Here is a 54,120-nt window from a genome sequence, read left to right as displayed (position 1 = left end):
GGTTTCACCGTCCACCAGAATCATGACACCCCAGATACAGCCTTTCCAGGCTGCTGTTGTTCTAGCATCGATCTGCTCAGAGCGTGCGCGGCCGTCTGAACTGTGACAGCGGCGGCTTGCCGCAGTCGGTGTTGCAAAGGAATGGCTGGGCCGGACGTTAACAAAAAGGAGCGGCCGACGACACGCCGACCGGACACACTTTTTGCTACTTAACCCCATCCCCATCATGACGACAAATGAGTCTCCGAGTTTTTCGAGGCGCCCGATATTGGTCATGCACTCGAACTTCTTGGTGCAGTTGGGGTGTCCAGTGTGGTCTATACAGCTTCTACTGCAGATACGCCGAGGCGATCACGTAACCGCCGCGGACAACCCAACGCCCCTCAAAGAATGCGGCGGGTGTTGGGCGGGCGAGCAGGTGGGCGGTAAACGAGCCGTCGATACGCAGCTCGATCTCTGCCTCCTCAAACCCCAGCCAACGGCGAGTCAGTGGGAACCAGCATTTGTACGTTGCTTCCTTCGCGCAGAACAACAAGCGATCCGCCCACGTGTTGCCCTGAGCGCGGAAACGCTCAACAGTCTCAACCTCCGAAGGCAGAGCGATCTGTGACATCACGCCGTCTGGTAACGGCTGCGCAGGCTCCGCATCCAAACCCATGGACTTCACATCACGAATTGGCGCGGCCACAGCAGCACGCAACCCATCCGTGTGGGTCAACGAACCTGTAAAGCCAGCGGGCCACAAAGGCATGCCCCGCTCCCCTCGCAAAATAGCTTGCTGGGTGGACACACCAAGCTCTTTGAGGGCCTGGTGGGCGCACCAACGCGCATCCCCGAACTCGCCTTTGCGCATATCCACCGCTTCTGACACGGCAGCGCGCTCATCGGGCAAGAGGTCCCGGTAGTTGGTCAGGTCCTTCGCATCATCATTGCGCAGGTACACCACCCGCGCTGCAGGCGGGAAAAGGGTCAAGTCCTGCATCACTGGCCTACCTCCATCACTGGATATGGAAATGGCACCGGCGGATGCTCGGCCCGAGGCTCCCACTCGCGCGGGTACCCCAGCGAAACCTCAATGTGTTTGATCCCATCTACCTGCATCACACCGGGCATGTGCAGGTGCCCGTAAATCACCGCCTGGGCGTTGTAGCGCTGCGGCCAGCTGCGGGTGTGGCGAGTACCGCACCACAGCGCGATCTCAGACCAGCGCATCTTCAACGTCGGCTCCTGAACCAACGGCCAGTGATTGATCAGGATCGTAGGGCCGCTGATACGTGACAAGCGCTTCGTGGTGTACGCGAGACGATCCCAGCACCACGCACGCACATCTACAAACGGGGCGATAGCAAACTCATCCGTCATCATGATGTTGCGCTTACGCGCGGCTTCAACCGCATCCTCCACGCTCATGCCGGGGCCGCGGAAAGAATAGTCATACAGCGTAAACAGTGGACAGATAGTCACCCCGCCAAACACGGGATACGGGTCTTCTGGCGTTATCACACCCATCTCACGCATGGACTGCACAAGAGCTGTGTACTTGTCGCGTCCACGGTGGCGGTCAGCGGAGCGCGAAAACAACTCGTGGTTGCCGGGAACCCAAATGACGGTGTCAAAACGCTGTGCGAGTTTTGCCATGGTGCGCACGATGAGGTCGTGGCGCTCCGCCACATCGCCGGCAACAATCAGCCAATCTGACGGGTCCTTGGGGCAAATTGCGTCGATTTGTGGCGTGTTTGCCTTCACCGCCGCGTGCAAATCGCTCACTGCCCAAAGTGTGGTCATGGCGTCTAGGTTAGCGTGCCCACTTCATAGAGCGGAAGCGCACAACCACGCCGATCAACCGGCAGACGACAGAGGCAAGCTGGCCAACCCAAATGCCAGTCAGTCCCCAGCCGAACGCGACGGACATCAACGTAATGGGGAAAAACACGCCAAGTACTGAAGCGATAGTCAGGTTGCGTAAGAATGCGGCGTCCGATGCGCCAAGCAGCACCCCATCAAGGGCAAAGACAACGCCGCCAACAATGATCATTGATACAAGACAGATCCACGGTCCGCGAAGCTGACTATGCACGCTCGGGTCCTGGGTAAACAGTGACCAGATCTGGCCTGCAAACACGCCAAACACCACTGCAAGCAGCACACCAAACCCGGTGGAAAAGCGCGTGGTTTGCTTCCCCACCTCCTTTGCGCGTTCCACATCTCCGCTGCCCAATGCAGAACCGGTAAGCGTCTGCGCTGCAATGGCAAGTGAGTCCAGCACCAGCGAAAGGAAGTTCCACAGTTGCAGCAGGATCTGGTGGGCGGCCAGCGCTGCCACGCCAAAGCGCCCTGCAACTGCCGCAGCGGCAAGCAGAGAGATCTGAAACGACATGGAGCGCAAAATCAAGTCGCGTCCCAGCACCAGCTGCTGGCCAATCACATCAAACTGTGGCGCGAAATCTCCCGAGTACCGCAGGTGTTCGCGCACCAGCACCACAACGAACAAACTAGCGGTAATGCCAATCCCGATCACGTTGGCAATTGCAGAGCCCACCAGCCCATAACGGTGCACCAGTATCGGTAGCAGGATCGCGCCGGGTATAATCCCGCATAATGTCAGCCAGAACGGAAGGCGTGTGTTCTGCACTCCACGCATCCAGCCGTTGCCCGCCATGATGAGCAGGGTTAGCGGGATGGCAAAGGCCGCCACTCGCATCCAGCGGGCGGACTCCAGGCTGGTTTCATAGTTGCCGGAAAGCGCCATTGCCAGTGGCTGGGCGAACACCCACACGATGGTGGCCAACGCTAGTCCGACTAAAAGCGCAACCCAGCTTGCTTGGACGCCTTCTGAGACAGCCTTGTCACGGTGGCCCGCCCCAAACATGCGCGAGCTGCGCGCCGTCGTGCCGTAGGACAGAAAGGTCAGCTGGGTTGTCACCGTTGACTGGATGGCTACGCCCGCAGCAAGTGCTGCCAATTCAGTCGTGCCAAGGCGGCCAACTACCGCCGTGTCTAAAAGCAGGTAGAGCGGATTCGCTGCAAGCACACCAAGTGCTGGAAGCGCTAACGCAAGGATGCGACGCGTGCTCATAAACTCTTCGTGTCTACTCCGGAAGGGCCTGTAGCAGGTCGCGTGTAATCTGATCCAGGCTGCCTGTGGCCGAGTAGCCAGCTGCCGGGATATGACCACCGCCACCAAGTGCTGCTGCTACCTGGGATACGTCGATCTTGGTGGATCGCAGCGACACCGCCCAGTACCGGGGAGCCTGTTGTTTAAACACCACTCCGACATCTGAACCCTGCAGCGCTCGGGCGTAATCAATGATCGCCTCAACCGCTGACTGGCTCATGCGCGCCAGCGCCTCTGCCGGTACCGCGATTACGGAAACCGTCAGGCCTTTCTCACGGTAGGTGTGCAAGTCAGCCAAGACTGCACCCATAATTTTCAAGTCTTCTGCGCTGATGGAATCCATCAGGTCCATGGCAATTTGGCGGGTATCCAGACCGTGGCGCTGCAGCTGGGCAGCCAGCTCATGCATGCGTGGGCTTCCCCACCGGAAGTTACCGGTATCCGTAACTAGGCCCGCGTACAGGCAGTACGCAATGTCATAGTCAATGGTCACTCCCATGTGACGGAAAAGCTCACTAATGATGGTAGTTGTGGACTCAGCATCCACAATCAAGTTCATCCCGCCAAAGCCAGGGTTCGTCTCGTGGTGATCAATCACCACCACGCGATCCGGGTTTTCCGCAATCGCATGCTGCAGCAAACCGGTGCGGTCAAGCGAGGCACAGTCAACAGTGACTACCAAAGCGTCATCCGGCAGCCATGCTCCGTAGGCCACGTCATCAACACCGGGCACTGTATCCAGGTTTCCCGCATGCGGGTAGGTCTGGCCGATGTGCACGCTGGTTTCAATTCCAAGCTGGCGCAGGCCAGCAGCCAAACCGCAGGCAGACCCGACAGCGTCAGCGTCCGGCTTGACGTGCGCTACAACGGCAACCTTATGCGCGTCACGCAGGCGCGCGGCCACCGCCGCAAACGCCTGCGCTTCTTCTGGAAACAGTGACTCCACCAGGCGTTACTCCTTGTACGGATTCACGTCGCCCGCCGGCTTCGCGCCTTGCCTCAAGCGTGCAAGTTCCGCATCGCGCTCTCGTGCGCGGTTCAGGAGCTCTTCCATGCTTGCCGACGCCCCCGGGATACTGTCGTACTCAAACGTCAGGGTGGGGGTGAAACGCACGTTGAGCGCATCACCGACGATCTTGCGGATCTGACCGCGTGCGCGGTGCAGGGCCTCAGCAGCCTGGTCCAGATCCGGCTCATCATCAATGTCGTGGCCACGCACCGTGTAGTACACGGTTGCGTCATGCAGGTCACCTGTCACGCGGGTGTCGGTGACCGTAATCAGCTCCATTCGCGGGTCTTTAATCTCCCGGTCAATCGCGGTAGCCACGATCTGCTGGATCTGCTTAGCCAAGCGCGCAGCGCGCGGATTCTCACCCATTGTGTTCCCTTTCGTTGAGCCCTAACTGTGCCCCGGTTGTGCGCTAGTCGCGCGGCACTTCCACCATTTCGTAGGTCTGGATGATGTCGCCCACCTGGATGTCCGGGTAAGACAGCACCATGCCGCACTCGTAGCCCTTGGCAACCTCAGTAGCGTCGTCCTTTTCGCGGCGCAGCGACTCAATGGTTGCATCCGGAGTAATAACGTTGCCGTCGCGGACCAGGCGCAGTTTCGCACCGCGCTTGACCTTGCCCTCGGTAACCATGCAACCCGCGATGAGGCCGACAGCGGAAGCCTTGAAGATCTGGCGGATCTCCGCAGCACCCAGCTCGCGCTCCTCGTAGACCGGCTTGAGCATGCCCTTCAGCGCATTCTCCACGTCATCGATGGCCTGGTAGATCACCGAGTAGTAGCGGATCTCCACACCGTCGGCGTTGGCTTCCTCAGTTGCCTTGCCGTCAGCGCGAACGTTAAACGCCACGATAATGGCGTCCGACGCCGCCGCCAGCACCACGTTGGTCTGGGTGACGGCACCAACACCACGGTCGATGATGTTGACCTCGACCTCGTCGTCGATCTCGATCTTGAGCAGCGCTTCCTCCAGGGCTTCGACCGAGCCGGCGTTGTCGCCCTTGAGGATGAGGTTGAGCTGGTTGGTCTCCTTGAGCGCCTGGTCCAGGTTCTCCAGGGACACGCGCTTCTTGGAGCGAGCCTGCATAGCGGCACGCTGGCGAGCATCACGCTGCGCAGCAATCTGACGCGCTACGCGGTCATCCTCAACCACAAGCAGGTTGTCGCCTGGGCCAGGGACACCGTTGAGGCCCTGGACCTGCACCGGACGGGACGGACCAGCCTCTTCGACGTCATTGCCCCACTCATCAACCATGCGCCGCACGCGGCCGAAGTTACCACCGACCACAATGGATTCTCCGACGCGCAAGGTACCGCGCTGCACAATCACAGTGGAGACCGGGCCACGGCCGCGGTCCAGGTGGGACTCAATAGCCACACCCTGGGCATCCATGTCCGGGTTAGCAGTCAGCTCAAGCGCTGCATCTGCGGTCAAGAGCACAGCTTCGAGCAGCTCATCAATACCGGTGCCCTGCTTTGCAGAGATGTTGATGAACATGGTGTCGCCACCGTACTCTTCCGGCACCAGGCCGTACTCGGTGAGCTGGCCACGAATCTTGTCCGGCTGAGCTTCCTCTTTATCCACCTTGTTCACGGCGACAACGATCGGCAGGTCCGCAGCCTTGGCGTGGTTAATCGCCTCAACGGTCTGCGGCATCACGCCGTCATCAGCAGCCACAACCAGGATGGCCAAGTCTGTAGACTTCGCGCCACGGGCACGCATGGCGGTAAACGCCTCGTGGCCCGGGGTATCCAGGAACGTGATCTTACGAGTCTCACCATCGAGCGTGACCTCAGTCTGGTACGCACCGATGCCCTGGGTGATGCCACCGGCTTCACCCTTGCCCACGTTCGCCTTACGGATCGAGTCCAACAGACGAGTCTTACCGTGGTCAACGTGGCCCATGACAGACACCACTGGCGGACGCTGCTCAAGCGCCTCTTCGCCACCTTCGTCCTCACCAAACTGCAGGTCGAAGGATTCAAGCAGCTCACGGTCCTCGTCCTCAGGGGAGACGATCTGCACTTCGTAGTTGATCTCAGCGCCAAGCAGCTGCAGCGTCTCTTCCGGGACAGACTGCGTTGCGGTCACCATCTCACCGAGGTTGAACAGCGCTTGGACCAGGTTCGATGCTTCAGTACCGATCTTGTCAGCGAAGTCCGACAGGGTCGCACCTTGGCGCAGACGGACAGTCTTGCCACCGCCGTCCGGCAGACGCACACCACCAATGACGTTTGGTGCGTGCATCTCCTCGTACTCAGTGCGCTTCTGACGCTTCGACTTACGGCCACGTCCCGGTGCTCCACCTGGACGGCCGAATGCACCTGCGGTGCCGCCGCGACGTCCGCCGCGGCCGCCACGGTAACCATCACGCGGGGCGCCTGGACCACCTTGGCCACCACGACCGCGACCCGGACCACCCTGGCCACCACGGCCACCGCGTCCAACGTTTGCGGACTTGGATGGCATTTGGGTTGGTGACGGGTGCGCCGCCATATCCGCCGGAGACGGACGACGGCCCTGACCCTGACCCGCGCGCTCGCCGCCCTGGCCCGGACCACGACCGCGGCCACCACCCTGCTGGTTGCCACCACGGCCGCCACCTGGACGCGGTGCGGGACGCGGCCCGCCCGTGTTCGAAGAGAACGGGTTGTTCGCTACACGCGGACGCCCGCCCGGCCTGGGCATAGGACGAGGCATAGCGCCCGGGGTCGGGCCACCTGCAGCAGGCTTTGCTGCTCCAGGCTTCGGCGCACTGGGCTTCGGTGCTGCAGGTTTTGCTGCAGCAGGTTTGGCCGACTGGGCAGGCTTAGCGGCACTTACTTTCGCCGCAGCAGGCTTATCCCCAGCTGCTGCCTCTTCGCCGCCTTCGGACTTGGCCTCATAGTAGGCCTTCATCTTCTTCACCACCGGAGGTTCGATGGTTGACGAGGCGGTCTTTACAAATTCACCCTGCTCTTTGAGGGTTGCCAGTAGTTCCTTACTTGTTACGCCGATCTGTTTAGCCAGTTCGTGAACGCGTAGCTTTCCGGGCACGTGTCTCCTTGGTTGTTCGCTAGGAGCACATGCTCTCCAACATTTCGCAGGAAAAGCTACATACCCCTAGATATGGTCAGTGACTTTCATCGCTGATGCTGCTTCATGGTCGCGTACTCATCAGTGTTCGGTCTTCCTATCTACGTGTGGGTCTTGGTGTGAATCGCTTGAAAGGTACTCACGTACATGACTCACGTCCACGAGTGTGGACAAGCGAAGCGCCCGAGCAAACGCACGGCGCTGCTCCGCCAGCTCTAACGCTTCCAGCGTTGGCGTAATCCACGCACCCCTACCCGGTAGGCACCGAGCAGGATCCGCAATCACGCGACCCGGATCGTCCGGATCCGCAACGACTCGCAGCAACTGCATGTCGGGCTGCTGCCTGCGAGTTGCAACGCAGGTCCGAATACGGATGGGCATACGTGACCTTTCGTCGCACAGAAACGGTTTTTAAGCCGTCCTCAAGGATACGCCACTAAACGACAAATTTGTAACTGCCTAGTTTTGCGCTTCGCTTTCAGCCACATCTGCATCCGAATGGATGTCAATCTTCCAGCCGGTCAAGCGTGCCGCCAAACGGGCGTTCTGACCTTCCTTACCAATGGCAAGGGAAAGCTGATAGTCCGGAACAATCACACGCGCGGTCTGCGTGGCTGGGTCGGTGACCTCAACGCTGATGACCTTGGACGGCGCAAGCGCATTGCCAACGTATGCCGCCGGGTCATCTGAGTAATCAATGATGTCAATCTTCTCGCCAGCAAGTTCCTTCATAATGTTGGTCACACGCGAGCCACGCGGGCCAATGCAGGCGCCTTTAGCGTTGACGCCTTTTACCGTGGAACGTACTGCAACCTTGGAGCGGTGACCAGCCTCGCGGGCAATGCCTACGATTTCAACGCTGCCGTCCGCAACTTCCGGCACCTCAAGCGCAAACAAGCCGCGTACCAGTTCCGGGTGGGTGCGCGAGAGGTTAACCATAACGTCACGATCCCCCTTGTTCACGCCCACCACATATGCCTTGATGCGGTCACCGTGGACGAGACGCTCTCCCGGAATCTTCTCTGCCGGCAGCAGGATGCCGTCTTGGGGAGCAGCCTCAGTACCGATTGCGACAGCACTTACGCCTCGTGCTTCCTTCATCGCGTCGCGCTCCACAATGCCGGAGACCACAGTGCCCTCCAGCTCCGCATACTCGGAGTAGACACGGCCCGCTTCCACGGAGCGCAGCTTTTTCTTAATCGCGTCGCGCACCGCTACTGCACCGATGCGGGAGAAGTTCACCGGAGTGTCGTCGTACTCAGAGATGGCCTCGCCATCTTCATCACGTTCTGTAACCAGAACAGCAACGTCACCCGTAGCCACGTCGATATCAATGCGCGGCTCTGAGCGCTCTTCCAGCGGCACCTCGCGATAGTCGCGATATGCCCACAGCAGTGCAGACGCGATAGTCTCCAGCAGTTCCCGGATCGCAATGCCCTGGTTCTTCTCAATCGCTCTGAGGGCGTCCATATCAATATTCACTTGTCACCTCTTCGAAGTCCTGCTGCGCCAACTCAACTTCAGCAGCTGGCGGTTTCTTAAACTCAATTTCTACCACTGCGCCCGCCAGCTCCGAAACTTGCCGCACCTCAGCTACTGGTGTCTTCGCACCCGCCGGAATGACCACAACTTCAGTTTCGTCCTGGCTTAACGTACCAACGCGGTAGTGCTGACCTGCGGCGTTGACCAAGCGGCCACGGTTGCGACGCCAGTGTCGCGGCAGCGTCAGCGGCATGTCCACGCCTGGTGTGGTCAGCTCCAACGTGTAGCCGGCACCGAAGTTGACTTCGCCGCGTTGCTCCAAAGCGTCGAAAAGCGTGGAAAGCTCATTGGACACTTCCTCCAATTCGTCCAACGTCGGGTGGGTATCCGAGTCGAGCGCGATAACAACCTGCGATTTCTTACCCGCCTTGACGGTACGGATGCTCTCAATGTCCATCGCGTACGCCTGCGCAACAGGGGTGACCAGTTGTTCAAGTTCGTTATTTGTGGGAAATGCCATGGCTTAAACCTAGCGTGTAACGTGCAGCGGGTGAAGAAGTTGCTTGTTTTGCCAGCTGTACTGCTCCTGACCAGTTGCACAGTGATGGATGTTGTCGGCCCGCGTGCCAACGGCGAGATCATGTCGCTGGCCAAGCAAGCCTCCGCTGATTGGGTGTTCGGGGAGCACCCCGAGTGGGCGGAACTGCGCAAGTTCCAGAGCGAGCAGCTTCAAGACGAAGCCCTGCGCCTGTGCGGCACCGACGAAACTGGACAGACCCCGCAGTCCTGCAACGTCGGGTATGGCGACACCGACCTTCCGGCAGCCGCCGACGCCGCTGCGCTTTTGGAGCACACCGTTACCGCCGCTGACAAGGTGCCTGATGATTCGGTGGACCTGGTGGTAGCTCAAGCTATCGATGCGCTTGCGTTGGCACCAGTTGAGCTGGGCATCGAGGGCTCCATTACTAACGACGCCACGTATAACGCCGCAACCGAACTCCTTGCCGCAGAAAACGCAATGTACTACGGCCTCGGCATTGCCTTGGCATACGCCGACGGTGCGCTGCGCACGCGGGTTGCAGAGCTGCGCGAAGCATCCCACGAACGCACCGAGGCGCTTGCTCAAGTGATTGGCGAGCAGGTCGTCGGCTTACCTGACAACGACACCGAAGCGTTGGTACCTGCTGCCGGTTACACGTTTGCTGAGGGATACGCAGCACCTTCAACAACGCAAGAGGCCACTGAGCTCGTCGAAACGATGCACAGTGACCTTGTAAAACAGTGGCGTCTAGCTGCTGCTGACGCAGAGTCAAAGCCGTGGCGCAAAGCGGCGATCCAACTCGCCGCCCACGCCCAGCGCAGCTAGTAGAGCACTTATCCGCGGACTAGCTCGACAACTTTCTCTACGACCTCGTTGGCTGGGACCTCAAGCGTCTCGCCGCCGCGGATGCGCAGCTCCACAATGCCATCTGCAAAAGAGCGACCCAGGATCACCACGAACGGCATGCCGAGCAGTTCGGCATCCTTGAACTTTACGCCTGGGGAGACCTTCGGACGATCGTCGTAAAGTACTTCAAGCCCTGCAGCATCAAACTCACCAACTAGGCGCTCGCCTGCTTCAAGTGCTGCGGCGTCCTTATTCGCCACCGCAACGTGCACCTGGTACGGGGCGATCTCGACCGGCCAAACCAGGCCTTTGTCATCGTGACGCTGCTCGGCCACTACCGCCATCATGCGGGAGACGCCGATGCCGTAAGAGCCCATGGTGGGCACGGCGCGTTTGCCGTTTTCGTCCAGAATCTGCACGTCCATGGCCTCGGTGTACTTGCGGCCCAGCTGGAAAATGTGGCCCAGCTCAATGCCGCGGGCAAGCTTGACGGTGCCGTTGCCGGACGGCGACGGGTCGCCCTCCTTGATCTCCGCAGCCTCAATAAACCCGTCCACGCTGAAATCTCGACCAGCTACGAGACCAACGACGTGCTTCTGCGGAGCGTCCGCACCAGCAATCCAGGCGGTGCCCTCCACCACACGCGGGTCAGCGAGCACGCGCACCTTACTAGCATTCAACGCACGCGGGCCAACGTAACCCTTGACAAGGAACTCGCTCTTGGCAAAGTCCTCTTCGCTGGCCAGTTCAAAGGTAGCCGGCTCAAGCGATGCCTCCAGGCGCTTCTCGTCCAGCTCGCGATCTCCCGGGATCAATACGCCAACCAGCTGCGGGCCTACCGGTTTACCGTCCTCATCCAGAGCTCGCGGGTCGTTGACCTTGATCATCATGCACTTCAGTGTGTCGGATGCTTGGGCCTCGCGGCCTTCTACAAGCACACCGGTGCTTCGTGCCCACTCCACCAGCGCGGCGATGGTCTCAGAATTCGGGGTGTCGTGCACCACAGGCTCCGGCAGCCCCTCGATTGGGCGAGTCTCAGGCACAACCGTGGCCACAGCCTCAACGTTGGCTGCGTAATCACCCGCAGTGGAGATAACAAAGGTGTCTTCGCCGTTTTCTGAGTATGCGAGGAATTCCTCGGACGCGGAGCCGCCCATAGCGCCAGAAGTAGCCTGGCAAATCTCGTAGCGGATACCTACGCGGTCAAAAATGCGCTGGTAGGCGGCACGGTGGTTGGCGTAGGACTGATCCAAGCCCGCATCGCTCATGTCGAAGGAATAGCTATCCTTCATCACAAACTCGCGCCCACGCAGGATGCCGGCGCGTGGACGCGCTTCATCGCGGTACTTGGTCTGGATCTGGTACAGCGTGACCGGGAAGTCCTTGTAGGAGGAGTACAGGTCCTTGACCTGCAGGGTGAACATCTCCTCGTGCGTGGGGCCGAGCAGCATATCTGCACCCTTGCGGTCCTTCAGCCGAAACAGGTCATCGCCGTATTCGGCCCAGCGGTTGGTTGCCTCGTACGGATCGCGCGGCAACAGTGCTGGGAACAGCAGTTCCTGGGCGCCCATAGCGTCCATCTCTTCGCGCACAATGCCTTCAATCTTGCGCAGCGTGCGAAGGCCGAGCGGCAGCCAGGAGTACACACCTGGTGCGGCGCGACGTACGTAGCCGGCGCGGACGAGCAGTTTGTGGCTGGGTACCTCCGCATCGGCGGGGTCTTCGCGCAGCGTGCGCAGGAACAGTGTGGACAGGCGTGTGATCATGACCAGAAATTCTAGCGCTAGGGTTTTTGGCATGCTCATCGTGTTGCCCCCGTCTGAAACCAAAGCCCCTGGCGGCCAGTTAAGCCCCATGCGTGTGTCCTTCCCGGAGTTGGACCCGATACGCCAAGCGCTCATGGATCAGCTCGCCTCATCCGATGTTGAAACCATGATGGACCAGCTAAAAATCCCCGCCACCAAGCGTGCAGAGGCTGAGGAGAACCTCCGACTGCGCAACGCACCTGTCATGCCAGCCATCCAGCGCTATACGGGCGTGCTCTATGACGCACTTGATGCCTCTACCCTGCCCACCTCCGCATTGAGCCACCTCGCCGTCGGCTCCGCATTGTTTGGGCTTTTGCTTAGCGACGACCTCGTGCCCCGCTACCGCGTCTCCGCCGGATCCAAAGTGGACAATAAAACCATGAAGGCGTGGTGGGGCAAGGCTGTAACTGAGCAGCTAGCGGAGCAGGATTTCGTGGTGGATATGCGTTCTGGCGCCTACCAACAGCTGGGCCCGCTAGCTTCCGCGATGACTGTGCGGGTGGAGCAGGCGGACACCGGCAAGGTGGTCAGCCACTTTAATAAGCAGTACAAGGGTGAGCTTGCGCGCTCGCTTGCCATGGCGCCGAGTATTGCGGATGCCACAAGCATCAACGACGTGGCGGATCTGGCCTTAGCACGCGGATTCCAGGTGCGAATTAACGGTCAACAGCTCACACTGTTGGTATAACCGCAGGAATCTTTATCAATTTATCAATCTGCCCGAATTTATCAATTTATCAATCTGCCCGAATTTATCAATTTATCAATCGGCAGCGGTGTTAGGATGCGGGTTATGCACAACCCGTTTCGCCCCACATTCGGCGCCAGCCCTCGCGTCTGGGCTGGACGTGACGCCGTGCTGCAAGATTTCGCCCGCGCATTACAGGGTGGTCCCGGCAACCCGGATCGCTCACTGCTCATCTCGGGCTCTCGCGGCATTGGTAAAACAGTACTCTTAACGGAGCTGGAAGACATTGCCATCCAGCACGGGTGGGTGGTGTTGCGCGCGTCCGCACGCGAGAACATTCAGCAGGTGCTGGTGGAATCCACAATCCCTGAGGCAATCGCACGCCTAGAGAATCGTCCTAAGCGGCAGGTGACCGGGTTTTCCGTAGCTGGCATTGGGTCGGTCAGTACCCATATCACCGATAGCCAGCCAGCCCAACGGTTGGTCACACAACTTCGTCAGCTGATTAACCTCTTGCAGGACACCGGCGTGCTGATCACCATCGATGAGGTCCAGGACGTTGACCCCGAAGACCTCACCCAGATCGCCATTGCCTATCAGGATTTGGTGCGCGATGACCTTCCGGTTGCGGTTGCTATGGCGGGGCTTACGCGCGGCATTAACAAGCTTCTAGATTTGCCCGGCGCGACGTTTTTGCGTCGTGCACGTCATTATGAGCTGGGCCCACTGACGCTTCAGGATGCCCAGCGTGCGTTCGAGGAGACTTCTCAGGAAGGCGGGATTGCGTTCGCGGCTGCGGATCAGGCGGCTGAGCTGAGTCAGGGTTACCCCTATCTGGTGCAGTTGCTTGGTTTCCTTGCTTGGGAGCGTGCGGCAGAAGCTTCACTTTCTACTATCGACGCCAACGTGATCTCCCTCACCGCGCCCGCCGCGGTTGAGCGCCTGGGTTTGCAGGTGCATCAGCCTGCGTTGCGCGATGTGCCGCCGAAGCAGTTGGAGTTTTTACAGGCGATGGCGCTGTTGGAGGAGCAAAACGGCACGCCTGAGGTGCCGATTGCGCATGTGGCGGAGTTGATGGGGACGACGACAACGTCGGTGAGCGATACGCGTCAGAAGCTGATTGACCGTGACTTGATCACGCCCGCGGGGTGGGGGTTGGTGGAGTTTGCGCAGCCGTATCTTGGGCAATACTTGCGTAAGCAGCGTCGCCCGAAACGCGTGCAGTAACATTTACAGCCATGCACATGCGCCGCTGCATTCTTACTTCTGTTTGTATTTACCTTGCCGCGTTTGCGTATCTCCTCCTGCGCTGGGATTCGATTCCGGAGCCGGTGCCGATCCATATCGGCCCTGGCGGCGTGGATGCTTGGGCAGACAAGACGTGGCTAAGTGTGGCCGGTGCGCTGTGGATTGGCCTGGCTATTTCGGCGATGCTGGCGGCGTGTGCTTTACCTACGGACATTGCCACGGCGCGACGCGAGGTCCCGGAGGCCGATGCGCTTGCCTACTCCGAAACGGCAGCGCAGCGAGTCGCAGCGCTATTGAACAAGACCAACGATTTTTTGGGGCATATGGCGATAGCTACGGCGTTAGTGCTTGCCTCAGCACAGCTGATGATGTGTTTCCCGCGCTTGATGCCAACCCCGCTGTGGATTGCGGGCCTTGTGGCCTACTGCGTTTACGCGATTGCTGCGTCGGTGCGCATTATGGGCAAGTCTGGTTCCTCCTGGGAGCAGCTACCACCCGATGAGCAGGAGCAAAAGCGCGTGGAGCGACTCAAGTTGAAGGCGTCTATGGGCTTTTATAAAGAGCCACTGGACCCGATGCCGGTGAGCATCATGCCTTCTGAGCCCGGCAAGATCCAGATCAATACCGCGCACCCGGTTGGCAAGCGCCTGATACGCCGGATTATGTGGGCAATCGTCTCCTGCTTAGTCGTGATTGTTGTGCTGGTGGTGCTGCTGTGACGTTCGGAGTCCAGCCTCAGTCCCATCCAAGGACCAAGCGGGGCGCTCGCCGCAACACGCTGCGCCTTAGCGTCGCGCTACTCATTGCCGTGTTTGGTATCGCAGGTATCGCACTTGCCGTAAGCATGCTCCAAGAGCGAGATGCGGTGGTGGTGAGCAAGATTGTGGACGGTGACACCATTGCGGTCACCCACTCCGGCGAGGAGGTGAAGGTACGCCTGCTCAATATTGACACCCCGGAAAAAGACGAGTGCCTCTACGAGGAGTCGACGCAGCACTTGGAATCTTTGATCACCCCCGGCGAGAGCGTGAACCTGGTCTATGACGTTGAGCGGGTGGACCGCTACGGCCGTGATCTTGCAGGTGTGTACAAGCAGGACGGCACGTTTGTGAATGAGGCGATGGTGGCCGACGGCTTCGCACGCGCTGTGGAGTTTCAACCCAACACCAAGTTCACATCCACGATGCGTGCCGCCGAAGCCCGCGCCAAAGCAGCGAAGCTAGGTATCCACGGAGTGCCCACTGAGTGCTTGTTGCCTACAGACCTCGCGCGCGACGCGCTGGCCCGCTATCAGTCGGACCCAGACGACTTTTACCTCGACGTGATGCGTGACGCCGTGGAGGGCACAAAGAATTTCACGTACCGCGAGCAAGCCTTGGAGCTAATACATAGTCTGTAGGCCATGAGCCTTTCTGCCAACCTTGCCCAGAGTCTCGCCCGAGCACGCGATCTCTTACACAGCGCCAAACATATCGAGGTGTTTACCGGCGCTGGCATGAGTGCGGATAGCGGCATTGCCACCTACCGCGACGCGCAGACCGGTCTGTGGGAAAACGTGGACCCGCAGGCGATGGCATCCATCGACGCTTGGCACCGAAACGCCGAAACGATGTTCGCCTGGTACCTCTGGCGTGCACACTTAGCCCAGCAGGCGCAGCCGAACGCTGGTCACTTGGCCATCGCGAATTGCGCAAAATCCACGGTGACCACGCAAAACATTGACAACCTGCACGAGCGTGCAGGCAGTCACAACGTGGTGCACCTGCACGGTTCACTGTTTGATTTCCGCTGCGCCGACTGCAACGAGTCCTATACCGCCGCAATTGAACTCCCCCACGAGCCTGTCCCAACGATCACCCCGCCGACGTGCCCAACGTGCGGTGGTCTAATTCGCCCAGGTGTTGTCTGGTTCGGCGAAGCCTTGCCGGAGGCCGAGTGGCGTGAGGCGGAGCGTCGCATGCGCACCGCCGATGCGCTGCTGATTGTTGGCACCTCGGGCGTGGTCTACCCTGCCGCGGGCCTGCCACTGATGGCCCATGCACGCGAGATCCCGATTATTGAGGTCACCCCCATGCGCACGGATCTTTCTCACTTGGCCACGGTGGTTGTTGAAGACACCGCCGCAAACGCCTTACCTAAACTCTTGGACTAGTAGTGGTAACGCGCCTGCAAAATCACAAGATCTCCGTCAGCAATCATGTACACCAGTCGGTGTTGATGAGTAATCCTTCGCGACCAAGCGCCTTCAGCCCCATATTTCAGAGGCTCAGGCTTGCCTATACCTTCAAAAGGGTCACGCAATGTATCGCGCAGCAGCTGATTGACGCGTTTGACCATCTTTTTGTCATTGGCCTGCCAATGCAAATAGTCTTCCCACGCGTGGTTAGTCCAAACCAACCTCATTACGCATCTCGTTCAACATCCAGGTCAACGTCATGCTCTGCGACGTCACCGTTCAGCGCGTCTTCGTACGCCTGCGTCAATCGGCGAGCATTTTCGCGCGTTTTAAACAAGTATGCGGTTTCAAGCCACGCTTCGTAATCCTCGGCAGCCATAAGCACCGCATTACCGTGACGGGAAACAATCTCCACGACATCGCGATCATTGGTCACTCGTTCAATGAGCGGGTACAAGGTTCGCCGAGCCTCAGAGGCGCTGATAGACATGACACCCTCCTTACTGTCGTACCACTAAACGGTACCACATTTATGGCGTTGCCCGAAGCACCGTAAAGTTGTTATCCCGCGCCACCTGCTCCACTGAAGCGAAGCGGCGTTGGACTTCAGGCCGGTAGCGCAGGTGCGAATTGTGCACCATGTACAGGGCTCCTCCGGGGACGAGCATGCGTTTCGACGCATCCAGCAACCGCTGCACCAACGTCGCGTCAACCGCAGTACCGTCGTGAAATGGTGGGTTGAGTGCGATGGTGTCAAAGGAGACACCAGCAAACCGCGAACCTGCATCGTCCCACGTCACCTCTAGGCCGATGGCACGTGCGGAAAGTACGGCGTCCGCATCAGCATCGGTGGCCACCCCGCCAAGACCGCGGGAAACCGAGCCGTTGCCGCAGCCGAAGTCCAGCAAACGTCCTGGTTCGGCGGGCAGGCAGGAGCGCAGCAGCTCTCCGCCTCGGTCCGGTTTCGCCCCGGAGAACACACCACCGATGGCCACAAGCCCATCACCCACCACTGGCTCGTAGGTCACATCGCGCGTGCCGGAGGCAACTAGGCAGCGAAACTTCCCGCGGCCACGGGAGGCAGCAACGGACGTAAAGGACTCTTCCAGCACCGCGTTCATGCCTCGTGACAGGTGCTTGTTGTTGCCGCCCAGCACCAAACGCACATCCGAGAAGCCAGCGCCAGCGATCGCGCGTGCAAGGTAGTCCAGGCGCGCGAGGGACTTTGGCATCTCCCCCAACGCAACAACAGGACCAGAAGAGCCCGCTAGATACGCATCCAGACGCTGAGCACCCACCACCGCCGCACCCAACGCGGCCGCCTCCTGGCAGCGTGCGTAGTCCGGATCCAGAAACGTCACAGACCTACCAGCTTCAACCGCAGCGCGCGTCAAATCAAGCGTTGGGTCGTGGCAGATAAGCACTTGCAAGGGCGGCCGCGCAGCGTCGTCAAGCGAGAGCTCCCATATCAACCTATCCAGCGTGCGCAAGACCAGCCACCTCCCCAAAGACGTAGACGGCGGGGTTGGTCACGGAGTGTTCCTCCATGACATTGGCGAGTGTCTCAGCGGTGGCGAAGAACACGCGCTGAGCTGCGGTCTCGCCCTCCTGGATCACCGCTGCTGGGCACTGCGGGTCAAGCCCAGCCGCCACCAACGCTGAGGCAATCGCGTGGACGTTGCGCACGCCCATCACCACCACAATCGTGCCACCGACCTTCGCAAGCGCACCCCAATCCACCAGGGACTTCGCGTGTCCCGGCGCCAAATGGCCGGAGACCACCGTAAACGCGTGCGTCACCCCGCGTTGGGTCACAGGCACACCTGCCGCAGCCGGCACCGACACAGCAGAGGTCACCCCCGGCACCACCGAGCACTCCAGACCGGCCGCCGCACACACCTGAAGTTCCTCAAACCCGCGGCCGAACACGTACGGATCACCACCTTTGAGCCGCACCACCCGCTTGCCCTCCCGCGCGTACTGTACGAGCAGCTCATTGATGCACTCCTGCGCCACCTGGCGGCCGTACGGCAGCTTGGCCACATCCAGAACCTCTTTGCCATCAAGGTCTAAAAACTGCGACAGCTCCGAAGCGGGCCCGAGGTGGTCTGCAAGAATCACGTCTGCGGCTTCCAGGGCGCGCAGTCCGCGAATAGTCAGCAGGTCCCAAGCACCGGGACCGCCGCCAACAAGGGTGATGTGGCCGTTTTTCATAGAACCCAAGTCTAGGGTGGTTGCATGAACCAACCGCAGCTTGCCCACACGCTCGCAGAAATGCTGCCCGAGATGGTGCAGCCACAACCCGGCACCGACCTTGCAAACGCCCAGCTCCTGGTGCTCAATGAGGAGCTTGCACGAGAACTTGATTTGGACCCGGCGTGGCTGCGCAGCGCCGAAGGCACCCAGTGGCTTGCAGGTTCCCAGGGTGGTCATGCCATGGCCTACTCTGGCCATCAGTTCGGCCAGTTTGTGCCGCTGCTTGGCGACGGCCGCGCAACCCTCCTCGGCGACCTCCCCGGCAGCGGCGAGACAAGCGGCTACGAAATCCAGCTCAAAGGCTCAGGCCTGACTGCGTTTTCCCGCCCAGGCTCCGACGGGGCTGGTGCGATTGGCCCAATGCTGCGTGAGTACCTGGTTTCAGAGTTCATGCACGCGGCGGGGATTTCTACCACGCGTTCGCTGGCGGTACTCACCACCGGCGAGCATGTCATTCGCCAACAGGGCGGGGTGCCCGGCGGCATTGTGGTTCGCGTGGCTAAGAGCCATCTTCGTATCGGTTCGGTGCAGTACGCCGCAACACAGTCTGCGGAGCTGGTGGAAAAAGTTATCCACGCAGCCGGTTTCGACTCCCCTGTTGCCCTTCTGGAGCACACGCTGGATTCCCAGCTTGCGCTGGTGGCAAAGTGGATGCGCATCGGGTTTATCCACGGGGTGATGAACACGGATAACGCTGCCCTGTCCGGGGAGACCATTGACTACGGGCCGTGTGCGTTTACAGAGACGTACGACCCGGATGCGGTGTTTTCTTCCATTGATACCCGGGGCCGTTACCGCTTTGGCCACCAACCGTCTATCGCGGTATGGAACGTGGCCCGCCTGGCGGAGGCGCTGCTTGGGGTCATGGAGCAGGACAAAGCCCAGTCGATTCTTGGTCAGGCGCAACAGCGTTGGGACGCCGCGTGGCACACCGAAGTGCCCAACCCCGAAGAACTCGCAGCTGCAGAAGACCTCTTTGGCTTCAACGGCATCATGTTCGGGCCCCGCAACGGCATGTTAGAGCGCGCCATCGTGGAGGCGGAACGAAACGGCAACCTCGAGCCGTTTTTGGAGCTGGCGCGCGCAACCCAGGCCCCTTTCAATCCGGATGCGGGCCCGGAATGGATGAAGGCGCCCGAAGGCGCCTTCCCATTTCAAACGTTCTGCGGTACCTAGCTTCCGCTGGGATCCCGCAGCCAGCTACTTCGAGCTGTCCAGGTGTCGCTCCTGCTCCAGCTGCAGGGACTTCTGGGTCCATGCCCACTGCTCGTCGTAGGCGGCCTTGTCGCGCTTCAGGGACTTGCCGTAGGTCGGGAACATCTCGTGGAGGGTCTCTCCCCACTCGATCATGCGCTCACCAAAGCAACGCTCAAGCAGCTCCAGCATGGCAGCTGGGGTAATCGATGCACCCGGAGATGCACCGAGGATACCGGCGATGGTGCCGCTCTGATCGTTGACCAGTGCGGTACCGAACTCGAGTGAGCCAAAGCGGGGAGCAGCAGTCGGCTTGATCACCTGCACACGCTGGCCAGCAACAACCTCGGTCCAGTCCCTCGGATCTGCGTCCGGGTAGTACTCGCGCAGGACGTCCATCTTGCCGTCAAAGTTACGGAAGACCTCTTCAACCAGGTAGGTGACCAGGTTGAAGTTGGTGGCGGCAACACCCAGGTAGGACGGGATGTTGTCCGGGCGGATGGACTTGAACAGGTCCAGGTAGGAACCCTTCTTCATAAACTTCGGAGTCCAGCCACCGTACGGGCCGAACAGCAAGGACTGCTTGCCGTCAACCACGCGCAGGTCCAGGTGCGGGACAGACATCGGCGGGGCGCCAACCTTGGCCTTGCCGTAGACCTTCGCCTGGTGCTGCTCCACGAGTTCCTGGTTGGTGGTCTGCAGCCACATGCCGGAGATTGGGAAGCCCGCATAGCCGTGAACCTCTGGGACACCAGCCTTGCGCAGTAGGTCCAGTGCGTAACCGCCAGCACCGACAAAGACGAAGCGTGCGCGGGTGACCTTCTTGTCGCCCGTGTGCACGTTCTTCACGGTGACTTTCCAGAAGTTGCCCTCGCGCTTGAGGTTGGTTACTTCGTGGCCAAAGCGAACCTCGGTACCAGAAGCTTTCGCGGAGTCGATGAACTGTTGGGTCAATGCACCGTAGTTAATGTCAGTGCCGACATCGGTCCAAGAGATGGCTACTGGCTCTGCGTCGAAGTCGCGGCCCTTTGCCATCAACGGCAGCATCTCGGTGAACTTTGCGGGATCCTCAGTGAACTGCATCTCCGGGAACATGTGGTTTGCGCTCAGCGCGTCGTAGCGGCGCTTCAGGTAGCCAATCTGGTCTTCGCCCTGTGCGAAAGACACGTGCGGGACAGGGTTGATGAACGCGCGCGGATCCTTCAGCACATTGTTTTCAACGCTGTAGGACCAGAACTGGCGTGCCAGCTGGAACTTCTCATTGATGTTCATCGCCTTGGATACATCGATGCGGCCGTTCTTCTCCGGGGTGTAGTTCAACTCGCACAGGGCCGAGTGGCCGGTACCTGCGTTGTTAAACGGATAGGAGGACTCTTGTGCCGCACCATCAAGACGTTCGTAGATCACCTGGGACCATTCCGGTTCCAGGGCGTGCAGCATTGCGCCCAGGGTGGCGCTCATGATGCCGGCTCCTACAAGAAGGACATCCACCTCATCGTCGTAGTTCTTGTTAGCCATACCAAGCCACCTTCTCATCTCTTGAAATTTTGTGCTTCTACAACTCTATACAACCCTAGTGCGTTTCTACTCTACGCTGTAGTTTGACGCTCGCGGCTAGTATTGTCCGCATGACACAGACCACATCTTTTTGCCCAGACATTCTCGGCCCCGACTATGAACAGGCCACCCTTGATCTAGGCAAAGACTCGGACACTGGTAAGGCAGTCCAGGCGGTAGTGGTCAAGGCAAATGCCGGTAATAAGAAGGCAGACCCGACAAAGCCTGCGCTGCTGTGGATTCACGGCATGAGTGACTACTTCTTCCAAACGCACGTGGCGGAGTTTTTCACTGAACTCGGTTATCCCTTTTACGCGATTGATCTGCGTCGCTGCGGTCGCGCCCGCAAGAATGGTCAGCGCTGGCATTACACTCGAGACCTCGCGAACTATTACCCAGAGCTCAACGTGGCACTCGACATCATTGTCGGTGAGGTAGCCTCCCAAAAGGTCATTCCCGTCGCCCACTCAACTGGTGGGCTGATCGCCCCCTTGTGGCTGGATTATTTGCGCCGTGAGGACCCAAAGCGCCACGCCCATATTGCAGGGTTGCTACTCAACAGCCCGTGGCTGGATCTGCAATATAACCCCGTACTGGTGGCGCTTGTCCGCCCTGTCATAAATACTGTGGGCCGCTATCTTCCGCTGATGCCGCTGCCGCAGGACAACTTGGGCACCTACGGCGAGTCCATCCACCACAGCAAGCATGGTGAGTGGGAGTTTGATACTGACATGAAGCCGGTCTACGGCCACCGGAAATATTGGGGTTGGATCCGCGCTATTAATAAGGCACAGCAACAGATCCACGCTGGCGCCGTTGACACGGGCGTGCCTACGCTGACGCTTGCCTCTGCACACTCCTATTTGGGAAAGGACTACTCGCCTGCCGCGGATACTGCGGACACGGTGTTGGACGTGGAGCAGATCAGGAAGTGGGCGCCAAAACTGTCACATTCCTCGGTTATCAAGACTATCGACGGCGCACGCCACGACGTCTTCCTTTCCGAATCTTTCGCCCGCGAAGTAGCGTTTAAGACAACTGCAGAATGGTTGGAGACCCTGTGAATACGCACTATGACCTCATTATTGTTGGCACCGGCTCCGGTAACACGATTTTGGACGAGCGTTTTGACTCAAAGCGCGTCGCCATCGTGGAGAAGGGTGCCTTCGGCGGCACCTGTCTGAACGTTGGCTGTATCCCCACCAAGATGTACGTCTTGGCCGCTGATGCCGCCTACACCCCGCGCGAGTCTGAGCGCCTCGGCGTTGACCTGGAATATAAGGGTGCGGATTGGGATGCGATCAAAGAGCGCGTGTTTACCAACCGCATTGATCTGATTGCTGCCGGTGGTGAGGAATACAGGCGTTCCGACCAATGCCCGAACGTTGACGTCTACGATCAGCCAGCCCATTTCACAGGCCCACGCACCATCGCCACAGGCACTCAGGAAGGCCCTGCAACCATTACCGCAGATCAGGTGCTGATTGCGGCCGGATCGCGTCCGCGCATTCCGGAGTGGGCCGAAGGCGTGAGCTATCACACCAATGAGGACATCATGCGACTTGATGCGCTGCCAGAGTCCTTAATTATTGTCGGCGGCGGTTTCATCGCTATGGAGTTCGCCCATGTTTTTGATGCGCTGGGCACCGAGGTGACCATCGTGAGCCGTTCGCAGATGCTTCGCTCTCTGGATCCCACGATTCGCGACGCCTTCAATGAGCTCGCCTCCGAACGCTTCAACGTCGTCCACTCCGAGATCACCTCGGCGCGCAACACAGCAGACGGCATTGAGCTTCTGCTTGACGACGGCGCAACGCTGACCTCCCAACACCTCCTCCTTGCCACCGGCCGTATTCCCAACGGCGACGAACTTCGCGCCGAAGACGGTGGGGTGGAGCTACACCCGGATGGCCGTGTCAAGGTTGATGAGTTTGGCCGCACCACCGCCGAAGGTGTGTGGGCGCTTGGCGATGTCTCCTCCCCGTATCAACTCAAGCACGTAGCCAATGCGGAGGCCCGCGCGGTGGCGGCAAACATTGTGGCGCGGTTTGATGGCCAGGCGCCAACACACACCATGCCGCACGAGAATGTTCCCTATGCCGTGTTCACTCACCCCCAAATTGCCACGGTAGGACTCAATGAGGATGAGGCGCGTGATGCGGGCTACGACATCACCGTGAAGGTCCAACGTTACGGCGACGTGGCCTACGGTTGGGCACTTGAAGACACCACGGGACTAGTCAAACTCATCGCCGATACGGCCACCGGTCGGCTGCTTGGCGCACACTACATGGGCCCGCAAGCCTCAACTCTCATTCAGCAAGCGATCACGGTCATGGCGTTTGATCTTGATTTGCGGAAGGTAGCCCGCAAACAGTACTGGATACACCCGGCGCTTCCGGAGGTTACTGAGAACGCAATCTTGGGACTCGACCTCGATTTTGAAGATAAATAAACAACAAAAGGGAAACCATCCAACATTAAATTGCCCCCATAATAGGGGTACCGGCACCCAAGTTAGAAACAAGAGTATCGCCAGCTAGATAACCAGCGTTACTACACCCAGCCCACAAACCCATCGTTAGAGAACTCTGGCAAAGTTTTAGGCGACAAGTTGCACCACACTTCGAATTAGTTGCTAACATAAGCCGCGACACTCGGACAACGGGGAGCCGCCACTTCCCGCCGAGAGCCTCCGTGCCAAGGTCCCATGGATCGAGTTCGGACGACATACAAGTACTACAAGTAAGGATTTGTTTCATGCGCAAGTTCCAGAAGGCAGCCCTCGCAGGCGCCACCGCCGTTGCTGTGGCCTTCGGCTCCACCTCCGTCGCACTGGCTGAGGAGACCACCACTGAGACCACCCAGGATCAGAACACCCAGAACGAGGCGACCAAGACCGGCGTCCCGACCCGTAAGCCGACCGACAAGGACAAGGCAGGCGGCGAGATCACCTCGTCCAACAAGCTCGCTCACAGCTCCGGCGCTGTGGACAAGGACGGCAACCTGACTGGCGCTAAGGGCACCGACATCTTCGGCAAAGACAAGAAGTGGGAGAACCTCGCTCCTTGGGCTAAGGCTGGCTACCTCACCACGATCTTCCTGAGCGTTTCCGCTGCTATTGGCCTGATCGTTGGCCCGCTGTACAACTTCTTCATCCACGGCATGTAAGCTGCGGATTTTCATCGCACACCCCACCTAAACTTCAAGAACATTTCGAAAGAAGGAAACATGCGCAACATCCGCACCGCTGCAGTTGCCGCTGCAACTGCTCTGACCGTCGCTCTCGGCGGCACCACCGTCGCTTTTGCCGAGGAGACCACCGAGAACACCACCACTACCACTGATCAGCAGGACAACGGCTCCGCTAAGAAGGAAGACAACAAGGGCTCCGCACAGAAGGACTCCACCAAGGGCGACAAGGCAGTCATCTTTGTTGGCAAGCAGGAAGGCGACAAGGACTTCGGCAACGTTGTCAGCGACGGCACCAAGGGCCTGTTCGGCGGCAAGGGCTCTTCCAAGTACTTCAAAGACTCCGACAAGGAGTTCTACCCGACCGACGCTTTCGGTAAGAAGACCCGTGTTGAGGAAGTTCCGCAGTGGGCTCGCTACTGGATCGACGGCACCGTCGTCGCCGGTATCGGCGCTCTGGTCGGCATGATCATCGCTGCTGTCAACTTCGCTTCCTACAACGGCTGGATCAAGCTCTAAGCTTGTTTTCGCTGTCAGCGACAACAAAAAGCTCCCACCTTTCTAGGTGGGAGCTTTTCTGTTTGCTGTATGCCTACTGCCCCAGCATGTGTTGGCCGGCGGCCACATCAGCATCGGGAAGCGTGAGAATCTCGTTGCCGTCCTCAGTAATCAAAATGGTGTGCTCGAACTGAGCGGTGTACTCGCCATCACGATTTTGGACAGTCCAGCCGTCATCCCAAACGTCGTAAGGCAACTGCCCAAGGTTAATCATCGGCTCAACAGTCAACGTCATACCCGGCTCGAGGATGTCCGTATAGGCGTCTGAGTCATAGTGCAGCACAACAAGTCCGTTGTGGAAAGTGGTGCCCACACCATGGCCGGTGAAGTCCGTGACCACGTTGTAGCCGAAGCGCTTGGCGTACGACTCGATGACACGTCCAATAACATTCACCTGGCGCCCCGGCTTGGCGGCCTTGATGCCGCGCATCATGGCCTGATACGTGCGGTCTACAAGATCGCGGTGAACCTGCGCCACCTCACCGGCGAAAAACGTCGCGTTCGTGTCGCCGTGCACGCCGTTTTTGTAGGCGGTGACGTCAATGTTGGCAATGTCGCCCTCCTGGATCACCGTGCTATCCGGGATGCCGTGACAGACGATCTCATTGAGCGAAATACAGCTGGACTTGGTGTAGCCGCGATACCCCAACGTGGAGGGGTATGCACCGTGATCACACAGGTACTCATGGATCACGCCATCGACGTAGTCCGTAGTCACACCCGGCTTGATCTCTGCGCCACCGACAGCCAACGCGTTCGCCGCAATCTTGGATGCCTCACGCATTGCCTCAATGGTCTCTGGGGTTTGCACAAACGGCTCACCCACGTTCTCCTGGACCTTGTTTTTCCAGGCGTACTCCGGCCGCTTGATCGACGCGGGCACTTTCCTAATCGGAGTGGGCTTACCTGGGGTTAATTTTCCGCGTTGATTCATGCGATCAATGTTAGCCCCTCGCCGCATCCAGGTTTGCAAGCATCGTCTGCGTCAGCGCCACCGCAGCTTCAGAGCCGCCGCCCAATACAACAAGCGTGGCAAAAGCAATGTCATCGTCCGAACGATAGCCGGTAAACCACGAGTGCGACCCGCCGGTGATTTCGGCTTCGCCGGTTTTACCGCGGACGTCTCCAAACGAAGTAAGTCCACTTGCAGTACCACCCGGCGAAGTCACCGCAAGCATCATCTGGCGCAGCTGTTCCATCGCCTCTGGGCGCGGCTTTTCCAGATGCTCATTGACGTGTGTCTCCTCCCCCGGCAGCAGGAACGGAACCGGCATCTCACCGCGCGCAGCCGTCGCAGAAACCAACGCCATGCCAAAGGGGCTTGCCAAGTCATACCCCTGGCCGTAGCCGGCCTCAGTGCGCTCCAGCGGGGTCTCGCCCACCGGGATGGAGCCAGTGATGGTATCCAAGCCCGGGATCATCATGTCCAGGCCAAGTCCAAACTGCTTGCCTACCTCCTGGAGCTCGCCTGGGGCCAGCTTGGTCGAGATGTCCGCGAACGTGGTGTTGCAGGAACGCGCGAACGCCGTCTGCAACGGCACGCTGCCCATGCCAAAGCCCGCATAGTTGGTCACCGTTCGGCCGTAAATGTTCATCGTGCCCGGACACGGGACGATGGAATCCGGGGTCAGCGACTGGCGCTCCAGGCCAGCTGCGGCGCTAATGATCTTGAACGTCGAACCCGGCGGGTACTGGCCCATCGTGGCCAAGTTGCCCTTTTTGTCAGCTGCCGGGGTTTGGGCAACAGCCAGGATGCCGCCGGTGGATGGTCTGATTGCCACAATCATCGCTTCGCGGCCAGCCACCGGCTCAAGTGCTTGCTCCGCGGCGCGCTGCACGCTACGGTCCAGGCTGATCTCTATTGCTGGCGAAGGCGCTGGATCCACGCGCTCAACCTGCTCCAACGCCACGCCATTTTCGTTGACAACGGAGACGCTCCAGCCCGGGTCACCATCCAAATCATCGCCAACCAAGGTTGCAATACGCGCCATGATGTCCGGCGCGAAACCGGGGTCAAGGTTGACCATCGCGGCTTCCTCATTAAGCCGCACCCCCGCCTCGCCACCGAGAGCCTGCTCGAAGGCGTCCTTAGCGGTGGCGGGAATCAGGGCAGCCGAATACGTCGATTGGGTGGAGGAGAGGGCTTGGGTCAGCGACGCGGCGTCGTGAAGCGGGACTGCCCTATCAACCTCATGTGCTGCCGCAAGCGCTGCAGCGATACGCTGAGCGGCCTGCGGCACGCTTTTAATCCCCTTGGGCTCCACCAGCACTCGGTACGCAACCCCGGGCCTCAGCAACTCCGCACCATCCGAGGACACCACGCTGGCCGGGCGCGCGGGGATGGCGCGCAGCTCCAGATGCTGGTGCGCGCCCAACTTCGGGTGGATTGCAGAGGGCTGCCAGCGCACCTGCCAGCCCTCTGCGGACTGGGTGAGGGTCATGTGCGCGTCATAGGCGTACTCACGATCACGCGGAAGCTGCCACGCCATACGGTAGCTCGCGGTGGCAATCGCCTCGCTTTGGCTAACCTCTATCAGCGCTGTCTCAAGCGACTCTGCCTGCAAGCCCTCCCATGTGGTCTCTGCCGCGGACTGAGCGGTGCTGGGATCGTCGATGATCTTGCCAAATTCGGCGCGCTCTTCCAGCGCTTTCAAAAAGGTCTTTGCCACCGGTTCTGCTGAGTCAGGCCTTGGTGTGCATGCCGCAAGCCCCACTGCGAGAAACAGACAGCTAAGCAGGACAAGAAGGCGACGCATGACAAAAACGTAACAGCGCCGAGAGTCTCCCCGGCGCTGCCACAACCATGTCGGAACGCGTCTAGCGAGTAACCTTGACCTCTGCCTTGGTCCCAGCCACTTCCTCCAGCCCCTGCTCCTCAGCGATACGCAGCGCGTGCGCGATCAGGGTCTCCACGATCTTGGACTCCGGCACGGTTTCCACAACCTCGCCCTTGACAAAGATCTGGCCCTTGCCGTTGCCCGACGCCACGCCGAGATCCGCGTCACGGGCCTCACCAGGACCGTTGACAACACATCCCATCACGGCAACGCGGAGCGGGAACTCCATGCCGTCCAGGCCAGCGGTTACCTCCTCAGCCAGCTTGTACACATCCACCTGAGCGCGACCACAGGACGGGCAGGAGACGATCTCAAGCTTGCGCGGGCGCAGGTTCAGCGACTGCAGAATTTGATCACCCACCTTGATCTCCTCCACCGGGTCCGCGGAAAGGGAGACACGAATCGTGTCTCCAATACCCTGCGACAGCAGTGCGCCGAAGGCCACGGAAGACTTGATCGTGCCCATGAACTTCGGGCCCGCCTCCGTCACACCGAGGTGCAGCGGGTAATCCGTCTTCTCCGCCAGCTGACGGTAGGCCTCCACCATTAGCACGGGGTCGGAGTGCTTCACAGAGATCGCGATATCGCCGTAGCCGTACTCCTCGAACAGACCGGCCTCCCAAATCGCGGACTCTACCAGCGCCTCCGGCGTAGCCTTGCCGTACTTCTCCAGCAGGCGCTTGTCCAAGGAGCCACCGTTGACACCAATACGGATCGGAATTCCTGCATCCCCCGCAGCCTTCGCTACCTCTTTGACGCGGCCGTCAAACTCCTTGATGTTGCCGGGGTTCACACGTACCGCGGCACAGCCCGCGTCAATCGCAGCGAAGATGTACTTCGGCTGGAAGTGAATATCTGCAATCACCGGAATCGGAGACTTTGCAGCAATCGCCGGCAACGCTTCCGCGTCCACCGTCTTCGGGCAGGCGACACGAACAATGTCACACCCCGCAGTTGCCAGCTGCGCGATCTGCTGCAGCGTGGCGTTAATGTCATGCGTCTTTGTCGTGGTCATGGACTGCACCGTGATCGGGTGGTCCGACCCAACGCCTACCCCACCAACCATCAGCTGACGCGTCTTGCGGCGCGGCGCCAACGTCGGCGGCGGGCCTTCTGGAATACCTAAACCGATGGGGAGATTCATGCGGTTTACCTTAGCCCAAAAGCTTCACAGGGTTCACCACGTCCGCCGCCATGACAAGCACACCAACGATCAGCAGGAGCCCGGCGATTGTGTAGGTCAACGGCATGAGCTTTTCGTAGTTCGCCGGCGGACCCGGCGGCAAACCACGCAGGCGCCGGAAAAAGTCTCGGATCTTCTCGTAGAAAATCACCGCGATATGGCCACCATCCAAAGGCGGCAGCGGCACAAGGTTAAACAGCGCAAGAAAGAAGTTCAGGCTGGCCAGCATGAGGAAAAACACCGGCCACAAGCTGTTTGCCGCAAGTTCTCCACCGGTGCGCGACGCCCCGATGACACTAATCGGGCCTTCCACGTCGCGCTCCGCGCCAAACATGGAAGCCACGACTCCCGGGATCTTGCCCGGAAACGCAATGAGCCCATCGACCGTAGCCCCGAGCATCTCACCGGTGAACTTCGCGGTGGCCGGGATCGCATCAACGGGGCCGAAGCGCTTCATCGCATCCGGCACGGGCGCAAGGCCTACACCAATCGCGCCAGCTTCTATTTCCTCGCCTGTCTGCGGGTTTAAGCGCTTGACCGCCTGGACTTCCACGGCGAAGTCTTTGTGCTCACCGTTTCGCTCAACCGTGACCTCTACGGTTTCACCTGGGCGAGTCATCACGTAATCCCGCAACTGCGCAAACGCGGTGATCTCTTCGCCGTCAACCGCAACCAGCGCGTCGCCTGAGCGCAGTCCCGCCGCATATGCGGGGCCCTGCCCAGTGCAGGGCGCAAGCGTTGTCTCATCCACCTGATCCGACGTACACGTCAGCTCACCGACTCGTGGCGTGCGGTCCGCGTACGGGTTGGGAATCCCCGACATCGTGGCCACCATGTAGATGATCACCACGCCAATCAGCAGGTTCATCACAATGCCGCCGGTCATGACGATCACCCGCTGCCACCACGGCTTGCTCACCATGGCATGTGGCGCTTCCTCCTCCGTTACCGGATCTAGCGCCGTCATGCCCGCAATGTCACAAAACCCACCAAACGGCAGTGCAGCAATGCCGTACTCCGTATGCCCGCGTTTCGTTGACCACACCGTTGGACCAAAGCCAATGAAGTAGCGGCGCACCCGCATGCCAAAAGCACGCGCTGTAAACATGTGCCCCGCCTCGTGCAGCGCAATCGACACCGCAATCCCCAGCGCGAACAGCACTATGCCAAGCGCCCCCACCTACGCATCCGCCTTTGCACCATCAGCCTTGAACTGCGCAGCGATTCCCTCAATCACTTCAGCAGCCAAGTGGCGTGCACGCCTATCCGCCCCCAAGACGGCTTCGACGGTGGTTGGGGGTTGGGGAGGGTTGCCGTCGGCGTCGAAAAGCAAAAGCACCTGCTCCACCACATCAACAATGTGCGGAAACGCAATGCGACCGGCAAAAAACGCATCTACCGCAACCTCATTCGCCGCGTTGTACACCGCCGGATACGGCTCGCCGCGCTTCACCGACTCGCGCGCAAGCTCCACCGCCGGAAACGCCTTGGCATCCAGCGGCTCAAACGTCCACGTGTGTGCTTCACTGAAATCAAGCGCCTGCTGTGCCTTTGCTACACGACGCGGCCACGCCAACGCATGCGCAATCGGCATCTTCATCGACGGCGGCGAAGCCTGCGCAATCGACGCCCCATCCACAAACGTGACCATGGAGTGGATCACGGACTGGGGGTGCACGGTGACATCAATAATGTCCGGATCAATGCCGAACAGCATCGCCGCCTCAATCAGCTCAAGGCCCTTGTTGACCATGGTGGCCGAATTGATCGTGTTCATCGTGCCCATGGACCACGTCGGGTGTGTGACCGCCTCCTGCGGGCTCACCCCCATCATCTGCTCACGCGTACGCCCACGGAACGGGCCGCCAGAAGCCGTAAGTACAAAACGCGCGAAATCTTCCGGGTGGCCTGCGCGGAGACACTGCGCCATCGCTGAATGCTCCGAATCCACCGGCACCAGCTGCCCCTGGCGCGCCTTGTTCAACACCAGCGAACCACCGGCAACTAAGGACTCCTTATTAGCCAACGCCAGCACCGCGCTTGTCTCCAGCGCCGCAAGCGTTGAGCTCAGCCCCGCCGCCCCCACAAGCGCGTTGAGCACCACATCCGCTTCGTGTGTCTCAATGAGCTCGCGTGCAGCTTCCTGGCCGGCAATCACCGCGCCGCCGAGAGCGTCACTGACTTGCTGCGCAGCGTCATCCCGCTGCACCGCCACCTGATCGGGCCGCAGGCCGTGCGCACGCGCTTGGTCGATAATCTGCTGCGGGTTACTTCCCGCAGCCGCAATGCCCACCACCATGAAATCCGCAGGATTGGCCTCAATAACCTCAAGTGCCTGCGTGCCAATAGAGCCCGTTGAACCCAGAATCAGAATGCGTCTCACACCCGCCATTGTTCCAGTCTGCTCCACAAGCGGTAAAACTTTCGGACGTTTAGGGGGTATTCACTCGCAAACTGACCAGCCCATGTGAAAGAATAGGGCCAATACTGTTGCAAATAGTTCCAATTGTTTTCCAATTGCTCAGCACGAAGGAGTTTGGCTGTGGCCAACCACGCTCTCGACAACGCACCTCAGGTGTACAACGGCGTATCTGAGGCAGATGTCCCATCCGCCCGCTTTGGCTGGAGCGAAGCCGGCAACGGCGTCATCCAGGTCGTAGGCTGGATTTCCGTCATCGCCCTCATCGGGTTCAACTTTGGTAACCACGAGGGTCACGTAGAGACCATCTGGCTGATCACCCTCGCAGTGGTCATCGCACTTGGTCTGATTCTTCTGGCAACCCAGCCGAAGCTGAACCAGGTCCGCACCGTCACCGCGCACAACAAGCCGGTTGGCCACCAGGAGCCGGACTGGGCATACGACCAGAAGACGCTCTCCGGTGTCTACGCCGATCTGGGTGAGCGTGAACTGCGCGCCCTCAACATCGACCCGGCTCGCGTCGCACACCTGCGTGCCCCGCAGAAATAGTCTCCCGCGCTAGTCGAAGCTAGACATAACAAAACCCGGCCTGCGAGGCCGGGTTTTTTCGTTGCCTGGTACCTGGAGGGAAACGGGGAAACGCCTCTTCTTCGATGCGTATATTTTCACGGGCCGCGGCAACACGAGGGCCTCGCTGCTCGCGCGGTGCTGTTCCGTTTGGAGCCGCCTCGGTCACATCTCCGGCACTGCCCACGCAGTCACCGCTTGCACCTGCCTGTTGGTTACCGCATCGGGCACGTGCTTGAGGATCCAGTTTCGGGCGGCAGTCACTCGGTCGCCGCCGGTATGTAATGCCCGTCCGATCAGCCGCGACTGGCGCGCAATCTGTTGGCTGCGGCGGCGCCGGTGCGTGTCATAGGCAGAAAAGTCCGTACTGCCTGCGCGCAGCAGCCGGGCGAGGACTGCAGCGTCTTCGAGACCCTGGCATGCGCCCTGCCCGAGGTTTGGCGTCATGGCGTGCGCCGCATCCCCGATCAGCACGACCTTCTCGTTGTGGTAGCTCGGGAGTGGTTTCGCGAGCTCATGAATGGGCAAGTACTGTATCGACGCCTTTGGGGTTGCGCGCAGTAGCGCGGGGATCGGGTCGTGCCACTGCGCGAAGGTCGCGTGTAGTTGGTGCAGCGCCTGGGTGCCAGGTTGGGCTTCTGGGCCGGAGGTGACGGCGAACCAGTAGGCGTGACCGTCGTGAAGCGGGACGGCCCCGAAGCGGGCGCGAGTTCCCCAGGTCTCGAACCCGGCGTCAAGCGGCACCTCTTCGGTGATCGCGCGCCACGTGTTGTAGCCAGCGTAGGTCATGCCGGGATCGTCGAAGCAGGTGGCGCGCACCGCGCTGCGGATCCCGTCTGCGCCCACCACGACGTCGAATCTTGCCTCCGAGCCGTCGGCAAAGGTGACTGTGCCGGATCTGGCGTCGACGCCCACAGCCGCAGCAGAGGTGTGGACGCGCGAGCTTGGGATGCCTGCGACCAGCAGCGAGTGGAGTGTGGTGCGGTCGAGCGCGAGCGAGGCGCGCGTGATTTGCGGGGAGATGCGCGTAAGCCAGTCTCCCTGCGGATTCCGGATCCCGCCTTGTAGTGGTGCTTGTTGCAGCTGCAGCGCGCGGAAGTCTGCACCTATACCTAAGGCGTCGAGGGCGGCGAGCCCGTTCGGCGCGAGCGTGATGCCGGCACCGCCGCTGCGGATCTGCGCATGCTCTTCGTAAATCTGCACGTCTATGCCCGCCCGGTGCAGCGCCGCCCCCAGCGCGAGGCCGGCAATGCCAGCACCGATGATGCCTATCCTCATGGGCTACGAGTCTAGTGGGGGTTAAGGGTGCGGCACGCAAACATCGGATAGCAAACATCGGATAGGCCCGAAAAAGGCCGCAAAACGGACTTATCCGATGTTTGCTATCCGATGTTTAAGGTAGGGACTCACCTGGCGTCCACCTGACACGAATACTTAAGAACACAGAGGTCAAAATCTGGTTAAGCGTTAAGCCTATTGCCAGAATGTCTCCGTTTAGAGGCAAATATTCATGATGCGGCCGATTCCTTAGGGCAGATTAGGTGACTAATCACCATTTTATTTAGGCAGAATATAGGCATTTTTACGTACCTTTACGTGTGATGAATTAAATGGGCCTAAATTCTTGCGACACGCCCCAAATACCATAAGAGGATCCTTACTGTAGAGTTTTCGGGGTTCGCACGAGTAATTCGCGGCACCACGGGCAGCCGGTGGGCCACCAGCTGCCTAACCGGCCTTCTCGTCTGCCGCCAACTGGCCACAGGCCGCGGCGATCTCCTGGCCCTTGGTGTCACGCACCGTGCAGGTCACACCTTGGGCAATCACACGGCGGACAAACTCTTCTTGGTGATCTTTCGGGGAGGCATCCCACTTCGAACCCGGCGTCGGGTTCAACGGAATCAAATTCACGTGCACCTTCGGGCCGAGTGCCTTGTGCAGCTTCTGCCCCAGCATGTCGGCTCGGAAGTTGTGATCATTGATGTCACGGATGAGCGCGTACTCAATGGACACACGACGGCCAGACTTATCCGCGTAGTAGCGCGCAGCGTCCAGCACCTCGGAGACGGGCCACCGGTTGTTCATTGGCACCAACTCATCACGCAGCTCATCATCCGGCGTGTGCAGGGAGACGGCCAGGGTGCAAGACAACCCTTCGTCTGCAAGCATGCGGATCTGCGGCGCCAACCCCACCGTGGACACCGTGACGTTGCGCTGCGAAATGCCAAAGCCTTCTGGAGCCGGCTGGGTAATCTGACGCACCGCGGACACCACGCGCTTGTAGTTCGCCAGCGGCTCCCCCATCCCCATAAACACAATGTTGGACAGGCGCGAGCCTTCCTCCTGCATCATGGCTGCTGCAACGCGCACCTGATCCACAATCTCCGCAGTAGACAGGTTGCGGTCCAACCCACCCTGGCCCGTTGCACAAAACGGGCACGCCATGCCGCAACCAGCCTGGGAAGAAATACACAAGGTGGCGCGGTCCGGGTAACGCATAAGCACGGACTCCAGCAGGATGCCGTTGTGCAGACGCCAGAGGGTCTTCGTGGTGTCACCGTTATCGGTCTCCACCCTGCGCACCGGGGTCAGCAGCGTGGGAAACAGCGCGTCCTTGACAGCCTGACGCTGCGCCTCAGGCAGGTCCGTCATAGTCAGCGGGTCTGCTTCAAACTTGCCGTAGTAGTGGCGCGCAATCTGGTCAGCACGGAACTTGGGCAGCCCAAGCTCCTTCAAGGCGTCAATGCGCTCTTCCTTATTCAGGTCCGCGAAGTGCTTCGGCGGCATGCCGCGCTTGGGCGCCAGCAGGTTAATCTGGGGAAAATCGCTCATAATGCGCCCCATTGTTGCACGTCAAGCCCACTTCAGGCGAATTAAAGCAGTCCTTGGACCAGAAAAAGCTAGAACGGGTTGAGCAGCACCGCGGCGTTCAGCAACGCGTACGTGGCGCAGGCTGCCGGCAACATGCCGTCCAAACGGTCCATCAAACCGCCGTGGCCGGGCAGCAGGTTGGACATGTCTTTGATGCCAAGCTCACGCTTGAACTGGCTTTCAACCAGATCTCCCATGGTTGCGCACACCACAAGGGCCGCACCCATGACAAGACCCAGCCACCACGGGCCGTGGATCATAAAATGCACCACAAGTAGGCCAGTAATCATGCCGAAGACCATGGAGCCGGCAAAGCCCTCCCAGCTCTTGTTCGGGCTAACGGCTGGGGCCATCGGGTGGGTGCCAAACATCACGCCGGCGGCGTAGCCGCCAACGTCGGAGGCCACCACGCACAGCATGAACGCGATGATGAAACGGGAACCGGGAATGCCGCCCTCATCAATCAGCGAGATCATCGCGGCGAAGGAACCAAACAGCGGGATCCATGCCAGTACGAAAATGCCAACAGCGGTGTCTCGCAGGTAGTTCTCCGGGTTGGCGCTGTGGCTCAAACGCCCCGTCGAGTCAGTTCCTGGCCCACTGGTATGGAAAAACAGGCGCCAGAACATCAAAAACAGCACCGAGATGGCAAACGCCGCAACTAAGCCGCCGCTGGCGTAGAACGCCGAGGACCACAGCATTATCTGGCCCAAAATGATCAGCAGCGTGCGCGGCTGCTGATATCCGGCCTCACGCAACCGGGTGAGCACCTCCCACATGGCGAAGGCAACTGCCACCGCCACCAGTGGGTACCACGCCATAGGGCCAACCAACACCGCTGCAATGACCACAGCGCCTAGGATCACACCCGTGGTGATCGCAGCGCCCAGGTTGCGCCCCGCCTTGTTCTTCGGCTTGGGGGCGTGGATGTGCATAGACACTTGAGGTTTAGACCTCCATCAACTCGGTTTCCTTCTTGGAAACCAAATCATCAATCTGTGCAACGTAGCCCTGCGTGGTCTTGTCCAGAGCCTTCTCAGCGGTCTGCACGTCGTCCTCGCCTGCGTCGCCGTCCTTCTGGATCTTCTTCAGGGACTCCATGCCCTGGCGGCGCACGTTACGGATGGCAACCTTGCCCTCCTCACCCTTCTGCTTGGCCTGCTTTACCAGGTCCTTGCGGCGCTCCTCCGTCAGCTGCGGGATAGTCACGCGGATCACATGACCGTCATCCGTCGGGTTCACGCCCAGGTCGGAGTTACGGATCGCATCTTCAATATCGCGCATGGTGGACGGGTCAAACGGCTTGATGATGAGCATGCGCGGCTCCGGCACCGAAACCGTTGCCATCTGGTTGATCGGCGTCGGCGCACCGTAGAAATCCGCCATAACGCCGTTGAACATGGCCGGGTTCGCACGTCCGGTGCGGATGGAAGCCAGCTCGCCGCGGGTGTGCTCCACCGAAGCAGTCATTTTCTCTTCGGCGTTAAGCAGCACGTCATCAATCATGGGTCAGTTCCTACCTTCATGGTCGTTTGAAAAACGTAACGCCCCCAAATCTACCAGCGCACCCCCGGCCTACACTTGCACACCATGCACCACCCAGCGTTTGCATCCATCGCCAGTACCCCAATCCGTGGCGCCCACGGCGCACGTTTAGACGGGTGGTCCATCCCCATCAAGTCATCCACCCCGGTTGTGGGCCTTCCTACTATCGACGGCTCACCGCACCGCACCTCCACCCCAACCAGTCACGATCCGTTTGTTGCTTGGCTGCTTCGCCAAGGTGTGAGCGTGCCCGCAACCACAGTGACCTCTGAGCTTGGGGCAACGTGCTACGCGGAACGGCCGGATATGCCCATGCTGGAATCCCCGGCATACCCCGGCTGCACCCCCGGCGGGTCATCCACGGGCGCAGGTGTTGCGGTGGCGCTTGGCCTGAGCCGGGCAGCGCACGGCACGGATGCCGGTGGTTCTATTCGGGTTCCGGCCGCGGCATGCAACATCGTGGGTTTCAAATTGGGCGGCAAATCTTTATCAGCGCACGGGATGCTAAGCACCACCGTCAGCGATCAGATGGAGATCTTCGGGTGGACACCACCCCCGCCGCGGCGCCTACGCATCGGTGTGCTTACCCGCGGCATTTTTGCTGACCCGAAGGTGCAGTCTTGGCGTTTAGATGCCGTGGATGACGCCGCAGGTGTACTCGACCGCTACCACGAGGTAGTAGCCATTGAGCCGTACCCCGAATCACGAGAAACCTACAGGCACTTCGGCACCATCATCAAGTCCTCCTTCACCAAAGCGGAGCCGTTGGACAGCGATTACATTGGTTGGCTTCACCAGGAGGCACTTTCCCTCACCCCCGAAACCCGCGCCAACGCCTCAATCCACGTAGGCGTGCTGCCGGAGCTACTCGCACGCGCTTGGGACGTAGACGTGGTGCTCTGCCCCACCCTTGCATTCGACCCACCAGCCCTGGGCACGTTTTCCAACATGAGCCCGGAAGATAGCTTCGAAGCCCAAACTGGCTGGTCCCCCTGGTGCTCAGTGTTCAACATGCTCAAAGCCCCCGCGATCGCCTTGGGACCCGTCCATTTGGGTTCCCTCAACGTCACAGGGGCTGAGATGCTTGCGCTTGCGGCGCTACTACGCAACTAGCGTGCCCACCTGCTCACCGGCAACCGCACGTGCAATGTTGCCTTCCTGCAGCAGGTTGAAAACCAGAATCGGCATGTTATTGTCCATGCACAGGCTGAACGCCGTAGCGTCTGCAACCTTCAGACCCTGCTCAATGACCTCACGCGGGGTGATCTCAGAAAACAGCTGTGCGTCCGGGTTCTCGCGCGGGTCAGCGTCATACACACCGTCCACAGCCTTGGCCATCAGCAGCACCTCGCAGCCGATTTCCAGCGCACGCTGCGCTGCGGTGGTGTCTGTGGAGAAGTACGGCATACCCATGCCAGCACCGAAGATGACCACACGGCCCTTCTCCAGGTGGCGCGAGGCGCGCAGCGGCAGGTACGGCTCAGCCACCTGCGCCATGTTGATGGCGGTCTGCACACGGCAATCCACGCCCTCCTGCTGTAGGAAGTCCTGCAGCGCCAGGCAGTTCATCACCGTGCCAAGCATGCCCATGTAGTCCGAGCGTGCACGGTCCATGCCGCGCTGCTGCAGCTGAGCACCGCGGAAGAAGTTACCGCCACCAATCACAACCGCAACCTCGGTGCCGCCACGGGCAACCTCTGCAATCTGCTTGGCCACACTTTCAACCACGTCAGGGTCGATGCCAACCTTGCCGCCGCCGAACATTTCACCACCCAGCTTCAGCATCACTCGTTTATAGCCTGTACGCATAGGTGCCGTGGCTTCGGTCACGTTTGTCAACTCCTTTGAAAAAGGGGGTCAGATACACTCGGCGACAATCCTACGCTGCCGGAGGAAAAGGACCCAGATGCGCACCAAACTCACCGCTAGTCTGCTCGCTTGCCTGTTTGTTAGCGCCTGCGGAGCCCATTCGGGCCAGCAGGCGCTTCAGGAGGCGCTGGAAGCACACACTGGGGAGGCGTCTGTCATGCTGCGCGTCGGCGACGTCTACCCCACCGCCACCGAAGTACTCCTTGTGTGCCCATATGCGGGCCACGTTGCAAATGACGCGCTGGGCAGGCAAGTGTTTGGCAACCTAGAGGACGCTCAGGACGCAAACAACTGGATTGTTACCGAGCAGCCCAACGGCACCGTGTCCAAGATCAAACTTGAGCGATCACAAATCGACCTGTGTGGAGTCGACAGCCAACCAGTGCTAGCACTATCCCCAGATGCGCAGCTGGAATTTGAGGGACGCGATGGGGTGTGGGCGTTGCAACGTCGATAAGCAAAAGCCCCAGGCGAACCTGGGGCACATGCTGGGAACTAGGGCTGAATTAGGGCTTAAGCCTGGCCGACCTCGAAACGGACGAAGTCGGTGATCTCAATGCCAGCCTCATCAGCAATCTGCTTGACGGTCTTCTTGGAGTCAACCAGGGACGGCTGATCCAGCAGAACGACGTCCTTGAAGAAGCCACCCATGCGGCCCTCAACGATCTTGGCAATAGCAGCCTCCGGCTTGCCCTCGTTGCGGGTGATCTCCTCCTGAACTGCACGCTCCTTCTCAACTACCTCAGCCGGCACAGCCTCCTGGTTGAGGTAACGAGCCTTCATAGCAGCGATCTGCAGCGCAACCTGGTGAGCAGCCTCAGCGTTGTCACCGGTGTAGGCAACCAGCACACCAACAGCCGGCGGCAGGTCAGCAGCCTTCTGGTGCAGGTACTTCGCAACGTTGTCGCCCTCAACGGTGGCAGCGCGGCGCAGCTCCAGCTTCTCGCCGATCTTCGCGGACATGCGCTCCAGAACCTCGTGAGCAGTCTCACCGTTGACGTCAGCCTTAGCCAGCTCCTCCTGGGAGTTAGCCTTCACAGCAGCGGCAGCCTCAGCGATCTCAGCAGCGAGGTCCTTAAACTCCTGGTTCTTAGCCACGAAGTCGGTCTCAGAGTTGATCTCAACGATGGTGTTGCCGGAAACCGCAACCAGCCCCTCGAGAGCGTTGCGCTCAGCGCGCTTGCCCACGTCCTTCGCACCCTTGATGCGCAGGGCCTCAACGGCCTTCTCAAAGTCGCCGCCAGCCTCTTCCAGGGCCTTCTTGCAGTCCAGCATGCCGGAGCCGGTGGTCTCGCGAAGCTTCTTTACGTCTGCAGCAGTGTAGTTCGCCATGTGGCGATTCCTCCTCTAAATCGGGGAAAGGTGTTTAACGTTAGAAAGATTAGCCGAACTGTGTTTGTTCGGCAGCGAAGGGTCAGCGCAAACGCTTCGCACCAACCCGTATTGCTACCCGCACTGACGCACGAAATCCCCGCGCACAATGCGTACGCGGGGATCCCTCATGCGGCACACGCGGTGTGCGTCACGGCAAAACTATGCCTTGTCAGACTATGCCTTGTCAGCTTCAGCCTGCTCAGCAGCGCGGACAGCTGCCGGCTGCTCAACCTCTGCAACTTCCTGCGGAGCAGCAGTCTCTGCAGCAACAGCCGCCTTAGCAGCGTCAGCTGCGGAAACCTCGTCGGAAGCAGCAGCCTGTGCGGCAGCCTCAGCAGCCTCAGCCTGCATCTTCGCATCGGTGTCGCCAGCAGCGTCACGTGCGGCAGCCAGCTGGCGCTCCTCGCGCTGCTTCTTGCCTTCGATGACAGCCTCGCCCACAACGTGGGTGAGCCGCTTGACAGCGCCGATAGCGTCGTCGTTGCCCGGGATCGGGAAGTCAACCTCATCCGGGTCGCAGTTGGTGTCCAGGATGGCCACAACCGGGATACGCAGCTTCTTCGCCTCGGAGATGGCGATGTGCTCCTTGTTGGTGTCCACAATCCACAGTGCGGACGGAGCCTTGGTCATTTCGGAGATGCCGCCAAGGACGCGCTCCAGCTTGATGCGCTCACGGTTAAGCATCAGGACTTCCTTCTTGCCGCGGCCTGCGTAGCCGTTCTCGGCAGCGTCCATTGCCTGCAGCTCCTTCATGCGGGCAATACGCTTGGACACGGTCTGGAAGTTGGTGAGCATGCCACCGAGCCAGCGGTGGGTCACGTACGGCATGCCAACACGCTCAGCCTCTTCGCGGATCGGCTCCTGCGCCTGCTTCTTGGTGCCAACGAACAGGATGGTGCCGCCGTGTGCGACGGTCTCCTTGACAAACTCGTAAGCCTCATCGATGTAGGTCAGCGACTGCTGCAGATCGATGATGTAGATGCCGTTGCGGTCGGTGAAGATGAAGCGACGCATCTTCGGGTTCCAGCGACGAGTCTGGTGGCCAAAGTGCACACCAGCGTCGAGGAGTTCGCGCATGGTTACAACTGCCATGGGAATGATCTCCTTCGGAGAAAAGTAGTTTCGGTTTACGTACGTGGTCAGCGTTGTGTGGGTTTTTATCCCACACCCTGGCACCGGACTAGCCCTGCACCCCTTGACGAGGGACCGTTGCTGAGCTGGCCTTATTCGGCGCGCGAAGTCAATCTTGTACCGAATTCCTCACGGATCCGTTACAGACTGCCCGCATAACAATACTCACCTAGTGCGAAATTACCTAATTGAGCTGCAGTATCGATTTGCGCGGAGGCTCTCTTCTTCTCCCCCCCGCCCACACAGTCTGGAAAACCCCTAGCGCTCGCTGCTGTTTTGTGGTGAGGTATCTGCATGGGGATTACGGGGATTTCTTTTACTTATGCTTCTACACGCGCTTCTAGGCGCGCTTTTACACGCACAGCGCTTACTGCATGCGCAGTTGCGCTCGCTTGCGTATGTAGCCCATGTAGCACTCCGCATGCCACAGCCTGGGTGGATCCGACAACCGGCAAGGACTACGCCACCCACGTGACGCGGCCTGCGGATATTCCGAAGCGCAATTGGTTGCCCGGCCATCGCGGGGTTGACTTGTATTTGCAACCCGGCGCGCCGGTGTTGGCAGCGGAAGTTGGCACGGTGGCGTTTGTGGGCAGTGTGGCTGGTACGCCGATTGTGTCGGTTGATCATGCACCGTCGGCGAAGTTTCCGGAGGGGCTTCGTACGACGTATCAGCCGGTGCGCGCCAGTGTTGCGGTTGGTGATGAGGTTGCGGAAGGCCAAGTTATCGGGGTGTTGGCGCGTGTGACGGGTCGCTTTTCCGGCGAGCACGACGGGTTGCATTGGGGTGCGAAGACGGGGCCGGATACCTACATTGACCCGTTGACGTTGCTCGAGCCGCCGAAGATTCGGCTCAAGCCAGTTGAGGGTATGTCGCGCGGGCGCCGTTAGGCGCGCGGGTGGGCTTGGTCGTAGACCTTTTTGAGCCGCTGGGCGGATACGTGGGTGTAGATCTGCGTGGTTTGCATGCTGGCGTGGCCGAGAAGCTCTTGCACTACGCGCAGATCGGCTCCGCCTTCAAGCAGGTGTGTGGCGGCAGAGTGGCGTAGGGAGTGCGGGGTGATGTCGCTTGCGCCCGCATTATCTGCGGCGCATTCCACTATTCGGCGTACCTGCCTCTGGTCGATGCGTTTTCCCCTGCTGCCCACAAACAAGGCGTCTTTGGCGTCTTCATGTGCAAGCTCGCCGCGCCCGTGGTTGAGCCAGTCTCGCACCGCCCTGCTTGCTTGGTCTCCAAAGGGCACCATGCGTTGCTTGTTGCCTTTGCCGGTTACTTTGGCAAGGCCCCTGTGCAGGTCCACATCGTCCACATCTAGCCCCGTGAGCTCACCGACGCGCATGCCGGTGGCGTAGAGCAGCTCCAGCATCGCTGCGTCCCGCAACATTTCAGGGGCTTTGTGCTTATCCACGCTTTCGCCATCGCCCCCAGTGTCCTGCCCAGCTTCGACTTGCTCCAGCATGGTCGCTGCTGTCTCTGCGCGCAGCACAGCTGGCAGCGGGCGTGTGATCTTCGGCGTGACCAGCCGTGCTGCCACGTCGGTGTCAATGTGGCCTTGCTTGTACGCCCATGTGGAAAAAGCGCGTACGGCTGCGGTGCGCCGAGCCAGGGTGGAGCGGGCTTTGCCTTGCGCGACGGCGTGGGCAAGCCAGAGGCGCAGATTTTCCAGCGTGAACTGAGCAAAGGTGTCAATCCGCCCCTGCAGCAGCGCTAAGTCTGCGCGGTAGCCGCGGACGGTATTTGCGGAGCGCCCCTGCACAAGCGTGGCGTACTCCGCGAAATCCTCTACTGCGGCTTGGAGTTGACTCATGTAACGGCAGTGTAGTCACCTTTACCCAGTCACTTCTTGTCAAGCTCCACCCTGCGCCACATGCGTCGCTGCCTGCGTACGAGGTTGCGGCTTTCCAGTTCCATGAGCAGGTGCACCGTCAGCCCCACTGCCATGCCTGCGACTTCGGCGACTTCCTCAGCAGTCCTCGCGCCTGCGTCCGGCAGCGGCAACGCATCGTAGACCTGCAGTTCGTTTCGCGACAGGCGCTGGATGGGTGTCGGCTCGAAGAACTCCTCGAGCGCCAATTGCATATCTTCTTCACCAACCGCGCTCAGCAACTCATGGATGTGGTCGGCGCTAAGCACCATGGTGGCCTGTTCCTTCGCAATGGCCAGGTTGGTACCGAGGCAGGCTTTGTCCATGATGGATCCCGGCACCGCCATCGCCTGCCGATTAAAGGTATGCAGCCAATGCAAGGTGTTTAAGGCCCCTGAGCGATACCCCGCTTCCACCAGCACGCCGCCCAACGACAGGGCCGCGATCAGTCGGTTCCGGGTCAGGAACCGGTGCCTATCAGGGGTAACGCCCGGCGGGTATTCGCTGATCATCGCACCGCCTTGGCTGGTCACACGCTGAAACAGGCGCTCGTTTGGCCGCGGGTAGGTCACCCCGGCGCCAAAGGCCGTCACCACCACGGTTGGCATTGCATTTGCAAGGGCCGTGTCGTGAGCAACCGTATCCACACCAACCGCACCGCCTGAGACAATCGTGTACTGATGTTTCGCAAGCCCGGCTACCAGGTTGACAGTTGCTTTTTGTCCCTCGTGGCTTGGGGCACGTGTCCCCACCACACCAATTGACTGTGCAAACAGCGCTGGTAGATTCTGCTGCCCTTTCACCCACAGCGCGTGCGGTGGACACGCGCCCTTCTCAAGCGCCGTCAGGGTGCCAAAGCTTGCTGATATCGCCGCGCTTGGCCAGTTCGGAGAATCGGGAGTGATCAGCGTGAACCCCAGCTCCGCGGCCTTCGCCAGGTCCTGCTCAGGTGCTGCCCGTGCGTACCTGGCTTCTGTGGCACCTGCCAAGCCCCCGAGCCAGCTCGCTCGGGTACGCACACCGCCCGCAATTTCATCGGCATCCCGCCCGGCGCGCAACAGTGCCTGTAGGTGCTGGTTCGGTCCCTCAATCACGCGTGAGAGATACGCCCACGAGGTCAGATCACTCATGCCGCCATCTCCTCACGATGGGTCTTACGCAGCGCTACTGCCCGGTAGATGTGGTCGATGTGCGGGCGCGGCTCGTGCTCAAGATCCGCCATGGTCCAGGCGAGCTTGAGCACTCGGTCCACGCCTCGTTGGGTCAGCTCGTCGTTTCGGAGCATGTGTTCAATCGTTGCTGCGGAGGATTCATCTGGAGGGAAATGTCGGCGGATCGCAGTCGCGTCCATCGCTGCATTGGTCGTGGCATCATAGCCCGCCTTGGTCCAGCGGTGCGCTGCGCGTTCACGCGCTTCCATCACCCTCGCCAGGATTGCGGACGACGGCTCCGCCCCTTGCGGACTCAACACCGCCGACTGCGCTGTCGTGGTCAAGAAGATGTCCAACCTGTCCCGCAGCGGCCCCGAGATGTTGGACAAGTGGTTGGCTCGCCGCGTTGGGACGCACCGGCATTGGTCAATATCCAGTCCACACGGGCACGGGTTGGCAGCCAGGATCAGCTGAAAATCGGCAGGGTACTCCACGCTCCTGCGCTCGCGCCTGTGCACCACCTTGCGCTTTTCCAGAGGGATGCGCAGCGAATCGAGCACGTGCGCGGAAATCTCCGACGCCTCGTCCAAAAACAGCACCCCGTTGTGCGCCTGGCTCACAGCCCCCGGCACCGGCACGCCCGATCCCCCACCAATGAGCCCAAATCTGCTTATCGACGGATGCGGTGCCACAAACGGCCGCCTGCCCACAATCTCCCCGCGACTGACCCCAGCCGCAGAATGCAGCGCTGTGGTCTCAATCTGCTCATCAATGCTCAGCGGCGGCAGAATTGACGGCAGCCGCTCCGCCAGCATCGACTTGCCAGAGCCAGGCGGGCCAACCATCAGCATGTGGTGACCACCTGCAGCGGCGATCTCCATCGCTTCACGCTCAAGGAGCTGTCCCGCCACGTCCGCAAAATCCGGCACATGGGTGGTCTGCGCGTCAGCTGGTGCCGCAGCCGCCGCGTGCTTGGCGGCGTCAATCGCAGTGTCTAGGAACTCCTCCGCACGTAGCCAGCGCCACACCTGCATGAGGTTGTCTGCCACCAGCACGTGTTTGCGCTTCAAAAGCGCCGCTTCTTGTGCATTGGCACGCGGTACCACCACAACGTCAAAGTCATTGCCGCCAGATTCCTCGTGCGCGCGCTGCGCCTGCAGCAACATGGGCAACATCCCCTCTACCCGCCGCAGCGTGCCGTCGAGAGCAAGCTCCCCCATCAACACTGTGCGTGCAAGCACCGGATGCAGCTCCGGAGCTCCACTTGCCGCCACACCAACAGCAATCGGTAAATCAAAATGACTCCCCGCTTTGCGCAGGTGGGCTGGCGAGAGCGACACGATGATCTTTGAGCGCGGCCACGGCAACCCGGAATTGGCAATAGCGGTACGGATACGATCACGCGACTCACGCACCGCCGCATCCCCCAAGCCCACCATGTACATCCCCGGAAGACCGGGCCCCACGTTGGTCTCCACCGTCACCATGTGAGCGCGAAGGCCCTCCACAGTGGCGGTCAGCGTTCTAGCAAGCACCATCATCAACCCCCTCGAAGCGGCTGGCTACATAAGATTGGCCGTTGAACAGGACCTCGCAGACGTCGAAACGCACCTGCAAACCACCGCCATGCGGGGAACGATCCAGCCACTCCGCTGCGCACCTGCGCATCGTGGCAAGTTTTTTAGCAGTCACCGCCTCCGCCCCGCCGTACTCACCACTTCGACGAGACTTCACTTCCAAAAACACAATCGTGCCGTCAGGCGCACGCAACACCGCGTCCAACTCCCCAGCACGACACCGCACCCGCTTGTTACACAACCTGTAGCCATACTGCTCATACAGGCCAACCGCCACATTCTCCCCGGCAACGCCTAAGGCATAACGGTCAGCAACCTCGCTCTCCGGATGCCCCGTCACCTGCGCGGTCTCACCACGCAACGTCAACGGAAAATGCGACAGCGTGGCGGATCGATGGTCAGACATAAAAGTCCCCCCCTTAAGTTTCAGTTCTGAAGTTGGTATTCACACGAGGCAACGCGAAAAGATGCCCCTACCCACTTAGACTGACCAAACCCCCCGTCGGTTCCCTTAACGGTCCGGGAACGTCAAATCCGGCTTATCCAGCTCCTCAATATTGACGTCCTTGTACGTAATCACACGCACATAACGCACAAAGCGCACCGCACGGTACATGTCCCACACCCAGCAGTCAGACATGCGTACCTCGTAGTAGACGTCATTGCCCTCAGTGTGCGGGATCAGCTTCACGGCATTCGCCAGGTAAAAGCGACGCTCCGTCTCCACCACATAGGAGAACTGGCTGGCCACATCGCGGTACTCACGATACAGCGACAGCTCCACCTCGGACTCATAATTGTCCAGCTCTTCGGCGCTCATCTACCGCACAACCCCTTTGTAAAACTCATCGGCTTCACGGACGTTGGCATAACTATAACGGTGCTGCACACTCGCACCGTGGCGGCGCACCGCAGCCATATGTGCCGCAGTTGAATACCCCTTATGGCCCGCCAACCCATACTCAGGAAACTGCTCCGCCATCTGAACAATCAACGCGTCCCGCGACACTTTCGCCAGCACACTCGCCGCCGCGATACACCTCGCCGCAGCATCCCCACCCACCACCGGCAGCTGCGGCACACCAAGGCCCGGGATGCGAAACCCATCCATCAGCACGTATCTAGGAGCGGGATCAAGCCCCGCAACAGCACGGCGTGCCCCATCCAAGTTGGCCGCTTGAATGCCTCGGCGGTCAATGTCCGCCGCAGGTACGTGCACGATGGAAAAAGCGGTGGCGGAGTTGACGATGGCGTCGAAAAGCAACCGGCGCCTACGCTGCGTCAATTTTTTCGAATCATCCAGGCCCTCAAGCTCCGGCAACGGGCGAGTGGGCAAAATACACGCCGCGATGGTCACCGGGCCGAAACACGCACCGCGGCCCGCCTCATCAACCCCTGCGACCGGGCCAAACCCAACCTTGTCCAGCGCCACCTCATAGGTGCGCAACTGCTTCAGGCGGCGCACCACACTAACGCTGAATATCCGGGTCGTCCACACCACCCAGACGACTCAACGGGAAAACCACCGCAGAAACCTTGCCACGGAAATTCTCCCGCGGAATCGTCCCCTGCAGCTCATCGCCCATATGTGCACGCGAATCCAGCGAGTTCGTCCGATTATCACCCATCATGAAGTAATGGCCCTCAGGCACCGTCAGCGGGCCGAAAAAGTCACCACCGCAAGCCTGCGAACCCGTAGTCATGTCCACCGGATAGGTCGGCGGATCCAACACATAGGACTGATCAATCGGCGAACCATCCACCATCACCGCCGGATCCCCGGCCTGGCAGCTCACCGTCTGCCCACCCTCAGCGATAATGCGCTTCACTAGGGTGTTTTCATCCTTAGGCACCAAACCAACCCAGCTGCCAACTTCCTGCATCCCGCGGATGAACGTGTTGTTGGAACGATTCGACACAAAGCCCGTATTCCAACTATCCGTGCCCTTGAACACCACCACATCACCCGGCTCCGGGTCACTGAAGTAATAGCTGACCTTCTGCACCAAAATACGGTCACCCGAACCGCTCTCACCGTGCAGCGTCGGCTCCATCGAGGCTGACGGAATCACATATAAACGACCCAGGAACGTCTGAATCACAAACATCAACGCCAAGGTGAGGACCACGACTACGGGGATTTCGATGTACCACGGGGTCTGCTTGGGTTCTGGGGTTTCTTGGGCGGTTTCTACCGGCTCTGGCTCCCCCGGCCAGTGGGAGGCCTCAGTGCGGGCCGGATCATTCGGTGTAGTCACCCGCATCACCCTACACGCTGCTTGCCACACTGAAAATGAATGCGAAATCTTTCAGCGTCCTGCGGTTTTCTAGTCACATCCGTAACAAATCGATTTGTTTGCAATGAGACGCATGGGGCAGATGGGGTTAGCACAGGCCAGCGCCCCAGCAAAGGAAAAACCCCGCTGCCAACCAACGTTGGCAAACGGGGTACAAAAGCCCTAGAGGGGGCCTGCTGCCTAGCGGCGCTCCTTGATGCGGGCAGCCTTGCCGCGCAGGTCGCGCATGTAGTACAGCTTCGCACGGCGAACCTTACCGCGGCGGGTGACCTCGATCTTCTCAATGTTCGGAGAGTGAACCGGGAAGGTACGCTCAACGCCGATGCCGAAGGAGATCTTGCGGACGGTGAAGGTCTCACGGATGCCGCCACCCTGGCGACGCACCACAAAACCGGTGAAGACCTGGGTACGGGTTACGTTGCCCTCGATAACCTTGACATGCACGTCAACAGTGTCGCCTGGGCGGAAGTTCGGGATGTCGTCGCGCAGCTGACCTGCGTCGACCAGATCGATGATGCCGTTGCTCATGGCAGCATTCCTTTACTTTTACGGACAGAGGAACCTAGCGGCCACGAAGGCTCGACCGGTTCGTATCGTGTACAACAACTCGAGATATGTTACATATTGCCCGGTCAGTTACCAAATCCTGCACGCTTTAAGGCATCAGCCATCGACCCGCCCTGGGGCTTGGCTGCTTGTCGACGCCCACGTCCCCCACCCTGACCACCCTGACCACCCCGGCCGTTGCCCCGGCCAGAGCGTGTGCCAGAGCGTGTGGCAGAGTCCTTGCCCGCCTGCTTGGCGGGTTTGGTGGTGGAAGGCTTGGCGGGGTCGTCGTTAAGCCGAAGCGACAGGCCGATGCGGTTGCGGGCAACGTCTACATCCATGACCTTGACTTTGACTACCTGGCCGGAGCGGACCACATCATGCGGGTCGGCAACGAAGCGCTCGCTCATGGCCGAGACGTGTACGAGGCCGTCTTGATGCACGCCGACGTCTACAAACGCACCGAACGCCGCGACGTTGGTCACGGTGCCTTCCAAGATCATGCCGGGCTTTAAGTCCTTGACCTCGTTGACGCCCTCCTTGAATGTCGCGGTCTTAAACTCCGGGCGCGGGTCACGGCCGGGCTTGTCCAACTCGGCGATGATGTCGGTCACTGTGGGCACGCCGAAGGTGTCATCAGCAAAATCCGCCGGCGCAAGCTTGGTCAACACCGCGGTGTTGCCAATCAATTCTGTGGTGTCCAAGCCGGTTGCAGACGCAATGCGCTCAACCACCGGGTATGCCTCCGGATGAACCGCGGAGGCATCCAACGGATCCGACCCGCCCTGGATTCGCAAAAAGCCTGCGGCCTGCTCAAACGCCTTCGGCCCCAGACGTGGCACCTTGCCCAGCTCCTTGCGGGTGGTGAAGCTGCCGTGCTCATCGCGGTACGCCACAATGTTCTTCGCCACCGTATTAGACAAACCCGCCACTCGCTCAAGCAGCGGCGCGGAGGCGGTGTTGACGTCCACACCAACGGAGTTCACCGCATCTTCCACCACCGCGTCCAGGGTCTGGGCCAGGGCGGTCTGGTTCACATCGTGCTGGTACTGGCCCACACCGATGGACTTCGGATCCACCTTCACCAGCTCTGCTAGCGGGTCCTGCAGGCGGCGCCCGATGGATACTGCGGAGCGCAGCGAGACATCCATTTCTGGGAACTCTTCTGCGGCGATCGCGCTTGCGGAGTACACAGACGCGCCGGACTCGCTGACCACCACAGGCGTTGGGCGCTTGCCGCCAGCCTTTGCAACCATGTCCGCCACCTCGCCAGCGAGTTTCTCCGACTCACGCGAGGCAGTGCCGTTGCCCACCGCGATCAACTCAACACCGTGCTCTGCAACCAGAGAGGCCAGCTCCGCACGTGACGCATCCCAACGGTTCTGCGGCTGATGCGGGTACACAATCGTGGTGGCCAGCACCTTGCCAGTACCGTCTACCACCGCACACTTCACACCGTTGCGGTACCCCGGATCCAGCGCCAAGGTGGCGCGCTGGCCAGCAGGCGCTGCCAACAGCACGTCACGCAGGTTGGTCTTGAACACCTCGAGTGCGCCCTCTTCGGCTTTTTCTTTGAGACGCATACGCGCATCCAAATTCGCCGAAATCTGCAACTTGGTGCGCCAGCCCCAACGCACCGCCTTGGACAACCACTCAGAGTCCTTCACCGGCAGGTTGAAACGCTCGGCGATCATGCCTTCATAAACAGACTCATCACCCGGGTCGAGATCCAAGGTGAGCACGCCTTCGTTCTCACCGCGCAACAACGCCAGAATTCGGTGGCTAGGCAGTTTGGCAAAGTCTTCGGAGAAATCGAAGTAATCCGCAAACTTCGCGCCTTCCTGTTCCTTACCTTCCACCACGGAGGCGCGCATGGTGCCTTCGGCGTAGACGCGGTCGCGCACCGCGCCCACCAGATCAGCGTCGGTGGCAAAGCGGTCAACCAAAATGGCGCGCGCGCCCTCAAGGGCGGCCTTCGCATCTGGGAAGCCTTCGCAGAGGAACTTTTCGGAGGCGGTTTCGGGGTTGGTGGCCGGGGCGTCGATAAGCAACTGTGCAAGCGGCTCAAGCCCTGCCTCGCGCGCGATGTCCGCCTTGGTCTTGCGGCGCTTCTTGTACGGCAGGTACAAGTCCTCCACGCGCGCCTTCGTATCTGCCGCGAGGATGTCGCGCTTCAGTGCATCGGTCAGCTTGCCCTGCTCTTCGATGCTGGCCAGCACCGCTTCTTTGCGTTCAGCGAGCTCAACCAGATACGTGTTGCGCTCCTCGATGTGGCGCAGCTGCGCATCGTCCAAACCGCCAGTGACTTCCTTGCGGTAGCGGGAGATAAACGGAACCGTATTGCCTTCAGCCAAAAGGCGAAGCGCCGCCTCCACCTGGGAGGGGCGCACCTGAATTTCTGTCGCGATCGTTGCTGCGATAGTCATTCCGGGAAGTCTAGCGCGACACCTTCTTACAGCAGTGCCTGGGCCAACAGGGAGCCCACAACACACGAGGTGAAGACCGAGATCGCGCCTGGAATAAGGAACGAGTGGTTGATCACGTACTTGCCAATCCGGGTGGTGCCCGTACGGTCGAAACCAATGCAGGCCAGGTCGGACGGATAGGTCGGCAGAATCCAGTAGCCGTAGGCGGCGCCGTAGAACCCGACGATCACCTTCGGGTCGATGCCCAGCGCCAAACCGATCGGGGCGATAGCCACCAGCGCGGCCGCCTGCGAGTTCACCAGCTTGGACACAATGAGCAGCACGATCGCGTACGCCCACGGTGCCTGCTGCACAACGCCACCGAGAGATGCCTCGAGCTGATCGATGTGTGCACCGAAGAACGTATCCGCCATCCACGCGACACCGAACACGGAAAACACCGCGGTCATGCCGGCTTTGAACACCGGCGTGGAGGCGATCTTTTTGTGGTCCGGCTTGCAGAACAGCAGGATCATCGCGCCGGCGAAGAGCATCACCATCTGGATGGTCAGGTTCATCGACAGCGGTTTCAGCTCACCTGCATCATCCGGCCACGCTGGGCGCAGCGCCTCAAACGCACCCAGCACCACCACGAACGCAATCGCGCCGAGGAAGATCCACACCGAGTTGTAGGCGGATTTAGCGAACTTCTCCCCCAGCAGCGAGTGGCTGGAGTCTTTGATTGACGCAGCAAACGCCCGGTCCTTCATCCGTTCCTGGAACACCGGATCGTCTTCCAAATCCTTGCCGCGGCGTAGCGACCACAAAGAGGCCAAAAGCACACCGCTTAGCGACGCCGGAATGGCCACCATCAGAATTTGCGGAATCGAATACGCCTTCTCAATCACCCCGGCGTGCTCCGCCAAAATCGAGGCAAGCGAAACCGTAGCCACAGACACTGGCGAGGCAGTGATACCCATCTGCGCCGAGGTAGACGCCACGGCCATCGGGCGCTCAGGGCGGATGCCCTTTTTCAGCGCGATGTCTTCAATAATCGGAAACATGGTGTAGACCACGTGTCCCGTGCCGCAGAGCACAGTGAGGAACCAGGTGGTCAGCGGGGCCAAAATGGTGATGCGCTCTGGGTGCGCACGCAGGATTCGCTCTGCTTGCTGCATCATCACTTCCAGGCCTCTGGCCTGCTGAAGTGTCGCCGCACAACCAATCACGGCGATGATGGTCAGCATCACTCCGACGGGAGGTTCACCCGGCTCAAGGCCGAAGACGAACACCATGATCATCAGGCCAATACCTGAGATCAGACCTAGGCCGATTCCGCCGTAGCGGGTGCCAAGGAGCAGGGCGCCGAGAATGATGAGGATCTGCAGCAAGATAGCGATCGTGGATGTTGGATCAAGTATCGATGCCAGCATGAGAATCCTTTCCCTTTAGGTAATACCTAAAAGGTACTTTGGTGATCCCATTAACGCCGAAACTTGCGGGCGTGATTTATACCACGCGCGTCGAACCGTACCAGTCCGCTTCCCTGGGCAGCGCGGCTACCACGGCTTTGGTCGCCTCCACCGGCTCAAGCGCCGTGCGCCCTCGAACCGTCAGTTTCACCAACGGCTCCAGACACGGCCTGCCCTCACGGCGCTCATACTCGGTCTCCAACATGGACGGCCCGAAGCATACATCCGTACCTCGCTCCACAGCCTCGATGGATTCCACCCGGTAGCCAGCCTTCTTCAGCGCTCGGCGCATATGCTTTTCAACGCCACGCCGCCACCCCAACACGTCCAACTCCGTCACCACGTCCTGGGCGTAAAGCATGAAACGATCTTCGTCGCTCAACCGCGCAGTCTCAAGCAATTCCGGGCGTAGCGCACTCGTGCGTTTCAGCGACTGCTCGCGGCGCCACTGCTCCACCTTGGCGTGATCGCCTGAAGTCAACACCGCCGGCGCTTCAATGCCACGCCACACGCGTGGCTTGGTGTAGCTAGGACCTTCCAACAAGCCGTCAGAAAAGCTGTCATCTTCATGGCTTTCGGTATTGCCCAGCACGCCGGGGATGAGGCGGGTGACCGCCTCTGCAATCACCAGCACCGCTACTTCCCCGCCGATGAGCACATAGTCACCAATAGACACTTCGCGTACGCGGTAGCGCTTCGCTGCGTCTTCAAACACACGCTGGTCAATACCCTCATAGCGCCCGCAGGCGAACACGATGTGTTTTTCGCGCGACCAGGCCTGTGCATCCGCCTGGGTAAACGGTGTGCCGGCAGGGGTGGGAACCAAAAGCAACGGCTTCGTCGCGTCCTCTTCCGAGGCGTCTTCGGTCTTTGCGTATGGACGCGGCGCTACCTCCGCCACGTCATCATGGCGAGGCTTGTCATTTCGGTGTTGCACCGCCGTCTCCAAGTCAGCACCGACGCGGCCCTGCGCAACGCTGTCGAGTGCGGGCCCCCACACCTGCGGCTTCATCACCATGCCGGGGCCACCACCAAGTGGCGGCGAATCTACAGACTTGTGGTTTCCCGTAGCCCAGTCACGTAGATCGTGCACGCCAACAGTCAAAATCCCCTGCTCAATCGCCTTGCCCAACAGTGCATGGCGCAAAGGTTCGAGATACTCGGGGAAAATCGTGATGACGTCTAAACGCAGCTTGTGATCCTGATTAGACATCAAGCAAGCCCTCTGGCGGGGTGATCTCCAGATACCCCTCATCCAGGCCGATCACTGGCACGAACTCCATCACAAACGGCACGAGCACTTCCTTGCCCATGTAATCAATCTCAAGAATTTTGCGATTCGGCGCATCCATAACGCCGGTAACATCGCCGACCTCGTTGCCGTCGTGATAAACCTTCAGCCCGATGAGCTCATGGTTGTAGTACTCATCAGAGTCTTCGTCACGCTCAAACGGCTCTGCGAAGAACTTCATACCCCGCAAACTATCTGCCAAGGTACGGTCCGAGACTTCCTCGAAGCTGACCAAAAGACGCCGCTGGTGCGGGCGAACCGTCTTCACCGTCAGCTGTATTTCTTTGCCCGTCTGCCGGCCCGTGAGCACTTCCCCAACCACAATGTGGTCCTCGGATTCGTCTGCCAGCAACTCAACGGCAACCTCGCCACGAACCCCGTGGGATTTCACCACCCTGCCGATAAGCATTTCCATGGGGGACAAGGCTACCAGCGATAGATGCGGCTACTACCCCAGCCTGCGCCCAACTCCCAGGATGTCCACTTGACCAACTATCTGAGGGAATTCTCTCGCGGCCCCGCCCTCTCCCACCATCATTTCGTCTACTGGGCGAGTGAGCGGTTCGTACCCCCTTGGCTCCATTGGTGGGCAAGATTACACTTGCCATTAAATTAGTCAATGCAATTCTCCCACCAACTCGCAGCTGTCACGCCCGACTATCGTGGAGAAGATGATAAATGAAGTACCCATTCAACAACTTCACTGCCTACTCAAACGCTAGATCGGCACACGGGAATGGAGAATAAATAATGTCTACCAAACTAGTTTTCGCCGCTATCTTCATCGGCGTTTTCGTTCTAACCGGCTTCCTTCTAGTTACGCTAATAGCTCTAGCCACAGCGAATGTAGGAGTTGTCGAATTCCTAATCGTCGCTACCGTATCAGGAGTTGTTGCATTTATCTCGGCTCGACAGGGTAGAAATGTCAAGGCGAGAAGAGAGGGCCCGACCCCCGAAAAGTAGACACCATCAAT

55 protein-coding genes are annotated in these 54,120 nt (G+C 60.0%); 15 read left to right on the top strand and 40 right to left on the bottom strand.

Annotated features, from left to right (window positions below; translation table 11 throughout):
- From HMPREF3101_RS12275 to rimP, 10 genes are all read right to left on the bottom strand, one after another.
- Window positions 1-276: hypothetical protein (locus tag HMPREF3101_RS12275; RefSeq protein WP_210386168.1), on the bottom strand; the 276-nt coding region annotated here is incomplete at its 3' end.
- Between the two features lie 52 nt (window positions 277-328).
- Window positions 329-982 carry a 4'-phosphopantetheinyl transferase family protein gene (locus HMPREF3101_RS04335; RefSeq protein ID WP_070463014.1) on the bottom strand — a complete coding sequence of 218 codons (654 nt, stop codon included), beginning with the start codon at window positions 980-982 and terminating at the stop codon, window positions 329-331.
- Window positions 982-1,785 (bottom strand): metallophosphoesterase family protein, encoded by an 804-nt coding sequence (locus tag HMPREF3101_RS04330; protein ID WP_070463011.1) that lies wholly within the window; start codon window positions 1,783-1,785, stop codon window positions 982-984. Before HMPREF3101_RS04330 ends, HMPREF3101_RS04335 begins: the two co-directional genes overlap by 1 nt.
- 10 nt (window positions 1,786-1,795) lie before the next feature.
- Window positions 1,796-3,076 (bottom strand): MATE family efflux transporter, encoded by a 1,281-nt coding sequence (locus tag HMPREF3101_RS04325; protein WP_070463009.1) that lies wholly within the window; start codon window positions 3,074-3,076, stop codon window positions 1,796-1,798.
- Between the two features lie 13 nt (window positions 3,077-3,089).
- A complete protein-coding gene (locus tag HMPREF3101_RS04320) occupies window positions 3,090-4,061 on the bottom strand; it encodes a DHH family phosphoesterase (RefSeq protein ID WP_141737356.1) in 972 nt (323 codons plus the stop codon).
- 6 nt (window positions 4,062-4,067) lie between these two features.
- The gene (gene rbfA / locus HMPREF3101_RS04315; protein WP_070463006.1) at window positions 4,068-4,493 is read right to left on the bottom strand and encodes a 30S ribosome-binding factor RbfA; all 426 of its coding nucleotides are present in this window, start codon (window positions 4,491-4,493) and stop codon (window positions 4,068-4,070) included.
- 43 nt (window positions 4,494-4,536) lie between these two features.
- On the bottom strand, window positions 4,537-7,161 hold the full coding sequence (gene infB, locus HMPREF3101_RS04310; protein WP_070463005.1) for a translation initiation factor IF-2: 2,625 nt from the start codon (window positions 7,159-7,161) through the stop codon (window positions 4,537-4,539).
- Window positions 7,162-7,281: 120 nt separating this feature from the next.
- Window positions 7,282-7,581 carry a YlxR family protein gene (locus HMPREF3101_RS11695; RefSeq protein WP_083280079.1) on the bottom strand — a complete coding sequence of 100 codons (300 nt, stop codon included), beginning with the start codon at window positions 7,579-7,581 and terminating at the stop codon, window positions 7,282-7,284.
- Between the two features lie 78 nt (window positions 7,582-7,659).
- On the bottom strand, window positions 7,660-8,682 hold the full coding sequence (nusA, locus tag HMPREF3101_RS04305; RefSeq protein ID WP_070463002.1) for a transcription termination factor NusA: 1,023 nt from the start codon (window positions 8,680-8,682) through the stop codon (window positions 7,660-7,662).
- Window positions 8,672-9,202, bottom strand: coding sequence for a ribosome maturation factor RimP (rimP, locus tag HMPREF3101_RS04300; protein ID WP_070462999.1), 531 nt, complete (start codon window positions 9,200-9,202; stop codon window positions 8,672-8,674). The genes nusA and rimP overlap by 11 nt, the downstream gene beginning before the upstream one ends.
- A 30-nt stretch (window positions 9,203-9,232) precedes the next feature.
- On the opposite strand from rimP, the gene HMPREF3101_RS04295 reads away from it, so the two are divergent.
- The gene (locus HMPREF3101_RS04295) at window positions 9,233-10,048 is read left to right on the top strand and encodes a ferritin family protein (RefSeq protein WP_246816643.1); all 816 of its coding nucleotides are present in this window, start codon (window positions 9,233-9,235) and stop codon (window positions 10,046-10,048) included.
- A gap of 8 nt (window positions 10,049-10,056) precedes the next feature.
- Here HMPREF3101_RS04295 and HMPREF3101_RS04290 read toward each other — a convergent pair whose 3' ends face one another.
- Entirely contained in the window at window positions 10,057-11,835 is a 1,779-nt protein-coding gene (locus tag HMPREF3101_RS04290; RefSeq protein ID WP_070462996.1) for a proline--tRNA ligase, read from the bottom strand.
- 31 nt (window positions 11,836-11,866) lie between these two features.
- Here HMPREF3101_RS04290 and HMPREF3101_RS04285 point away from each other — a divergent pair, with 31 nt between their 5' ends.
- From HMPREF3101_RS04285 to HMPREF3101_RS04265, 5 genes are all read left to right on the top strand, one after another.
- The gene (locus tag HMPREF3101_RS04285; RefSeq protein ID WP_070462992.1) at window positions 11,867-12,565 is read left to right on the top strand and encodes a YaaA family protein; all 699 of its coding nucleotides are present in this window, start codon (window positions 11,867-11,869) and stop codon (window positions 12,563-12,565) included.
- A 105-nt stretch (window positions 12,566-12,670) separates the two neighbouring features.
- Window positions 12,671-13,792: an ATP-binding protein gene (locus HMPREF3101_RS04280; RefSeq protein ID WP_070462989.1), complete on the top strand. Its 1,122-nt coding sequence runs from the start codon at window positions 12,671-12,673 to the stop codon at window positions 13,790-13,792.
- Window positions 13,793-13,803: 11 nt separating this feature from the next.
- The gene (locus HMPREF3101_RS04275) at window positions 13,804-14,532 is read left to right on the top strand and encodes a DUF1648 domain-containing protein (protein WP_070462986.1); all 729 of its coding nucleotides are present in this window, start codon (window positions 13,804-13,806) and stop codon (window positions 14,530-14,532) included.
- Window positions 14,529-15,212, top strand: coding sequence for a thermonuclease family protein (locus tag HMPREF3101_RS04270; RefSeq protein WP_070462983.1), 684 nt, complete (start codon window positions 14,529-14,531; stop codon window positions 15,210-15,212). The genes HMPREF3101_RS04275 and HMPREF3101_RS04270 overlap by 4 nt, the downstream gene beginning before the upstream one ends.
- Window positions 15,213-15,215: 3 nt before the next feature.
- Window positions 15,216-15,965 carry an NAD-dependent deacylase gene (locus tag HMPREF3101_RS04265; RefSeq protein ID WP_070462981.1) on the top strand — a complete coding sequence of 250 codons (750 nt, stop codon included), beginning with the start codon at window positions 15,216-15,218 and terminating at the stop codon, window positions 15,963-15,965.
- Here the strand turns inward: HMPREF3101_RS04265 and HMPREF3101_RS04260 are convergent.
- The 4 genes from HMPREF3101_RS04260 to cobA are packed head-to-tail and all read right to left on the bottom strand — an operon-like array spanning window position 15,962 to window position 18,203.
- The gene (locus tag HMPREF3101_RS04260) at window positions 15,962-16,216 is read right to left on the bottom strand and encodes a Txe/YoeB family addiction module toxin (RefSeq protein ID WP_070462978.1); all 255 of its coding nucleotides are present in this window, start codon (window positions 16,214-16,216) and stop codon (window positions 15,962-15,964) included. The genes HMPREF3101_RS04265 and HMPREF3101_RS04260 overlap by 4 nt on opposite strands.
- Window positions 16,216-16,479, bottom strand: a complete 264-nt coding sequence (locus HMPREF3101_RS04255; RefSeq protein ID WP_070462976.1) for a type II toxin-antitoxin system Phd/YefM family antitoxin — start codon at window positions 16,477-16,479, stop codon at window positions 16,216-16,218. The genes HMPREF3101_RS04260 and HMPREF3101_RS04255 overlap by 1 nt, the downstream gene beginning before the upstream one ends.
- A gap of 40 nt (window positions 16,480-16,519) precedes the next feature.
- Window positions 16,520-17,479, bottom strand: a complete 960-nt coding sequence (locus HMPREF3101_RS04250; RefSeq protein WP_070462973.1) for a class I SAM-dependent methyltransferase — start codon at window positions 17,477-17,479, stop codon at window positions 16,520-16,522.
- Window positions 17,463-18,203, bottom strand: coding sequence for a uroporphyrinogen-III C-methyltransferase (gene cobA / locus HMPREF3101_RS04245; protein WP_070462970.1), 741 nt, complete (start codon window positions 18,201-18,203; stop codon window positions 17,463-17,465). The genes HMPREF3101_RS04250 and cobA overlap by 17 nt, the downstream gene beginning before the upstream one ends.
- 24 nt (window positions 18,204-18,227) lie before the next feature.
- On the opposite strand from cobA, the gene HMPREF3101_RS04240 reads away from it, so the two are divergent.
- Window positions 18,228-19,421, top strand: coding sequence for a protein adenylyltransferase SelO family protein (locus HMPREF3101_RS04240; protein WP_070462967.1), 1,194 nt, complete (start codon window positions 18,228-18,230; stop codon window positions 19,419-19,421).
- 24 nt (window positions 19,422-19,445) lie between these two features.
- Here HMPREF3101_RS04240 and mqo read toward each other — a convergent pair whose 3' ends face one another.
- Window positions 19,446-20,957: a malate dehydrogenase (quinone) gene (mqo, locus tag HMPREF3101_RS04235; RefSeq protein ID WP_070462964.1), complete on the bottom strand. Its 1,512-nt coding sequence runs from the start codon at window positions 20,955-20,957 to the stop codon at window positions 19,446-19,448.
- Window positions 20,958-21,067: 110 nt separating this feature from the next.
- On the opposite strand from mqo, the gene HMPREF3101_RS04230 reads away from it, so the two are divergent.
- The 4 genes from HMPREF3101_RS04230 to HMPREF3101_RS04215 all read left to right on the top strand — a co-directional run bounded on the left by HMPREF3101_RS04230 (window position 21,068) and on the right by HMPREF3101_RS04215 (window position 24,707).
- Window positions 21,068-22,060, top strand: coding sequence for an alpha/beta hydrolase (locus HMPREF3101_RS04230; RefSeq protein WP_070462961.1), 993 nt, complete (start codon window positions 21,068-21,070; stop codon window positions 22,058-22,060).
- Entirely contained in the window at window positions 22,042-23,451 is a 1,410-nt protein-coding gene (gene mtr / locus HMPREF3101_RS04225) for a mycothione reductase (RefSeq protein ID WP_070462958.1), read from the top strand. The genes HMPREF3101_RS04230 and mtr overlap by 19 nt, the downstream gene beginning before the upstream one ends.
- A 305-nt stretch (window positions 23,452-23,756) precedes the next feature.
- On the top strand, window positions 23,757-24,167 hold the full coding sequence (locus HMPREF3101_RS04220; protein ID WP_070462955.1) for a hypothetical protein: 411 nt from the start codon (window positions 23,757-23,759) through the stop codon (window positions 24,165-24,167).
- A 60-nt stretch (window positions 24,168-24,227) separates the two neighbouring features.
- The gene (locus tag HMPREF3101_RS04215) at window positions 24,228-24,707 is read left to right on the top strand and encodes a hypothetical protein (protein WP_070462952.1); all 480 of its coding nucleotides are present in this window, start codon (window positions 24,228-24,230) and stop codon (window positions 24,705-24,707) included.
- A gap of 73 nt (window positions 24,708-24,780) precedes the next feature.
- Here the strand turns inward: HMPREF3101_RS04215 and map are convergent, their stop codons facing one another.
- From map to dxr, 5 genes are all read right to left on the bottom strand, one after another.
- Window positions 24,781-25,680, bottom strand: coding sequence for a type I methionyl aminopeptidase (gene map / locus HMPREF3101_RS04210; protein ID WP_070463023.1), 900 nt, complete (start codon window positions 25,678-25,680; stop codon window positions 24,781-24,783).
- A gap of 10 nt (window positions 25,681-25,690) precedes the next feature.
- Entirely contained in the window at window positions 25,691-27,502 is a 1,812-nt protein-coding gene (locus HMPREF3101_RS04205; RefSeq protein ID WP_070462948.1) for a penicillin-binding transpeptidase domain-containing protein, read from the bottom strand.
- 61 nt (window positions 27,503-27,563) lie between these two features.
- On the bottom strand, window positions 27,564-28,727 hold the full coding sequence (gene ispG / locus HMPREF3101_RS04200) for a flavodoxin-dependent (E)-4-hydroxy-3-methylbut-2-enyl-diphosphate synthase (RefSeq protein WP_070462946.1): 1,164 nt from the start codon (window positions 28,725-28,727) through the stop codon (window positions 27,564-27,566).
- 10 nt (window positions 28,728-28,737) lie between these two features.
- Window positions 28,738-29,946, bottom strand: a complete 1,209-nt coding sequence (locus HMPREF3101_RS04195) for a M50 family metallopeptidase (RefSeq protein ID WP_070462943.1) — start codon at window positions 29,944-29,946, stop codon at window positions 28,738-28,740.
- Entirely contained in the window at window positions 29,947-31,158 is a 1,212-nt protein-coding gene (gene dxr, locus HMPREF3101_RS04190) for a 1-deoxy-D-xylulose-5-phosphate reductoisomerase (protein WP_070462940.1), read from the bottom strand.
- 150 nt (window positions 31,159-31,308) lie between these two features.
- On the opposite strand from dxr, the gene HMPREF3101_RS04185 reads away from it, so the two are divergent.
- Window positions 31,309-31,734 (top strand): DUF2631 domain-containing protein, encoded by a 426-nt coding sequence (locus HMPREF3101_RS04185; protein WP_070462937.1) that lies wholly within the window; start codon window positions 31,309-31,311, stop codon window positions 31,732-31,734.
- Between the two features lie 183 nt (window positions 31,735-31,917).
- Here the strand turns inward: HMPREF3101_RS04185 and HMPREF3101_RS04180 are convergent, their stop codons facing one another.
- The 4 genes from HMPREF3101_RS04180 to frr form a co-directional block, all read right to left on the bottom strand.
- Window positions 31,918-33,030 (bottom strand): FAD-dependent monooxygenase, encoded by a 1,113-nt coding sequence (locus HMPREF3101_RS04180; RefSeq protein WP_070462934.1) that lies wholly within the window; start codon window positions 33,028-33,030, stop codon window positions 31,918-31,920.
- A 450-nt stretch (window positions 33,031-33,480) separates the two neighbouring features.
- Window positions 33,481-34,584, bottom strand: a complete 1,104-nt coding sequence (gene rlmN / locus HMPREF3101_RS04175; protein WP_070462930.1) for a dual-specificity RNA methyltransferase RlmN — start codon at window positions 34,582-34,584, stop codon at window positions 33,481-33,483.
- A 68-nt stretch (window positions 34,585-34,652) separates the two neighbouring features.
- Complete coding sequence (locus HMPREF3101_RS04170) at window positions 34,653-35,558, bottom strand: phosphatidate cytidylyltransferase (RefSeq protein WP_070462927.1); 906 nt, start codon at window positions 35,556-35,558, stop codon at window positions 34,653-34,655.
- Between the two features lie 13 nt (window positions 35,559-35,571).
- Window positions 35,572-36,129: a ribosome recycling factor gene (gene frr / locus HMPREF3101_RS04165; protein ID WP_070462924.1), complete on the bottom strand. Its 558-nt coding sequence runs from the start codon at window positions 36,127-36,129 to the stop codon at window positions 35,572-35,574.
- Between the two features lie 84 nt (window positions 36,130-36,213).
- On the opposite strand from frr, the gene HMPREF3101_RS04160 reads away from it, so the two are divergent.
- Window positions 36,214-37,281 (top strand): amidase family protein, encoded by a 1,068-nt coding sequence (locus tag HMPREF3101_RS04160; RefSeq protein ID WP_070462921.1) that lies wholly within the window; start codon window positions 36,214-36,216, stop codon window positions 37,279-37,281.
- Here HMPREF3101_RS04160 and pyrH read toward each other — a convergent pair.
- Window positions 37,270-37,977: a UMP kinase gene (gene pyrH, locus HMPREF3101_RS04155; RefSeq protein WP_070462917.1), complete on the bottom strand. Its 708-nt coding sequence runs from the start codon at window positions 37,975-37,977 to the stop codon at window positions 37,270-37,272. The genes HMPREF3101_RS04160 and pyrH overlap by 12 nt on opposite strands.
- 97 nt (window positions 37,978-38,074) lie before the next feature.
- Here pyrH and HMPREF3101_RS04150 point away from each other — a divergent pair, with 97 nt between their 5' ends.
- Entirely contained in the window at window positions 38,075-38,494 is a 420-nt protein-coding gene (locus HMPREF3101_RS04150) for a hypothetical protein (protein ID WP_070462914.1), read from the top strand.
- A gap of 56 nt (window positions 38,495-38,550) precedes the next feature.
- On the opposite strand, the gene tsf is transcribed toward HMPREF3101_RS04150, so the two are convergent.
- Together tsf and rpsB are read right to left on the bottom strand one after the other, a co-directional pair.
- Entirely contained in the window at window positions 38,551-39,369 is an 819-nt protein-coding gene (gene tsf, locus HMPREF3101_RS04145) for a translation elongation factor Ts (RefSeq protein WP_070462911.1), read from the bottom strand.
- A 216-nt stretch (window positions 39,370-39,585) separates the two neighbouring features.
- The gene (rpsB, locus tag HMPREF3101_RS04140) at window positions 39,586-40,503 is read right to left on the bottom strand and encodes a 30S ribosomal protein S2 (protein WP_070462908.1); all 918 of its coding nucleotides are present in this window, start codon (window positions 40,501-40,503) and stop codon (window positions 39,586-39,588) included.
- Between the two features lie 474 nt (window positions 40,504-40,977).
- Between rpsB and HMPREF3101_RS04135 the strand changes: the two genes are divergently transcribed.
- Entirely contained in the window at window positions 40,978-41,433 is a 456-nt protein-coding gene (locus tag HMPREF3101_RS04135) for a M23 family metallopeptidase (protein ID WP_246816640.1), read from the top strand.
- Here the strand turns inward: HMPREF3101_RS04135 and HMPREF3101_RS04130 are convergent.
- From HMPREF3101_RS04130 to rimM, 12 genes are all read right to left on the bottom strand, one after another.
- Window positions 41,430-42,350, bottom strand: coding sequence for a tyrosine recombinase XerC (locus HMPREF3101_RS04130; protein WP_070462901.1), 921 nt, complete (start codon window positions 42,348-42,350; stop codon window positions 41,430-41,432). The two genes, HMPREF3101_RS04135 and HMPREF3101_RS04130, sit on opposite strands and share 4 nt — an antisense overlap.
- Before the next feature lie 29 nt (window positions 42,351-42,379).
- Window positions 42,380-43,537, bottom strand: coding sequence for a DNA-processing protein DprA (locus tag HMPREF3101_RS04125; protein ID WP_070462898.1), 1,158 nt, complete (start codon window positions 43,535-43,537; stop codon window positions 42,380-42,382).
- Window positions 43,534-45,096: a YifB family Mg chelatase-like AAA ATPase gene (locus tag HMPREF3101_RS04120; protein ID WP_070462895.1), complete on the bottom strand. Its 1,563-nt coding sequence runs from the start codon at window positions 45,094-45,096 to the stop codon at window positions 43,534-43,536. The genes HMPREF3101_RS04125 and HMPREF3101_RS04120 overlap by 4 nt, the downstream gene beginning before the upstream one ends.
- Complete coding sequence (locus HMPREF3101_RS04115) at window positions 45,083-45,541, bottom strand: YraN family protein (RefSeq protein ID WP_083280077.1); 459 nt, start codon at window positions 45,539-45,541, stop codon at window positions 45,083-45,085. The genes HMPREF3101_RS04120 and HMPREF3101_RS04115 overlap by 14 nt, the downstream gene beginning before the upstream one ends.
- A gap of 105 nt (window positions 45,542-45,646) precedes the next feature.
- Window positions 45,647-45,955, bottom strand: coding sequence for a DUF2469 domain-containing protein (locus HMPREF3101_RS04110; RefSeq protein WP_070462892.1), 309 nt, complete (start codon window positions 45,953-45,955; stop codon window positions 45,647-45,649).
- Window positions 45,956-46,600, bottom strand: a complete 645-nt coding sequence (locus HMPREF3101_RS04105) for a ribonuclease HII (protein WP_070463017.1) — start codon at window positions 46,598-46,600, stop codon at window positions 45,956-45,958.
- Between the two features lie 4 nt (window positions 46,601-46,604).
- Window positions 46,605-47,399 carry a signal peptidase I gene (gene lepB, locus HMPREF3101_RS04100; RefSeq protein WP_070462889.1) on the bottom strand — a complete coding sequence of 265 codons (795 nt, stop codon included), beginning with the start codon at window positions 47,397-47,399 and terminating at the stop codon, window positions 46,605-46,607.
- Window positions 47,400-47,612: 213 nt separating this feature from the next.
- Window positions 47,613-47,960, bottom strand: a complete 348-nt coding sequence (rplS, locus tag HMPREF3101_RS04095; RefSeq protein ID WP_070462886.1) for a 50S ribosomal protein L19 — start codon at window positions 47,958-47,960, stop codon at window positions 47,613-47,615.
- Window positions 47,961-48,064: 104 nt separating this feature from the next.
- Complete coding sequence (locus HMPREF3101_RS04090) at window positions 48,065-50,404, bottom strand: Tex family protein (RefSeq protein WP_070462883.1); 2,340 nt, start codon at window positions 50,402-50,404, stop codon at window positions 48,065-48,067.
- 26 nt (window positions 50,405-50,430) lie between these two features.
- A complete protein-coding gene (locus tag HMPREF3101_RS04085; protein ID WP_070462880.1) occupies window positions 50,431-51,816 on the bottom strand; it encodes an anaerobic C4-dicarboxylate transporter in 1,386 nt (461 codons plus the stop codon).
- Window positions 51,817-51,892: 76 nt separating this feature from the next.
- A complete protein-coding gene (gene trmD, locus HMPREF3101_RS04080) occupies window positions 51,893-53,068 on the bottom strand; it encodes a tRNA (guanosine(37)-N1)-methyltransferase TrmD (RefSeq protein WP_070462877.1) in 1,176 nt (391 codons plus the stop codon).
- The gene (gene rimM / locus HMPREF3101_RS04075) at window positions 53,061-53,561 is read right to left on the bottom strand and encodes a ribosome maturation factor RimM (protein WP_070462874.1); all 501 of its coding nucleotides are present in this window, start codon (window positions 53,559-53,561) and stop codon (window positions 53,061-53,063) included. Before rimM ends, trmD begins: the two co-directional genes overlap by 8 nt.
- Between the last annotated feature and the right edge of the window lie 559 nt (window positions 53,562-54,120).

Source organism: Corynebacterium sp. HMSC29G08, assembly GCF_001806875.1.
GTDB lineage: Bacteria > Actinomycetota > Actinomycetes > Mycobacteriales > Mycobacteriaceae > Corynebacterium.
This window is presented reverse-complemented; position numbering and strand designations above follow the sequence as displayed.

Excerpts from the sequence above, each read along its gene's own strand:
- HMPREF3101_RS04335 (WP_070463014.1), bottom strand. The coding sequence starts at position 982 with ATGCAGGACTTGACCCTTTTCCCGCCTGCAGCGCGGGTGGTGTACCTG.
- HMPREF3101_RS04330 (WP_070463011.1), bottom strand. The coding sequence starts at position 1,785 with ATGACCACACTTTGGGCAGTGAGCGATTTGCACGCGGCGGTGAAGGCA.
- HMPREF3101_RS04325 (WP_070463009.1), bottom strand. The coding sequence starts at position 3,076 with ATGAGCACGCGTCGCATCCTTGCGTTAGCGCTTCCAGCACTTGGTGTG.
- rbfA (WP_070463006.1), bottom strand. The coding sequence starts at position 4,493 with ATGGGTGAGAATCCGCGCGCTGCGCGCTTGGCTAAGCAGATCCAGCAG.
- HMPREF3101_RS11695 (WP_083280079.1), bottom strand. The coding sequence starts at position 7,581 with ATGCCCATCCGTATTCGGACCTGCGTTGCAACTCGCAGGCAGCAGCCC.
- rimP (WP_070462999.1), bottom strand. The coding sequence starts at position 9,202 with ATGGCATTTCCCACAAATAACGAACTTGAACAACTGGTCACCCCTGTT.
- HMPREF3101_RS04290 (WP_070462996.1), bottom strand. The coding sequence starts at position 11,835 with ATGATCACACGCCTGTCCACACTGTTCCTGCGCACGCTGCGCGAAGAC.
- HMPREF3101_RS04285 (WP_070462992.1), top strand. The coding sequence starts at position 11,867 with ATGCTCATCGTGTTGCCCCCGTCTGAAACCAAAGCCCCTGGCGGCCAG.
- HMPREF3101_RS04280 (WP_070462989.1), top strand. The coding sequence starts at position 12,671 with ATGCACAACCCGTTTCGCCCCACATTCGGCGCCAGCCCTCGCGTCTGG.
- HMPREF3101_RS04275 (WP_070462986.1), top strand. The coding sequence starts at position 13,804 with ATGCACATGCGCCGCTGCATTCTTACTTCTGTTTGTATTTACCTTGCC.
- HMPREF3101_RS04265 (WP_070462981.1), top strand. The coding sequence starts at position 15,216 with ATGAGCCTTTCTGCCAACCTTGCCCAGAGTCTCGCCCGAGCACGCGAT.
- HMPREF3101_RS04260 (WP_070462978.1), bottom strand. The coding sequence starts at position 16,216 with ATGAGGTTGGTTTGGACTAACCACGCGTGGGAAGACTATTTGCATTGG.
- HMPREF3101_RS04255 (WP_070462976.1), bottom strand. The coding sequence starts at position 16,479 with ATGTCTATCAGCGCCTCTGAGGCTCGGCGAACCTTGTACCCGCTCATT.
- cobA (WP_070462970.1), bottom strand. The coding sequence starts at position 18,203 with ATGAAAAACGGCCACATCACCCTTGTTGGCGGCGGTCCCGGTGCTTGG.
- HMPREF3101_RS04240 (WP_070462967.1), top strand. The coding sequence starts at position 18,228 with ATGAACCAACCGCAGCTTGCCCACACGCTCGCAGAAATGCTGCCCGAG.
- mqo (WP_070462964.1), bottom strand. The coding sequence starts at position 20,957 with ATGGCTAACAAGAACTACGACGATGAGGTGGATGTCCTTCTTGTAGGA.
- HMPREF3101_RS04230 (WP_070462961.1), top strand. The coding sequence starts at position 21,068 with ATGACACAGACCACATCTTTTTGCCCAGACATTCTCGGCCCCGACTAT.
- mtr (WP_070462958.1), top strand. The coding sequence starts at position 22,042 with ATGGTTGGAGACCCTGTGAATACGCACTATGACCTCATTATTGTTGGC.
- HMPREF3101_RS04220 (WP_070462955.1), top strand. The coding sequence starts at position 23,757 with ATGCGCAAGTTCCAGAAGGCAGCCCTCGCAGGCGCCACCGCCGTTGCT.
- HMPREF3101_RS04215 (WP_070462952.1), top strand. The coding sequence starts at position 24,228 with ATGCGCAACATCCGCACCGCTGCAGTTGCCGCTGCAACTGCTCTGACC.
- map (WP_070463023.1), bottom strand. The coding sequence starts at position 25,680 with ATGAATCAACGCGGAAAATTAACCCCAGGTAAGCCCACTCCGATTAGG.
- HMPREF3101_RS04205 (WP_070462948.1), bottom strand. The coding sequence starts at position 27,502 with ATGCGTCGCCTTCTTGTCCTGCTTAGCTGTCTGTTTCTCGCAGTGGGG.
- ispG (WP_070462946.1), bottom strand. The coding sequence starts at position 28,727 with ATGAATCTCCCCATCGGTTTAGGTATTCCAGAAGGCCCGCCGCCGACG.
- dxr (WP_070462940.1), bottom strand. The coding sequence starts at position 31,158 with ATGGCGGGTGTGAGACGCATTCTGATTCTGGGTTCAACGGGCTCTATT.
- HMPREF3101_RS04180 (WP_070462934.1), bottom strand. The coding sequence starts at position 33,030 with ATGAGGATAGGCATCATCGGTGCTGGCATTGCCGGCCTCGCGCTGGGG.
- rlmN (WP_070462930.1), bottom strand. The coding sequence starts at position 34,584 with ATGAGCGATTTTCCCCAGATTAACCTGCTGGCGCCCAAGCGCGGCATG.
- HMPREF3101_RS04170 (WP_070462927.1), bottom strand. The coding sequence starts at position 35,558 with ATGCACATCCACGCCCCCAAGCCGAAGAACAAGGCGGGGCGCAACCTG.
- frr (WP_070462924.1), bottom strand. The coding sequence starts at position 36,129 with ATGATTGATGACGTGCTGCTTAACGCCGAAGAGAAAATGACTGCTTCG.
- HMPREF3101_RS04160 (WP_070462921.1), top strand. The coding sequence starts at position 36,214 with ATGCACCACCCAGCGTTTGCATCCATCGCCAGTACCCCAATCCGTGGC.
- pyrH (WP_070462917.1), bottom strand. The coding sequence starts at position 37,977 with ATGCGTACAGGCTATAAACGAGTGATGCTGAAGCTGGGTGGTGAAATG.
- HMPREF3101_RS04150 (WP_070462914.1), top strand. The coding sequence starts at position 38,075 with ATGCGCACCAAACTCACCGCTAGTCTGCTCGCTTGCCTGTTTGTTAGC.
- tsf (WP_070462911.1), bottom strand. The coding sequence starts at position 39,369 with ATGGCGAACTACACTGCTGCAGACGTAAAGAAGCTTCGCGAGACCACC.
- rpsB (WP_070462908.1), bottom strand. The coding sequence starts at position 40,503 with ATGGCAGTTGTAACCATGCGCGAACTCCTCGACGCTGGTGTGCACTTT.
- HMPREF3101_RS04130 (WP_070462901.1), bottom strand. The coding sequence starts at position 42,350 with ATGAGTCAACTCCAAGCCGCAGTAGAGGATTTCGCGGAGTACGCCACG.
- HMPREF3101_RS04125 (WP_070462898.1), bottom strand. The coding sequence starts at position 43,537 with ATGAGTGATCTGACCTCGTGGGCGTATCTCTCACGCGTGATTGAGGGA.
- HMPREF3101_RS04120 (WP_070462895.1), bottom strand. The coding sequence starts at position 45,096 with ATGGTGCTTGCTAGAACGCTGACCGCCACTGTGGAGGGCCTTCGCGCT.
- HMPREF3101_RS04115 (WP_083280077.1), bottom strand. The coding sequence starts at position 45,541 with ATGTCTGACCATCGATCCGCCACGCTGTCGCATTTTCCGTTGACGTTG.
- HMPREF3101_RS04110 (WP_070462892.1), bottom strand. The coding sequence starts at position 45,955 with ATGAGCGCCGAAGAGCTGGACAATTATGAGTCCGAGGTGGAGCTGTCG.
- lepB (WP_070462889.1), bottom strand. The coding sequence starts at position 47,399 with ATGCGGGTGACTACACCGAATGATCCGGCCCGCACTGAGGCCTCCCAC.
- rplS (WP_070462886.1), bottom strand. The coding sequence starts at position 47,960 with ATGAGCAACGGCATCATCGATCTGGTCGACGCAGGTCAGCTGCGCGAC.
- HMPREF3101_RS04090 (WP_070462883.1), bottom strand. The coding sequence starts at position 50,404 with ATGACTATCGCAGCAACGATCGCGACAGAAATTCAGGTGCGCCCCTCC.
- HMPREF3101_RS04085 (WP_070462880.1), bottom strand. The coding sequence starts at position 51,816 with ATGCTGGCATCGATACTTGATCCAACATCCACGATCGCTATCTTGCTG.
- trmD (WP_070462877.1), bottom strand. The coding sequence starts at position 53,068 with ATGTCTAATCAGGATCACAAGCTGCGTTTAGACGTCATCACGATTTTC.
- rimM (WP_070462874.1), bottom strand. The coding sequence starts at position 53,561 with ATGGAAATGCTTATCGGCAGGGTGGTGAAATCCCACGGGGTTCGTGGC.